We start from the raw sequence: 48286 nt of genomic DNA on the forward strand, positions 1-48286 counted from the left end.
GGACGCCAATCGTGCCCAGCGCGATCGCCAGTCCGTAGGGAATGGCGCCAACTGATGCGGCAGCCCTCCCTGGAGCCGGCGCGTCGTACCTGCGCGGCCCCCATTGGCCGACGATGGCGCGGGTATTTCTGAACAGTTGCACGGCGTTTCCGTGCAAGAGCGACAAACCGATGCTCCAGACGCCGCCGAGCACGAAGGTGGCGATCGCTGCATCGAAGGCCTGATGTGCACCGATCCATGCGCCGACGGCCATCATCAGCTTCACATCGCCGGCGGCCATGCCGCGCAGCAGATAGAACGGCAGGAACATCGCCAATCCAGTCAGCCAGCCAAGCGCCCAGGCGGCGCTCCCGTCAAGCCAACCGTGGACCCAGATCTGCATCGCCAGCGCGGCGAGCCATGCGCTCCCGACCAGGCGATTGGGAATGCGTCGGGATTGCCAGTCGCAGGCGGCGGCCACGACGACCAGCGTCACCGTGCCGAATGCGCTCAGGTTCGGTGCCATGAAAGGGCTGTCGAGCATGATCGTTACCTCGCCTATCGTTCGGAATCCGCGGCTCGCACTTGCGAGGGGAAATATTGCGGGTGACCGGGGGGGAGCGGGGTTCGCTCCTTGAGGCCACCCGCCTTGATATCGGCTCGCTCAACCGTTCGCCGACGTCAGCGCGGAACCAATCTTGCTGAACGTCGAGTTGAGCTGAGTGCCGACGATCGTCACCGAAGCGAGGATCACGACGGCGATCAACGCGGCGATGAGTCCGTACTCCACGGCGGTGACGCCGCTTTCGTCCTGGATGAAACGTTGGCAAAACTTGACGATGGTTTTCATGACAATCTCCTTGCACTTGAGGTGGCGGGATATCCTTCGTTGGCACGACGGATTGGGAATGAAGGGCTGCGGGATGCGTTAGGGCAGCCCTTCGAAAGCAGTGACGTGACGGCACGACCCCGAACAGGGGCGACACCGTGACGTGCTAGACGAGAGGTAGCAGGGACGTGGCGCGTAGCGCGGCAAGGCATCACATGCCGCCGCACGTTGCAAGGCAGGCTCGCCGAAGGCGCAGGGCTTGCGTGCCCGTACGGAAGCCCTCGGCGATCTGCTGACAAGCATGGATCGGGTCCACACATTTTCTAATCCCCCTAACGGGCGACCGCATGGCTTGACGACTTCGCCTGCGGCTATTCGCCGGCGCCGCCTCATCCTGCGAGATCCTCATCTCGCTCGGACCGGAGGGGCCTGCCGCGTACGGCTACGATCCTCAACCGGTCCGCCCCGTGATTGAGCGGCACGCCAGGGACTGAGCAAGAGACAGGCCAGCACCCCCCGGGAGGCTGATTCGGCGTGCCTCTCACGGGGGCGTTGCCTCAGCGCAGGGCTGCCAACCTAGGAATGTTTCGCGAAAAATGTTTCAGAACTGAAACATGCAAGCGCAAACCCTGCCGTTTCCACGCCTTATTCGCTAAATCGATGAAACGTGGTTTTTAGCTTTTTTCTAGTGGAAACCCTTTGTTATCTTCCGGAAAGTAAGGGGGACTACGGGTCGGGAAATCAGCTAAATACATTCACCGATATCTGTATTGAATAAGGGGTATCACTGACAAAAAATGATCCCATTGATCCCATGGATTTTTTTCTTGAAATAACCATGAAATCCAACAGGCAAGCCAATCTTCACGGGATTGAACGTGTGACGATGATCTGGATTAGACACTGGTATTCGTTATTTGTTAGAGGTTGCTTGGAATCCTTAGCCAACCTAAAAGATGGGGTATAGAAAGCTGCAGGAAAATGAAGCAAATTTGAAACGCGTAGTCGTCAATTGACCTAAGCAGAAGATTATTTGGGAGAAACACTGACTTGATATTTGTTTGGGAAGCAGCAAACAATGGTTTTCATAAAGCGCACGACATCCCGAGCCGTCAGCAACGACACTCGCCACGCGCTGCACCGTGGCGATGCACAGTCAAATGAAAAACGAAGCGGCATCGGTTTCACGCAAACGTAGCGTTGAAGTGATCTTTCGGGGATTCAGCATGAAGGCCAGACGCCGGACGGACGTCCATCGTGCGCGCACGGTCATGCGGACCGGCATCGGGTCGTCCGCACGCGGCAGCGGCGCCGCGCCGCCGCATTGGCTCGATGTGCGGCGCTTGAGGCTATACCCTCTCACTGCCCTGATTTGCTACGTCATCCTGGTAATGGGATGGATCGTCCGTCGATCCATCCTTCATCAACCCGATGTACCGCCGCTCGCCCTCGACTTCCTGCCGTTCTGGAGTGCTTCCTATCTGGGGCTTCACGGGCACGCGCTGGACGCCTATGACGTCATCAAGTTGACGCGGATCGAGACCGTCGTCGAACCGTACATGCGCGACCTGAACGGGATATTGCCGTGGTTGTATCCACCCACCATGCTGCTGTTGGTGCTGCCGCTTGCGTGGTTGCCGTACTGGATGGCGTATGGGGTGTTTGCGATTGCCGCGTTGCTGCTGTTCATTCGTGTCGTGCGTAAGATCGCGCCATGGCCACAGGCGATTTGGCCGATCCTTGGGTTCCCCGGCATTGCGTTGGTCCTCGTCGCCGGGCAAGCCGCCTGCCTCACCGCCGGACTCGCCGGGCTTTCGCTCTGGCTCTTGCGTCGGCACGCCGGGTGGGCTGGGGTTTGTGCGGGCTTGCTGTTCGTGAAGCCGCATCTCGCCATTCTTTTTCCGTTGGCCTTTCTTTGCTGCCACGCCTGGCGCGCGCTCGCGGCATGCCTTGCAACCGTCGTGGCAACCTGGCTGCTCAGCCTCGTGGCGTTCGGTCCGGACACCCTGCTGGCGTTCCTGCACGGTGTACAGGCGGCACAAGGGACGGTTGCCGAGGGGCAAGCGCATCTCTTCAGGATGCCGACCGTTTTCATCATGGTCCGCATGATGCATGCGCCGATATGGGTCGCGTATGCCTTGCATGCCGTGTCGGCGCTAGCGGCGGTCGCGGTCGTCGCGAATGCCTGGCGCAAGCCGTGCGCCTATCCCTTGCGCGCCGCCGCGCTCGTTACCGCCAGCCTGCTGATCAGCCCTTATCTCTATGACTACGACATGGTGTGGCTGGGGCTGGTGATCGCGTGGCTATGTGTTCACGGCGTGACGCGTGGCTGGCAGGTCGGCGAACGCGAGTGGCTGGTGGTGCTCTGGCTTGCGCCGTTGCTGGGCCTCGTCGTGGTGGATTTTGTCGGCTTCCAGTTCCTGCCGTTCGTCACCTTGACGACCCTCGTCGGCATCCACCTCAAGATCCGTTCCGGAGCACAGGCAGTCCTTACACCACCGATCGGCGGGGGGGCGGCATGAACTGGCTTCGGATCAATGTCTGCGTTGCCTTGGCCGCCGCCATCGGATTGGCCGTGCTGCGGATCGGTATCGTCCCGGGTAGCCTCGTCCTGCCGGCAATGGCCTGCGTGACGCTTGCCGGCGTGTGGCTTGTCTACACGCGTTATCGCCCGGACGAACGGATTCGCACCGCGTGTTCCCAGGTCATCCTCCTGATCGTCTTCAGTCATGTCGCGGCACTGCTCAGCTACGTCGTGGTCGCGACCGATGCGCCGCTTGTCGATGTCACCCTCGTGAAAATGGATGCCTGGCTGCATTTCGACTGGCCGGCCTGGCACGCGTTTGTGCGTGCCCATCGACCGCTGTCACTGGCGCTCGCGCTCGCCTACGCCAGCGGCATGCTGCAGATCGCTTTCGTGGTGGTGTTCCTCTCGCTGACCGGGCGGTTGGTCGAGGTGCGCGTGTTCTCGACGGCCATGGTGTTGTCTTGTCTGGTGACGATCGCCGTCTCGGGCATCGTGCCGGCGGCCGGCGCTTTCGTGCATTTCGGTGGAGACCCGGCGAAGCTCGCCGATCTGACTCATTTCGACGCGCTTCGACAGCATCGACTCGCGGTCGTCGATCTCGGGCAACTTCAGGGACTGATCTCGATACCGTCCTATCACGCGGTGCTGTCGGTCTTGCTCATCCACGCTGCCCGTGGATCCCGGCGGCTCGCTCGGGTGTTCCTGCCCTTGAACCTGCTGGTGATCGTGTCTGCCATCAGCGAGGGCGGTCACTATCTGGTCGATATTCTCGCCGGCATCGGCGTTGCTGTCCTCGCCATCCTCGTCGCGCGTCGTCTCCTTGGCGTCGTGCCGGAAACCACGATGGCGACGCGTCATGTCATCGCGCGCTCAAGCGGCGCCGTGCCGCCCATCGCCCCTTCGGAACAGGGAGTCCCTCATGTCCAAATCCACGGATAAAAAGCGGATATCGCTCGTCGTGCCGTGCTTCAACGAGAGCGAAGCCATCGACCCGTTCTTCCGAAGCATATTGCCGATTCTGGAGGGCATGACATCGATCGCTTTCGAGATTGTTTTCGTCAACGACGGCAGCCACGACGACACGCTGGAGCGACTTCTAGCCTATCGTAGACGCGACGCTCGCATACGCGTAATCGACCTGACGAGAAACTTCGGCAAGGAAGCCGCGCTCACTGCGGGTATTAGCGAAGCGACCGGCGATGCGGTCATCCCGATCGACGTCGACCTGCAGGACCCGCCGGAGTTGATGGTGCGGATGGTGACGTTGTGGCAGGAGGGCGCCGACGTGGTCCTCGCCAAACGAGCGAACCGCGCTTGCGACCCTTACCTCAAACGGGTCACGGCGGGTATGTATTACCGTGTCCACAACTGGCTTTCCGACGTGAAGTTGCCGGAGAACGTCGGCGACTACCGTTTGATGGACCGCCGGGTGGTGAACGCGCTCAAACGTTTGCCCGAGCGACGCCGGTTCATGAAGGGATTGTTTGCGTGGGTCGGATATCGCACTGCCGTCATCGAGTACGAACGCCTGCCTCGCAGCGCGGGTCAATCGAAGTTCTCGGGATGGCGCTTGTGGAACTTCGCGCTCGAGGGCATCACGAGCTTCAGCACGTGGCCGCTGCGAAGCTGGACCTACGCGGGGCTTTCCATTGCACTCATCGCCTTTTTGTATGGATCGTTCATCATTGTGCGCACCTTCATCCTCGGTATCGATGTGCCGGGCTATGCGTCGTTACTGAGCGTGCTCCTGTTCATGGGGGGCATCCAACTGATCGGCATCGGTGTCGTGGGCGAATACGTGGGCCGTATTTACGACGAATCCAAAGGACGGCCGGTGTACCTGGTGCGGCACCGGTATCAGGGCAGCGGCAAGGTGAGCCAGCTTCCCACGCAGGCGCTGCCGCGCGCTCGCCAAGCCACGACACGCCTGCGTGAACATCGGTCGCACACGGTCGCCGCGAGGCATTGGGGCACGCACTGAGCGTTTAGCGATACGTCCAGTGGCAATGCATTAGGTACGTGACGGGTGGCACTGTCGCTACGACCGTGGCAATGCCGAGCCATGCGGCGCCTCCCATTGTCGCGACGGCGTGCGCAATCGCCGTGGTCATGCTCAGCCCGACCAGTGACACCAACGCGAAGCGGACGGCGTTGGCGTGATCGATACGCGAGGAGAAGCTCCACAAGGTGTTGAGCAAATAGGAGCAGATCGTTGCGATGCAAAACGCGGCGGCGTTCGCGAACGTTGGTCCGACCGGTGTCGTCGCCAGCAACGTCGCCGCCGTTGCCACGTGCACGCCGGTCGATGCCATGCCCGACATCCCGAAACGAACGAAACGCCCCTGCATCACCGGGGTCATGCGCTAGGGCTTCGCGCGGAGCACCGCCAGCAGCGACACGCCGAACGGCAGGTCGATGAAGGGCAGGATCCAGCGCTCGGCACTGAAGATCCGATACAGCGAGGTGTTGAGCCACGGTGCCGGGACGGTGGTGCCGGAGGCGATTGGGGCGTGAAGGAGCCGATCTTTCATGCGCGCAACGACAGCCAGGGGGAACAGGGCGGTGTTGAAGTAGGTCACGCGCTCGATGGCAAGCCCGGCGGACTCGGCGGTCGTCGTCAACGTCTGCCGGCTATAACGCCGATGATGGTGCAGCATCACGTCATGCTGGCTCCACATCCATGCGTTCGCGGGCACGGAAACCAGGACGGCGCCGCCCGGCGCGAGGCGATCGCGGACGCATTGCAGCGAAGCGACATCGGGTCCGATGTGTTCCAGACAGTCGAAGAGGCAGACCAGATCGTAGCGGGTGCCGTCGAAGGGCATATCGTCGGGGCAGTGCCCTTGTCGAATGTCGAAACGTCCGCCGGTCTTTTGGTGGGCGATGGCACAGGCGTGGGTATCCATCTCGACGGCGTGGACACGCCCGTGATCGGCAAGCATGTCGAGGTTGCCGCCGGTGCCCGAACCGATTTCCAGAATCGCGGCATTCGCAGGCAAGGACAAGCGACGGATGACATCGCCGAGAATGCTTCTGCGGCCTTGAAACCACCAGTGATGGTCTTCGGTGCCGGCCATATCGAGATAGGCTTCAGGCGACATGGCGCTTTCCCCCGTATGAACGACTGCGTCGCATGTTCGACGCGAGTATGCGATCAGTATAGGCAGGGGAGGCGGGCGAAGCCAGACGTTATCGGGTAATCCTGAGTCCGATGTCCGACGGCCCGACGGCCCCATGCACACCTGTTGATCCCGCACACACCTTTTGTTTCGACTCGGGCCGAGGCGAACGTCCATCCGCCTCGGCGGAAGCTTGCGGAAGACAAGGCCCGAATATCGGCATGGGTTAGATGGGCTCTCGCGAGCGGACGCCTGGGTCGTACGGTACCGGTGACGCCCCGTCTTTTCCTACGACGAAGGACATCAGGTCTTCCCCAATGACGAAGCGGCCGCTGTAGCCTTGACTGATGCGGTCGCGAAGTTCGTCCATCGACGCACGGGGAATGCCGTGCCGGCTATAGAGCGAAATATGCGCCAGCACCGCTAGCTTGGGCTGTGCTTCGGAGAAGATGCGAGCGACGTTTGTCGGGTTGGCAAGATAGCTGTAGAAGTGATTCGCGTAGTCCATGTCGCGCGCTTCGAGGGCTTTGCTTGCGATCGCGACGCTTTGCACCATCAGGTCGGCGCCCTTGGCATTGGCGACCAGATTCTCGGAGTAGGTGCAGTCGTCGGTAATCACTACCGTGCGTCCCATGTACGTTACCCGATAGCCGTAGTCGGGCTTCGTGACGCCATGTTCTATGAGGAATGCGGAGACCTTGACGCCGTCTCGATCGTAGACAACACCGGGTTTGACGACGTAGGCGTGGATGTCGATGGCGCCGGGGTTCGTCTCCTTCGCAAGCAGTCGCAAGCGATTGTTGTCCTTCAGCATCAGTTTCAGGCCGGCCGCGACGTTTTCGATACCTTCGGGGCCGTACATGACCAAAGGTGTGGTGCGACGCCCGTCGTCCGTTGGAAGCGGCGCGGAGGCATAGAGATCGGCCAGCCCGGTGACGTGGTCGGAGTTCATCAGACTGACAAAGACGGCGTCAATGTCCCGGATGGGCACGTTGCGTTGATGCAGGCGAGTTGCCACGCCTCGACCGGCATCAAACAGCAGTTTTTGATTGCCCGCCTCGACGAGCATACTGATGCCGAACCGGTTGATATTGAGAATGGGCGTCCCGGTGCCGAGCAGTGTCACCCTGATTTCCTGGGCATGCAGGGGCGACATCATGAGCATGGCGAATGCCAGTGTTGCGACTGACTCGGAAAGGCGTTTTATCAGCGTCATTGTTCGACTCCTTCAAAGGGAGTTGTCAATCTACGTGACGCCTTCGCGGCAAAAACGTACTAAATTATTATTGCCCAATAACTCTCCGTTAAACGGCCGTGGAATGATCAACGTTCGGCATCTGAATACCCGCCTGCGCATCAGGCATATGGAATTTCTTGTCGCGCTCGAGCGTGAGGGAAGCCTGCACAAAGCGGCGGCAAGTCTGGGCATGTCACAGCCTGGCGCGAGCAAGATGCTTCAGGAGCTGGAGACGCTGTTCGATACCGTGATTTTCCGTCGCGAGGCCAGTGGGCTTACGGCGACGCAGGAGGGGCAGCTCATCGTCGATCGTGCGCGCGTCGTGCTGGGCGAGATAGTGCAGATGAAGTCTGATGTCGATGCCGCGCGAAATGGTGTGTATGGGCGCGTGCGTGTCGGCGTCGCCGCGGCAGCGGTCTCTGTCTTGCTCAGTGAGGCGATTCGGGCGCTGGATGAGATTGCGCCGCGCACCATCGTCGAGATTCAGGAAGGGTCACTGCCGTGGCTCGTCGATGCCCTGCTTGCCGGCACGCTGGATTGCGTCCTCTGCCGACTTTCCGATAGCACCGACAACGAGAAGCTGGCTCGTGAGGCGCTCTGTGAAGAGGGGGTGTCGGTGGTTGCGAGACCGCAGCATCCGCTGTTCAACGGTATCCCGGTGAGTGTGGCCAACCTGGCGGCTGCGCGATGGATCCTCCCGACGCGTGGTGCACCGTTGCGGGACAGGGTCGATGCGTTCTTCGTCGCCCGCGGATTAAAGCCGCCTGCACCGACCGTGGAATCCGTCTCGGTGGTCGCTAACCTTTCGCTATTGAGGAGCGACGATTTCCTGGCCTTTCTGCCTGCGCCGATTGCCCAGGATTACGCGTCGACAGCGATGCTGGTCGTCCTTCCGACACAAGTGGATATTGCATTGCCGCCCATTGGCTTGATCACTCGCGCGACAGACGTTCGCTCGCCGCAGACCGATGTGTTTCTTGAAACGATAAGACGCGTCGCGACTGTGTCTCATTGATGGAGGGCGGATGCCCTCGAATTTGGGGGCGTCAGCGCTGTTTTGGTGGAGCACCGCCCTCAAATGTCAGCAACCACTATCGAGGGAATCAAGGAAATCTGGTGGGGGCGGTCAGATTCGGACTCACGGAAGGGGGGGCGACCTAGGGGGCGGCATTGTCCGGCGACTTTCGTTGGATGTCGTACTTCCTGGCTTAGGGATTGGCATTCAGTGCGGCCTGCAGGTCGTCCGGCACGACTGAGTTACGCGGATTCGGGAATGCCCGATGCTTCGAAAATCCAGCGTGTATTCGTCGGAAGAAAGAGGGCGGTCTTCTTAATTGAGCGTCCAATTAATTGGCTTCATTTCGGTTCGCGATGGTGCGCACGGTGTCACGGATGGCCCGAGGTCTATACGAAGCCGGTCGCGATCGCTGCGTCCTGAGGCATCGGATCGGTGGCATCGGCGGTTGTGGCGTCGCGACGGTTACGCGGCTGAGATCAGCAGCTTTCCAAGAATCCTGCCGCCATGCTTTGCCTGAGCGGCCGTCAATGCCGAATACCCCACGATGACGCCGGCGTCGAGTTCGGCGCTTCGGCAAAAACTGCTGACCGTCTGCAACGACACGCCGGCCATGCGAGCCTTCGCGACATACGATGCTTCGTCCATTTGTGGCGGCAGCCACAGGACGAAATGAAATCCAGCCTGCTCACCCGATACCGTGTAATGCTCGTTGCCGTGTTGCGCCAATTGCGCGAGCACCATGTCCCGCCGATGGCGGTATGCCTGACGGCTGGCGCGCAGGTGCTTCGCAAAATCGCCGCGTCCGATGAAGCGGGCCACCGCGAGCTGAGACGCCATGCCGACGGAGCGTCCGGTTACGCGCCATACGGTCGCCAGTGCCGGCCGAAGTTCCGCCGGCACAACCATGAAGCCGATGCGCAAGCCAGAGAAAAGCGTCTTGTTGAACGAACCGCAATAGATCACGCGGTCGTATGCATCAAGCGACTTCAACGCAGGAAGCGGGGCGGCCTGATAACTGAACTCGCCGTCGTAGTCGTCTTCGATGATCCACGCCCGATCGCGCTGTGCCCAGTCGAGCAGTTCGAGCCGACGGGAGACTGACATCGTGACCCCGAGCGGCGATTGATGCGCGGGCGTCACGTACGCCGCGCACGCATCGGAATGCTGGTTCAGCGTAGCGGTCTCGATTCCCTCCCGATCGACCGGCACGTCGATTACGGTCGCGCCTGCCATCGTGAAAATTTGCCATGCCGATGCGTACCCTGGATCTTCCATCAGTACCGAGCTGCGAGGCCCGAGCACGGTTCGCGCGATGAGATCGATTGAGTGCCGGATACCGGTCGTGATGAAGATGTCGTCGGCTCCGCAAGGAATGCCGCGGTATTCCCGCAAATACCCGGCAATTTCGTCGCGCAAGCACTCGACGCCTTGCAATGGCGTTGAACAGAGGTCGCTTGCCGTGGCGGAAAGCAGGCTCATCCCGATGTACTTCTTCCATTGCTGCATCGACAACAGGTCGGGATCGGCAAGCCGCGCTATGAACGGGACGCCCAGGCGGACCGCCTGTTCCGGGGCGGCCTCGTCCGTCGTTTCTGCCTGCTCCTGGGCCTCGCTGGGGCGGCGGGGCGCGTTCTCCCGCGACTGCGTGGCCGCGCGCAGATAGCTGTCCGGAACCACTGCGGACACCCGCGAGCCGGATCCTTGTGTTCGCGCGATGTAACCCTCGGAGCACAACCGGTCGTAGGCTGCTTCGGCCGTTCCTCGCGCCACGCCCCACCGAGCGGCAAGGGTCCGGCTGGACGGCAAAGGACTCTCGCCGGGCAGCAGGCGTTTCAGGATTGCGTCGCGAATCGCGTCGGCAATGCATTCCTGCTTCGACTGCGGGCTTCCCGAGGACAGTCCCGGGGGGCGCGGCAGATCAAGTGGAATCGCGGTTTTGCCTCGCGCCATAGTGGTCTAGTCAGCATTCGATTTAATGGCCCTTCAGCTTATATCACTTTGCCCATAAATTCTTGCCAACGACATTCATTGCGTCCGGAGGAAAGTTGTCCATAAGCAAGAACCCAGAGAGATTCACGCTCGCCGTGATCGGCGGCGGGGCGGCAAGCGTCGCGTTTCTTCATCACCTGAGCAATCTGATAACACCGTCAGTTGCGGCACGAATTCAGGTAAAGGTATTTGAACCGCGGTCGCAGATTGGTCCCGGGCTAGCCTACCAGCCTGACGTCGATACGGCCTTGCTGAATCGCGCGATTGAGACGATGTCAGTATCGGCTGCCGATTTTTCGACGTTCACGTCGTGGGTTCGATGGAAGTCCCACCATGAACCCGAATTGCGCGATCTCGTCCGACGAGACCTGTCGTCAACCTATGTTTCCCGATCGCTGTTCGGTCGCTACCTGCAAGACTTTTTTAACGAGACATTGTCTACCGCGCGCCGAAAGGGGCTGTCGGTTGACGTCGTGCATCGGGAGATTCGCGCCATCTCGCGAAACTCCCGTTATCGCTTGACTGCCGACGATGAGACCTATGACGCCGACAGTGTCCTCATCGCGGTTGGCAATACAGGGCCACGCGATTATTACGGTCTTTCCGGGCACGAGCGATATATTCATCGTCCATATCCCATCGCGTCAGCGCTTACGAAGCTTGCGCATGCGAAGCGGATCGCAGTCATCGGTGCGAGTCTCACGGCGGTCGACATTGCGGTCAGCTTGTACAGAATGAACAGTCAAGCCGAGATTCACATGGTGTCGAATACCGGTGTGCTTCCGCTTGTGAAAGGTAAGCAGGCGATGCCGCAGCCGCCGCGTCACCTGACGGCTGAGCGGCTGCATGCGCTTACGTCGGAGGGACATCGCAAGATCAGTCTGCGCCAACTCGGACGTTTGATTCGCGCGGAATTCAAGGCTGCCGGTGCGGACTGGCGAGAGTTGTTTGTTGACCACGACGATGCAATTGCGCTGTTGCTCGACGAGATTGCGGAGGCGGACCGCGAACGCGCGTGGCAGACGATTCTGGTTGCTACCAACGATCTGATTGAATTCGCGTGGAATGCGTTGGACCCTCAGAGCCAGGCCTGCGCGCTAAAGCGTTTTGCTCGCCATTGGCTTGCGTGCCGAGCGCCGATGCCCGTGGAGAATGCGCGTGTGATTGCGACGATGCTCGCGGACGGCCGTCTGAAACTTATGAAGACGCCAATCGCATTCGAACGAGCGCATCCGCACCGGATTTCTTCGACGGTCTCTGGTCACTACGATTACGTCGTCAACGCGACGGGCGCTGCCAAGGACGTTCAGGCGCCGGGCGATTCGTCCCTGATCTGGCAGATGCTTCAGGACGGGCTGGCCTGCCGTGACTGGCGGGGGGGAGTCCGTGTCGACTTCGAAACGGGCGCGCTGCTCGACAGCGATGGCGAGCCGGACTATCAGCTCCGCGCTCTCGGCCATATCACGTCCGGGACATATTTTTTCGTCAGCTCGCTTGAGATGGTCGCCAAGCGCGCTCGCCGAATCGCAGCCGACATCGCCTCCGCGTTCGCGGAAGAGGACGTCACGCTGCGAGCCATCACCCAGCCGTTCGAATTTGCCGGAGACCAAGTCCCCATATGAAGACTCAATCGTTGTCCCAGTGGGGCTGGTTGCTCTTGCTGATGCTCGTCGTCTGTCTTCCGCGCGTCACGATCGATGCATACCTGCCGTCGCTGCCCGTGATGGCGGACGCGTTGCATGGCACCGACGCCCAGCTCCAGCTTACGCTGACCCTGTACATGGTCGGCTATGCGCTTTCAATGCTGGTGTCGGGGCCATTGTCCGATCGGTACGGCCGGCGTCCGGTCCTCATCGGCGGCCTGTGCATCTACGTGGCCGCGAGTGTCGCCTGTGCGTTGGCGACGAGCATTCCGACAATCCTCTGCGCGCGCATCTTTCAGGCACTGGGCGGTTGCAGTGGCACGGTGATCGGGCGAGTCATCGTGCGCGAGCGCTTTCCGACGGCAATGCAGGCCACAATGCTCAGCCGCATCTCGGCTGGCATGGCGCTGTCACCGGTGATCGCGCCGCTGGTCGGCAGTGTCGTCGCCGAATGGCTTGGGTGGCGCGGCGTGTTCGCTGGGCTTGCGGCCGGAGGGATCGTTGCGACGGCGATGGTGTTGCGTCATTTGCCCGAGACGCGTGAGAGAGCGGCGCGGCCGGAGCCGGGCGCGGGCCTGCTGCGGACGTATGGAAGACTGCTCAGGGAGCGCCGCTTTCTGCGTTATTCGCTGGCGATCAGTTTCGTCTATTGCACCTATTTTCCGTTCATCGCAGAGTCGTCGACGCTGTTCCAACGGCAAATGGGGGTGTCCGGACCGGTCTATGCGGGAATCTTCGGTGTGACCGTGCTTGGATATTTGATCGGATCGAGCATATTCAGGCGCTCCAGCGGCCGATGGAAAGCCGATCGCGTTATCGCGTGGGCGGCGTGCGTGAATCTGGCCGGGGCCGTCGCGTTATGGGGGGGCGGCGCGGTCGCCCCCGCATCCGCCGCGGCAATCGTTGTACCGATGTTCTTCGTGATGATTGCCGTCGGGATCGCAATTCCAGCCTGTCAGTTCGCAGTGATGCAGCCGTATACGAAGATCGCCGGCACGGCGTCCGGGCTCTTCTTCTTCATCCAGATGGCGATCGCGGCCGCGTGCGGCGGCGTACTTGCTTGGACGTCGGACGGCACCGCCCGTCCGATGGTCGCGGTGACCGTTTGCTCGAGCGTCGCTTTTCTGGGCGTGATGGTTGGCCTGCGAGAGCGTAGCGCGGCCGCGGCCAGCGTCGAAGCTGGCCGACACGCGACGGGGAACCAACGCGCAGCGGAGCGATGAGGGCTTGCCATTGCGTGTCGGAAAGCCGGGCCGGTCGACTTAGCCGCCACATCAAGGGCGGGAGTTGCTTCGCGCGGGCAGGTGTTTTGGCGAAGCATCACGGGGGACGGATGATGGTCGGCACGTGGCGGTCTGACTCGGGCGGGTGGGGCCGTCGGTGCGTCTCATCGGTGTCCCGCACTACCGCTTGCCGGCATGGCACTCGCTACCACTGCGTTTTCCAGCGGCGATCAACGTCGACCTAGTTGACCATGGACGTGCGCGATGCAACCCGCGCGGTAACCGCTAGAATTACGGTTTTAGCCCGAAATACGTCCATGTCTTTTGCCTCGCTTGGCCTGATCGATCCGTTGCTGCGTAACGTGCAGGATCTCAATTACCAGACGCCTACACCGGTGCAGGCCAAGGCGATTCCTGCCGTGCTCAGTGGCAAGGACGTCATGGCGGAGGCACAGACCGGCACTGGCAAAACGGCGGGCTTTGCGCTGCCGCTGTTGCAACGACTGGTGCAGAACGGCCCGGCGGTGTCGAGCAACCGTGCGCGCGTTCTTGTTCTGGTGCCCACGCGTGAATTGGCTGAACAATTGCTGCAAAGCTTTATCGCTTACGGCAAAGGCCTCGATCTGCGATTTCTGGCTGTCTACGGTGGAGTGAGTCTCAACCCGCAGATGATGAAGTTGCGCAAAGGCGTGGATGTGCTCGTCGCCACGCCGGGTCGTTTGCTGGATCTCAATCGCCAGAATGCAGTGCAGTTTGATCAAGTGCAAACGCTCGTGCTGGATGAAGCCGACCGCATGCTGGATCTGGGCTTTGCGCGCGAACTCAATGCCGTCTTTGCTGCCTTGCCCGCTCAGCGCCAGACCCTGCTCTTCTCCGCCACGTTTACCGATGACATCCGCGCCATGGCGGCGAGCGTTCTGCGCGGTCCGATCAATATCAGCGTCAGCCCGCCCAACGCCACGGCCAGCAAGATCAAGCAGTGGGTGGTGACGGTAGATAAAAAGAACAAGCCGGACCTATTCATGCACCTTGTGGCCGAGAACCACTGGGATCACGCGCTGGTGTTCGTCAAAACCCGCAATGGCGTCGATTACCTGGCGGCCATGCTGGATGAAGCGGGCTATGCGGTCGACACCATCCACGGAGACAAACCCCAACCCGCGCGCTTGCGTGCGCTGGAGCGCTTCAAGACGGGCGAAGTCCAGATGCTGGTCGCGACCGATGTGGCTGCGCGCGGACTGGATATCGACGATTTGCCGCTGGTGATCAATGTCGATCTGCCGATCGTTGCGCAAGACTACGTGCATCGTATCGGCCGTACCGGCCGCGCGGGCGCCAGCGGCGTGGCGGTGTCCCTCGTATGTGCCGACGAAGCGCCGCAATTGGCCGCGATTGAAGCGCTGATCCGGCAAACCCTGCGCCGCGAAGAAGCGCCGGGTTTTGAAGCCGAACACCGTGTGCCGCAAACCAGCGCGACGGGCCAGATCATCAAGAAACCTAAAAAACCCAAGAAGCCCAAAGTGCCGTTGGCCGGGCCGGTTACGGTGCAGACGCTCAGCAAAAAGCCGCGCACCAAACCCGCCGGCAAACCCGCTACGGGGTCGCGCAAACCCGCCGGTAAACTCGCGGGTGGTCGCGGCAAACGCCAGCCCTGATTTCTGCCTTATCGGAACACCACCGACAGGGGCACGACCACGACCGCAAAAGGGCAGCGAGGGCGGGTATGGGTCCCTGCGGACGGTTCAATATGCAGCCCGCACGCAAGACATCGAGCGCGGCGCGTTGTCCCGCATTCACGAACCGGCCCGACGCAAGCAACGACGTCCGTCGCTACCTCAGGCCGGTTCGCCATCGTCAGATCTCCGAGAGCGACACGGGCGACTGGGTGGTGATGGCCTCACTCTCCACGGCTCGCCCATGCTTTGCGCCCGCGAGCAGAATCCCCAACGCGGCCAGCACTGCCGGTATCGCGAGAATCATGAACAGTCCGGCATTGCTCCAACCCGCCGCGAGCAGCATGGCGCCTCCGAGCGAACCCGCCACCGCCCCGATGCGGCCGATGCCGAGCGCCCACGCCACGCCGGTCGCGCGATTGGATGTCGGGTAATAGGCGGACGCAATCACGTTCGCGCAGACCTGCGAACCGCTCACGCAGAATCCGGTCACGAAGATGCCCAGCGCCAGCCATACCGCATCGCCGGCAATCGCCAGCGACGCTAGCGCGAACGCACCCACGACATAGGCTGCGGCGACCACTTTGTAAGGATGGTACCGGTCGATCAGCACGCCCAGCACAATCGCACCCAGCACGCCGCCGCCTTGCAACAGTCCGGCAAACATCGACGCCTGCTTGAGCGTCAGGCCGCTGCGCTCCGCCAGGATCGGCAGCCAATTGATGAGCAGGTACAGCAACAGCAAACTCATGAAGAATGCGAGCCAGAGCAGCAGCGTGCCGCGCCGGTAGTCGCGATGGAACAGTTGCACCACGGGCGACGACGGGAGGCGATCGTCGGCAGCGGTGTACTGCTGACCGGCCACAACCCGTTGCGGCGCGACGCGCGCCAGAATCGAGATGATCTGCGTCTGCGTGCCGCCTCGGATCGCCAAAAAGCGCACCGACTCCGGCAGCGTGAACCACAGCACCGGCGCAAGCGCCAGCGGCAGCAGGCCGCCGACGGCGAGCAAGCCGCGCCAGCCGATCCCCGCCACGAGGTACGCCGTCACTACGCCGCCGAGCGCCGAGCCGAGCGAGAAGCCGCAGAACATCAGCGTGAGCAGAGTGCCGCGACGCCGCTCGGGACTGAACTCGGACGTCAGCGTGATCGCGTTGGGCATGGCACCGCCCAATCCCAGGCCGGTCAGGAAGCGAAGCGCGATCAGCCATTCGACGTTCGGCGCAAACGCCGCCCCTACGCTTGCCGCACCGAACCACGCGACAGACAAGATCAAGACACGGCGGCGTCCGATACGGTCCGCCATCGGCCCGCTACAGAACGCGCCCACCATCAGTCCCAGCAGTCCGGCGCTGAACAGGGGGCCGAGCGAGACCATCGACAACTGCCATTCGGCGCGAATGTGAGGGGCGACAAAGCCGATGATCGCGATGTCGAACCCGTCCAGCGCCACGATCAGGAAGCACATCGCGCTGATCATGATCTGGAAGCGCGACACTGGGATCGCGTTGATGAAGTCCCGTACGTCCACTGACGTGTGCCGGGTGTCTTGCTTGTCCATGAAAGTGTCTCCTGTCTCGATGCGGCGATACGATGTCGCCCTTTATGTGGATGTGCTCAATGAGGCTGGCAGCTATGCGGCGCGCCCGTGCACTGGGTCGGCGGCATTGGTCTCTACTTGTGCGATGAACGCAGGATCTCGCCGACGAAGGTCTTCGTGACTGACGCGTCCCGTGCGCAGCATGTAGTCGTATGCAAAGCTCACGGGATCGAGGTGCATGCGCTGGCCAACGGACTCGTACCAGTCGAGGCTCCGTCTGGCGGCGTCCTGAAAGCGATCAGAGGCGCTGCGACGGCTTTGCTCGAACGAAGCGAACGCCGCTTGCACATCATTCCGATGCGCCGACAGCGCTTCGAACAAGGCGATGGCATCCTGCATGGCCATGCGCGTGCCCGAGCCGAGGGAGAAGTGCACACTGCGCAGGGCGTCGCCAAGCAGAACCACGTTGCCGTGCGACCAGCGCGCATTGCTGACCACCCGTGCCTGAAACCAGTTCGACCGGTTGGTCAGCAACGAATGGCCTTGCAGGTCGTCGGCAAAGATCTGCTCGCAGAACGCGCGGCTCTCGGCCTCGGCGGCGGTGTCGAGGCCGCAGCGCTGCCATGTCTCGGGATCGACTTCCACGAGGAACGTTGAGCGATCGGGACTGTATTGATACGCGTGCGCCATGAACACGCCGTGCGGCGTCTGACGGAAGATCAACGACACCGGGTGGAAGAGCTGCGACGTGCCATACCACGCGAACTTGTTGCGTCGCTCGTCGAAGCTCGGCATGAAGTGTTCGGCCAGATGGGTGCGCACGTCACTGTTCACGCCGTCGGCGGCGATGATCACGTCGGCGTCGGGCAGTTGGGCCGGATCGGTGACGTGGCTTTGATAGCGAACATCGACACCTGCTTGCGCGCAGGCTTGCTGTAGTACGCGCAGCATATCGATGCGGGACGTGCGCGAAAAGTGATTGTTGCTCAGGCGCACCGGCACGCTTTGATGCACGATCTCCATGTAATCGCAGCGGGTATGGTGCGCGGTGAACTTGCGGAAGAATGCCTCGTCCGCCTCTTTCAGGAACGCAAGTGCGATGTCGGAGAAGACAACGCCCCAGCCATAAGTGGCATTGGCGGCGTTGCGCTCGTGCACGACGATCTCGTCTTGCGGATGACGCTGTTTCATCAACAGCGAGAAGTACAGGCCGGCAGGCCCGCCACCGATGACGGCGATTCTCATGATGGGCTCCTTGATTTTTGGCTGGCGAAGATGGCGGGGGCGTCAGGCAATACGTGTCAGCGGTCGTGCGCTCGGCACGCCCAGCAGGGCACCGGCGTTGGGCACCTCAGGGGCCAGACCGAGGTGATCGAGCATCTGGCGCACGGTGCTCACGGCGGTCGACGTCACGGGAAGGCCGAGCCGGTCCTGCGCGATCTGGATCGCAGGCAGCGACGGCATCTGCACGCAGGCGGACAGCACCACGACGTCTGCATTGGCCGTATTGAGCCGCTTGACGTCGTTGAGCAACTGCATGGGGTCGCGGCGTCCGACCTCAAGGTTGTCGGGAATTTCGAACGACAGAGCATCGAGCACCTCGATGCCCTCGTGCTCGATATACTCGACCACAGCTTGCGTGAGCGGCTTCATGTACGGCGCCATCAGCGCGATCTTGCGCGCGCCCAGCGTCTTCAACCCGGCGACGAGTGCACCGGCCGACGTCATGATGGCGGCTGTGCAGTGGTTCTCGCGGCTGACGCGGCGCAGGTCCTCCTCAACCTGGCGGTGGTAGCCCGGCCCCATCGCCATGATGGCCACGAGGCAAGCGGTACTCATGACATCCACACGCGCGTCGGCGAGTTCGGCGGCACAGCGCAGGCCCTCGGCGTTCATCGCCGCAAGTTCCTCCTTCACCACGCGATGCATGCGCATGCGGCTCGAATGGAAGGTGAAGCGCTCGGGCAGGACCTGTTCACGCGCGCGCAGCATGGCGGGAATCTCGGTCTCCATCGTGGTGTTGGAACTGGGCACGATCTGACCAATGCGAAATGGGGTAAGCGTCATAGGGTGATGTCTCCGGCGAGTGAGGGGGCAGCGGCGTGTTCGGTGCAGGCTCGGTATTGTTCGAGTGCCGCGCGCAGCACCGACGGCATCTCGATCGACTCGCGCGCGCCGCGCTGGATGCAGATCGGCGTGAGTCGTGCAATGAAGGCGATGTCGTTGTCGGCTTTGCGCGCCGTCATCAACAAGGTGAAGGTTCGGGTGCGAACTTCGGCGACTTCCACGGTGACGTCGAACGCGTCGTCCGGCCAGAGCGAGCGGTGGAAGTCGAATGTCAGCGCGCGGGTGGGGGTGCCGAATCCGTGTCGGTTCTTGACGGCCTGTGGTGTGCCGCCGAAGAGCGATCCGTAGAACAATTCGGCGATGGAGATGACATAGTCGGAAAAGGTTGCCGTGTAGACGACGCCGGCCGGGTCGCACTCGCCCCATCGCACCTGACGGCGCACTACGAAGGGCTGCTCGCTCACCACGTATTCGGTACTGATCATGCGTCCGCCTTTGCCGTCTGGGCGGTAGTGGTACGCGCGGTTTCGGCGGCAAGGCGTTCGGCGATGGCCGCCCGCAGCGATGCCTTGTCGACCTTGCCGACGCGGGTCACCGGAAATTCGTCGACCGTCTCGATACGCTCCGGGCACTTGAACTTCGCCAGCCCCTGGCCGATGAGAAACGCGGCGAGTTCGGTGACGGAAGGCGCGACATGTCCGGGGCGCAGGATGAGATAGACACAACCCCGCTCGCCGTAAATCGGATCGGGCATGGCGACCAGCTTGGCGTCGGCAACGGACGGATGATGGCTGACAAACGCTTCGACCTCTTCGCAGCCGATCTTCTCGCCACCGCGATTGATGTTGTCGCGCAGACGCCCTTCGAAGGCGAAGCAGCGCACGCCGTCGATGACCTTTTCCGTGACCATGTCGCCGGTGCGCACGAAGCCGTCCGGCGTGAGCGTCTGCGCCGTTGCGTCGTGCGCCTTGTAGTAGCCGCGCAGGCTCGACGGTCCACGAAAGCAGAGTTCGCCGGCGGTACCTGCTTCGGCGGGCGTATCCGTGCCCGGAAACAGCACACGAATATCGTCGTCGTCGCACCCGGATAGCCCTTGCGTGTAGTGACGCAACGTCGCTGGCAGATGCGCGCCGGCCCCCATAAGCAGGCCTTCGGTCGTGCCGTAGAGGTTGAAGCACGGTACGCCGAGGTGGGCTTCAAGCGAGTCGGCGCGGCTCATCGTGCCGAAGAGTTGCAGCGACGAAAGATCGTGTTTGCCAACATCCTTGTACGCGATCATTTGCGGTGCGACTGGCCCAATGGAGAGGCCATGCGTGACGCGGTGCATCTCGATCAGTGTGAGCATGCGGGCGATGTCGACACGGGGCATCAGCACGGTCGTCATGCCGGTTGCCACGGTGGACGCAAGCACGTAGAGCTGGCCGGCGTTGTGCAGCAATGGCAGCGACCAGATCATGCGGCTGTGTTCGGACATGCCGATATGGCGCATCCATGTCAGCGAGTGTCCGATGTACTCCGCATGAAAGCGTGGGATGATCTTCGGCACACCGGTCGTGCCGCCCGAGAGTTGGAAGCTCAGCACGTCCTCGCTACCGATGCGAAGGTTGCCCAGCACGTCGCGCGCGCGCTCGAGTGGCATCGCGTCGATAAGACGTTCGATGGCGTGATGGCCGGTGCCGGCACGATCATCCTGCTTCCCGCGCGCCACCAGCAGATGCTCCAGCGACGCGTGCCGCGCCATCATTTGACGGGCAAACCCGACGAGATCGAACGCGGAGAAATCCGCTTGCACGAAGTAGCCGCGCGCCTCGGACTGTGAAACCAGTTGGCCGATTTCCACTTCGCGGTATTGCGGCACCGCACACACGGGAACGACGCCCGCCTTGTAGGCCCCCATCAGTGCGACGACGGTGTCGACGTTGGTGCCCATTTGGAAGACCGCTCGGTCGCCCGGGCGCAGGCCCAGTTCGATGAGCGCCGCGCCAAGCCGTTCGCTGCGCGAGTCGAGCTCGACGAAGGTCAGCGTAGCCTCATCGCTGAGGTAGGCCGAGCGTGCCGGGACACGCGCGGCGGTCGCCCGCAACGCGTCGCCGAGGGTGGTGTCGACCCAGGCGTTCGACGCGAAATAGCGCTGTGCCAGGTCCGGCGGACAGTACGTCACGCCGTCGATACGGTGATAGATACCGCTCATAGTGTCTCCTGCACGTTCCGGTGGCGACGTTATGCGCGCGGGGCGATCCGCACGATGTCGCGTTCATAGCTTTCGATTCGGCCGTCGAGGCCGCCCGTGAACAATCCGTACCAGACGGCGGGCTTCAGGCCCAGTGCGCGACGCTCGAAAGCAATCGGCACATCGCTGGAAATCACGGTGTAGTCGCCGCGGGCTTCGACCCGGCACGACGGCAACTGCCGTGCGGCTTCGGTCAGCGGCGCAAACTCGGGCACATTAAGGACGAAGATTTGCAGCGGTTGGCGGGGCTGTGGCGTTTGAGTCCTCATGACTGACGCTCCCCATGCAGACGTTGGCCGAGGCGCTGAGCCTTGCGTTGCCAAACGGTGTCGATGCAGGTAAAGGGGGCGCCGCCTGCGAGGGCTTCATCTTCGATTTCCATGGCGGCCTCGAGCGTGGCCGACGCGTCGCGCGCATCGATGCCTTCCAGCGCGCGCAGCTTGCGGGTGATCTCGATGAAGTAGCCGTTCGGGTCGCGAAAGTAAATCGACTCGATCACCTCGTGCGCCGTCTCGGTCGAGACTTCCACGCCACGCGCTTCCAACCGGGTCTTCCAGGCCCGCAATGCCTCCGGGCTGTCGACCCGCCATGCGGTGTGCGTGGCGTCGAATACGTGGTCGTCGGGTAACGGTGCCCGGCCAGGACGATTGGCGAGGAATGCCGGTTCCGCACTACCCAGATAGTAGAAGAAGGCGATCGTGCTGCCGTGGCCGCTATCGAAGAAGAAGTGCAGGAAGTCGGGGTGCGTTGCCGGCCCCCAGCCGCGGGCGGAAATCGTGTGAATCAGCGGCAGGCCGAGAATGTCGCGATAGAACTCGACCGTTTGCCGCAGTCGCCAGGTCGGCCGCGCCGTGTGATCCACGCCGTGCAGACGCAAGGCGAGATCGGCTGCGGGGATGTCGTTCAACTTCATGTCGGGTCTCCCGAAGTTCGGTAGTGCATTGGGGGGTAGGGGCAGGGCGTGTCATTGCGGGAAGGTCTCGCGCAGCCAGTCCTGCAGCAGGCGACCGGCGATGTAGCGTCCCGCTTCTTCGCCATCGGCCAGCGCGCGGCCGTGGTGGTCGCCGCGTACACGCCGGTGCGACTTCCGCGTCGAGCCGAGACTGGCGTAGATGTCGGCGATGACGCTGGGAAAGCAGGCCTGATCGCCCGTGTACTCGATGAGCAGCGTAGGCTGCACGATGGCCGATGCGGTTTTCGACAGCAAGGCGTTCGAGGACAACCCGGACCATGTGGAGAGCCACGCCTCGGGAGAGCAGACGCGGCCGAAACCGACCGAACCGTAGTTCGAGGTGAACGGATCGCTGCCCCAGAGTGAGCCGAAACGCCGGTCGGACGGGTCCAGCGTCAGGTCGAAGCAGCGCAGGTCGGCATCGGTTCGCCAGATCGTCATCACGGGCGTGTGCGCGGCTATGCGGCGCAGGCGTGCGTCGGTCCGATCCGAGTCGTGTTTGAGGCGCTCGCGTGCGCCTTGACGCGTCGCGATGAGATCGCGCGCCATGGCGTCGAGACGCGCCACACGAGCGGTTTGCGCGACGCGGTAGCGCGCTACGAAGTCGGCGTCGTAACGCGTCGCGGGGGCGCCCCCCGACTGCCGCGGCGAGAACCCGTTGGCCGGGTCGAACGGGTCGAGCGTCGGGTCGACGGATAGCGCATCCTGCTCGTTGGTCACCGACGGATCGATGCAGGTTTGCAGCAGGGCACCTTGTCCGGGGTGGGGGGCGACGAAAACCACACCGTCGATGGCCGGCATGTCGAGCGAAGCCAGTTTCGTCGGACGTCCGCCTGGTGTGCGCTCGATTCGCGCTTCCGGGACCAGCCTGGATTGCTGCGCGTAGAGGGCGTAGAGGCCACTTCCGCCCGAGTTGCCGAGCAGGATGATGCGTTTGAACCCCGCCTCGCGCAGGAATCGCATGCTGGCGGCGACGTCGTAGAGCGCGAACTCATGTTCCAGCCGCATGTCGTTGCCGACGGATCGCGGGGCCTGTGTCCATGCGGCATAGCCGGCATTCACGATATCCGGGATCAGGTAATGACATGCCATGAACTCACGCGGATGCATGATGCAGACAACAGTATCGGGCGAACCTTCGGTATAGAGTGCGCCGCTCGTTGCCGCGCCGTCTGCCGTGCGAAGGACGACATTACGCGTCGTCGCGCCCAATGGCAGATCTCGCGGATTCCAGTCCGTGTTGAGAAATCCCGCCGTCGCGCCGTGACCGACGTTACGACCTTGCAGTTGTTGACTCATCTCCTCACCTCCTTTTTTACATATTAGTCCAGTTTTTTACGGATGAGTAAACATTCGCGTTGAAATTTGACGGAGATGTAAAAAATTCTGGGGCGAAATGCTTGCGGGGCTTTGCGCTGCAAGGGAATTTGGTTATCGTTGGGGTTTTCTGACGCCTGCGTCAAAAGAGGAACTGAAGGTCGTCATGAGCAAAGCACAGACAAAGAGCGACGCGTTGCGGGAGAACATTCTGGAGGTCGCAACGCGGCTGTTTATCGAGCGGGGTTTCGACGGGACGAGCTTCAACGACATTGCGGATGTCGTGGGCGTGAGTCGTCCGGCGCTGTACTACTACTTCAAGAGCAAGGAAGCGATTCTCGAAGTGTTGACCACGGTGGTCACGCGCGCGGCGGGGGAGTTGGCCTCCGAGGCGTTACCGGAGGATTTGCGGCAACCGGCCGCGATGTTGCGGCATCTAGTGTTGCGGCATGCTCATCTGATCCTCACGCATCCGTTGCAATTTCGTGTGGTGGAGCGCAATGAGGACAACTTGCCGCTCAAGCAAAGGAAGCTCGCCGAGCAATCGCGGCGCGCGGTGCTTGAACAGTTCCGGCAGGCGATTGAGTTGGGTATCGAACGCGGTCAGTTTCGTATGATGGACGCCAAGGTCGCCGCGTTCTCGATCATCGGCATGTGCAACTGGACAGCCTGGTGGTTCACGCCGTCCGGCCCGCGCAAGGCTGACGAGATCGCGGAGCAGATTGCCGACATGGCGCTGCGCTCGGTCGAGCAAGATGCGGGGCGGCAGCTCAGCGAGCAAAGTGTGGCGGGCGTGTTGAAGCTATTGCGTGACGATATTGATTTGCTCGAGCGACATGTCAAGCCGTAAGTGAAGGGGACTACCAGCGAGCTATGTGACTCGATTCTGATGACCCGCAACGAAGTCGAATTTCATTGGCAGGAATAAAAGCGCGACAGGACTTTTGATCGTTTCCCAATTCAGCTCGTCCGTAGCGACGCGGCGCCGAGCGCATCGGGCGGGGTGGTCGAGGCGTTGATGCAATGGGACATCGATCAGTGGGTGCTCGAATCCATCGCCTTTCAAGTGCGTCGCCCTGTGTAATGGCTCATGGCCGGTGGCGCACACACGGGAAAGGCCGAGATCGGCTGTGGATTCAACCGGTCATTCGCAAGCGGCTCCATATGGCCTTGCGAGCGTCCGCTTAACGCGAAGGAACGGTCCTGTTTTCATCGTACATATTGGACTATTTTCCCCGCCGCTTCTCGAGCGCTACGCATTACACCAATGAGCGTGGCCGACGCAGCCCCGCACCACTCGCCGTAGCCAACCAACCACAAGCGTTCCTCGTTTCGGGCGTGCGTCCCATCTGTCCTTGGTAATCCGTCGCTGTCGCAGATCTGCAGCGGGTCAAGATGTCTGAGTGCGGGGCGGAACCCTGTGCACCAGATCACGACATCGACGCAGGAGTGCGTGCCGTTGCTCCACACGACGCCGTCTGCATCGAAGTGGTTGAACGGACGCATTGAGTGCAGAACGCCTCGCGCACGCGCGTCGCGTACAGGCGGAACCATGACGATGTCGCCCAAACCGCCTACCGGCGCCGTCATCGTGTGCCCATCGCGAAGCGCCTGCCATTTGGCAGTCGCGCGTTCGAACAAGACTCGGCCATCCACGTCATCTGGAAGAAAAGCGGGCTCCTGCAACGTCACCCACATAGCGTTGCAGACTGTCGATACCTCCGCCAGGATTTGCGCACCCGAGTTGCCGCCGCCCACCACCAGCACGTTTTGTCCGCGCAGATCGTCCGGGTTGCGATACTGCGCCGAATGCATCTGGCGACCTCGAAAGATCTCGCGTCCAGCGTAGTCTGGGATGTAGGGTGCGCTCCACGTACCGGTCGCGCTCACCACTGCCTTAGCCAGCCATTCCCCACGATCAGTGGTAACCAGCAAGCCATTCTGTACACGTGAAACGGATTCGACATGAACGGGGCGTCGCACTGGGAAGTGATAACGATCCTCGTATCTCGCCAGATAGTCGATGACCTCGTTGCGCGTAGGGTACGTGTCTTGTGATACGGGCATCGGCCAGCCTGGCAGTGAACTCCATTGCGCCGGCGAAAACAGGTGCAGCGAGTCCCAGGTATGTCGCCAGGCGCCTCCGGGGGCGCTCTGGTCATCCAGCACGATATGGTCGAGTCCCGCACGGCGCAGGAAGTAGGAGGTGGCAAGCCCGGCCTGGCCACCTCCGATGACTACGGCGTTAATGTCTGTAGGCATGCGTTTTCGTTCCATCTCCTGATTCGAATTTCAGCGGTGTCGCAGCCTATTGCGCTTCAGGGCGGTGGTCGGCGCACTACGTGGCCGCCCGCGACGTGATCACATGCTTGAGGCCGGCTGCCCCGACCGGTGCCTCGGCAAGCCACGGAATCAATGCGGTGCGCTGCGCCAGATTGTCCGCCACGCGGCGCACGAACGGCACCTCGCAAGTCCCTCGCTGACATAGCATCGGATCGGTCGTGCCGCTCGCCAGCAACGACTGGTTGATGACCCACGCGTATGGCGATATCCCGGCGCGCGCGAGGTCGGCGCGCAGGCGCTCCGCTTCGTGAACCGGCGTCGCTTCCGGCAACGTGACGATGAGGATTCGGCTGTAGTCCGGGTCGCGCAGGCGCGGCAGCAACTGACGGACCGACTCCGGCATGTCACCCTGTGTACGCATCACTTCGCGGTGATAGGCCTCGGCTGCATCGAGCAGCAGGATGGTGTGCCCGGTGGGCGCGGTGTCCAGAACCACAAAGCCGGATTTGCCTTGATCGACGGTACGCGCGAAGGCCCTGAAGATGGCGATCTCTTCGGTGCAGGGCGAGCGCAGATCTTCTTCGAGCATCGCCCGGCCGCCCGCGTCGAGATGCGATGCCGCTTTGCCCAGCACTTCCTCGGTGTACTGCTGCACTTCGCGCGCCGGGTCGATGCGGGTGACGCTCAGCCGAGGCACGACGCCATCGACGGTGGCGGCTACATGCGAGGCCGGGTCGGTGGTTGAGAGGATCACGTCGTGTCCACGGCCCGCCAGCGCGACGGCGATAGCTGCCGCTACGGTAGTCTTGCCCACGCCGCCTTTTCCCATCGTCATGATTACGCCGTGGCCCGTGTTTGCCAGCTCGTCGACGAGTCTCCCCAAGCCCGGCGGCAAGGCGGTTTCGGGCATCCGGCGCTCGGTCGGCATGCGCACGCGCTCGGGATGCGCCATGTCGCGCAGTGCGTCCAGGCCGACCGTGCCGCGCGGCAGAAACGGAGTGCGCGTCTGCGGCAAGCCAGCCAGTTCTCGCGGCATGTCGGCCAGCGCCTGCTGCGCACGCTGCGCCATGGCGGTCGCGATGGCGTCGTCACGCCGGTCCGTGGCAAAGAGCCCATTGATGGCCAGCACCTGGTTGTCAATGCCGAGTTCGGCCAGTTCGTGCCGCGTGCGATTCGCTTCGCGCAGCGCCGCGACTTCCGGGCGACTTACCAGAACGACGGTGGTCTGCGCTGCGTTCGAGAGGCGTTCGACAGTCGCCGCGTACAGCGCCTTCTGCTTCTCTAGCCCGGCCAGTGGCCCGAGGCACGAGGCGCCCCCAGTCGACGACGAGATGAACTCGTTCCACGCCGACGGCAACGTCAACAAACGCAGCGTGTGGCCCGTCGGGGCGGTATCGAAAATCACGTGATCGAAATCGACCGTTGCCGCCGGATCGCCGAGCAGTTTGGAGAATTCGTCGAAGGCCGCTATCTCGACTGTGCAGGCCCCGGAAAATTGCTCCTCCATGTTGCGGATCGCCGCGGCAGGCAAGACGCCGCGATACGGCCCGACCATGCGTTCCCGGTAGGCCTGCGCGGCGGCTTCGGGATCGATATTCAACGCAAACAGGCCCGCGGCGCCGGGCACTGCCGTCGGCAACTGACTCAGGCCGACGCCAAGTACCTCGTCGAGATTGGAGGCCGGATCCGTGCTGACGATGAGCACCCGCTTGCCGGCATCCGCTAGGGCGAGCCCCGTGGCACAGGAAAGCGATGTCTTGCCGACGCCGCCTTTTCCGGTGAAGAACAGATATCGGGTCTGCGATTCAGGAAGGGACATGAGCGCCCCCTAGCAGCAGCCCGAACCCGGCGTGCAGCAGTTGCCGGCCTTGATGTGCGGCTTTTCCGCCGCAGTCAGCGCAATGCTGAGTTTCTGCGCGAGTTGCTGGCGGGACGGATACATGCCCGTCGATACGATGTGGCCGTCGATCACGAGGATCGGCAGCCGTTCCATACCGGCTTCCATTTCCTTGACCACCGCCGCGTTGGCGGCGAACGCTTGCGGCGCCTGGCCGAGGTTGTAGCGGGCCACGGTGACGCCGTGCGCGCCGACCCACTTCAGGTCGGCTGCGAATTGCGCCAGCACGGGGTCCACGTCCACACCGCAAACGCCTGTCGAGCAACACATGGCGGGATCATACACTTCGAGTTTCTTCATGGCAGGCACCTTGGAGCCATCGGGATTCAGCGGTTTCCACAAGCACGGGTGCGTCTGCGGGCAGAGATGAGTGAATTCGGGCAGAGCGCGGATCGCTTCGGGAATGTGGTTTCGCTCGATGCGAATGAACCCGCGCCGTGCAAAGAATGTGTGGGCGGATTCGTCGTTCGGAATAAGATACAGCGCGCGCAGCGATCGCGTTTGCGCTAGCGCAATAGAAGCGTCGATAAGGCGACTACCGAGACCGGACGCGCGCAGCCGCGGGTGAACAGCGACCGAACGCAGCAGGGCCGCCATGCCGGCCTGTTCCAGTCCCGCCACCCCGACAATCCCGGCGTCGCGCACGGCGACGTGGAAGCCGTCGAGGCTTTGCGTCGTGAGGTCGCTGGCGGGTAGCCCGCAGGTGTCCAGCAACGCGCGGATGGCATCGAAGTCGGTGGCGGCTGCCGGGCGAATTTCGTCATCACGTGTGCTCATGCCGATGCTCCTCTACGGTCGTTGCCGGGACATCACGGACATGTCTGTCGGAGGGTGATGCATCGCGCCCGGATCGTGTCCAGCTATCGCATCGTGCCCATAATCCCACAACTGGGGCATCGAACCCGTCGTGCCGCGCGGCGACGAGGCGCACCTTCCGCAGCGAATTTGCCCCAGCGCTCCCGGCAATAGCCCCGGGCGTCGGCGCTCGGGTTCGACAGGGCATCCAGCGCAAACGGGTTGATACGGCCGCTTGGCGCGCTGCCGGCGCCATACGTGTCTTGACATACGTCAAGAAGGCCACGACTGCCTCTGCCATCATAGAAGGCCGTCAACGCGGAAACAGAACCGCACGGGTGCCCAGGGATCCGGACGCGCCTGTAGTGTCATCTGAACCTGAAGAAAGGCGGGACGGTCCTTAACACCCTCGTACCAGGACTGCATTGGCCGGCATCATCTTCCGTATTACCTGATTCCGCGTCATTCCTTTGAGGAGCAAGGTCATGAGCAACGTTGAAGTGGTCCTATGCAGCCCTGTGCGTACGGCGATCGGCACCTACGCCGGGACACTCAAGGACGTGCCAGCGCCGACGCTTGGCGCTGCCGTTATCCGCGAAAGCCTCGGGCGCGCTGGATTGGCCGCCGACAAGGTCCATTCGCTGGTCATGGGCAATGTGATTCAGGCCGGCGTAAAAATGAATCCGGCGCGGCAGGCGGGCATCGGCGGGGGATTGCCGGTCGACGTTCCGGCGCTTACGGTCAACCGCGTCTGTGGGTCGGGAGCGCAGGCCATCGTCAGTGCGGCCACCGAAATCTGGGCCGGCATGATCGAGTGCGCGATCGCAGGTGGGATGGAAAACATGGATCGCAGCCCCTATCTGCTACCGCAAGGGCGCTGGGGTGCTCGAATGGGCGACGTGATGTTGTTCGACAGCATGCTGCTCGACGGGCTCAATGACGCCTTCAGCGGTCAGCATTCAGGCTGGCACACTGAGGATCTCGTAGCAAAGTGTGGCATCTCTCGTGAAGACCAGGACCGTTGGGCGCTGCGATCTCAACAGCGCTTCGCACAGGCTCAGGCAGCTGGACGCTTCGATGCTGAAATCGTGCCGTTGGAGGTGCCAGGTCGCAAAGGCCCAACGGTGTTCGACCGCGACGAGCACAATCGGCCGGATACCAGCGCCGAATCGCTTGCCAGGCTCAAGCCGGCCTTTCGCAAGGACGGGACGATTACCGCAGGCAACGCGCCCGGCCTGAACAGCGGCGCGGCTGCGATGGTCGTCGCCGAGCGGGGCTGGGCCGAACGCAATGGCCTGACACCAATGGCCCGGCTGGTCAGTTATGGCGTGGGAGCGGTGGAGCCGGGTTTCTTCGGCCTGGGCCCGATCCCCGCGGTGCGACAGGCTATTGCGCGCGCCGGCTGGTCTATATCGGACGTGGATCGCGTAGAAATCAACGAGGCGTTCGCGGCCATCGCACTGGCGTGTCTGCGCGAGCTGGGCTTTGCGGAAGACGTTGTAAATGTAGAGGGTGGCGCGATTGCTCATGGACATCCGATCGGTGCGAGCGGCGCTGTGCTGACTACGCGACTGTTACATCAGATGCAGCGTGGCGGCGGTCGGCGCGGGATCGTGACGCTTTGCATTGGCGGAGGGCAGGGCATCGCGCTGGCACTCGAACTGCTGTGAACGCTCGTAGCGGTTGCGCCCGCAAGCCATGATTCGTTGAAGCGGTGACCCTGCGAGACAAACTGAAAACATCGCTCCGTAAGCGGAAAGCGGATGCCTTTCTGCGGGCCGACTTCGCGCAAATGGTGAGCGAGGCACAACTTAGCCGCGCGCTGCGGGAGTTGGTTGACGAGGGCACGATCGTCAAATTAGGCGTCGGGGTGTACGCCGAGGCCAAACCTAGTGTCCTGTCCGGCAAACCAATCCTCGTGCGTCCGATCGAAGTCCTGGCACCGCAGGCGCTCAAGCGGCTTGGCGTTAGGACATACCCAAGCGGAATGGTCGCCGCTTACAACGCTGGTGACACCACTCAGTTGCCAACGAGTGCTGTCGTCAATACGGGGAATCGCCGCATCGCCCGCAAGTTGGGGTTTGGTCGGCAATTCATTCAGTATGAGAACGATGTCGGAAGCGCCGATTGAGCGTATCGGCGCGTCGGTCACGGGAAAATATCTCGGCAGCGCCCATCACGCCGAATGTGGATGCTCCGCAATGAACTGCCGTAATGCCGCATCGATTCTCGTCTGCCAACCACTACCCGACGCCTTGAAGTAATCGACAACCTCCGGCGACAGCCGAATGTTGATTCGCTCTTTGGTGACCTCGGCCTTGGGTCGACCGCGAGGCTTGAGCAGTTTCTCGGCAGCTTCCTTGCCAACAATCCCCGGCAATACCTCACGAGCAGGTTGCGCCTTAGCGAAGTCCTTCTTCGTCCATTCCGGATTCTGCGAATCCTGACGCATCTGCTTCTTGATCTTGGCGTCCTCAGCCGGTGTAGGGAGGACGGTTCCGGGCTTAAGTTTCGGCATAGCGTTTCACCTCTCGCGAATTCGCCTTGCGCAAGCTGATGACGTGTATTTTTTCTGCGCGAGGCGTGAAGGCCAATGCGAAAAGCCGGTCACCGATGTACCCGAAGGCCGGGTAGCGTCTTTCGCCATAGTCGACTCGAACATCCTCTTCGATCACCGCGCTGTCCCACTCGAAGTCCTGGGCCATCGTGAACGGCAAACCCCGTTCCTGCCCATTCCGGTCACTTTTCGCCGGGTCGAAACTGATATCCATGAGCATTTATTGTGCGCACAAAAATTCTCGCCCATCAACTATTTTTTGTGGCGACAATAAATGGGGGAGTTTCCCGATGGCGCGCCGCCAATTCCCTCCAGATCCTGCCCCGCAAAGCTCTACGCGTTCTTTGACGACCCGCCAGCTGATCAAACCAATCAACACCCGCCAGTATTTGGATTGGCGTGTCCGGAGCACTGTGGTCGCCTTGCGCGCTGCCGGAAAGGCGATCAAAGGCACCGAAGGGCAGGTGCGGGCAAACCGGGAGAAGGCCTTGTTCTCGCATATCTGGAACAAGGCCCGAGAATGGGGCTGCACAGATCAGCCTAACCCGTGCGCGGGCATCAGGGGATATCGGGAGCGTCCGCGAGACGTGTACATCGAGGACGACGAGTATCGCGTCATCCATGAGCACGCTAGTCAGCCGTTACGTGATGCCATGGACGTGGCCTATCTGACCGGTCAGCGCCCCTCCGATGTTCTCAAAATGAGTGAGCGCGATTTATCGGATGGCTGCCTGGTAACCCACAGGGAAAAACGAAAGCGAAGCTCCGTATTCGTGTGGCCGGGCGGCTTAAGGCAACCCTTGATCGGATTTCCAAACAGAAAATCGGCCATAACCCACGTAGCTTTTTCCTGGTGGTGAACGAGCGTGGTCGACGGGTTGGCCTCAAGGCGATCCAATCGATGTTTGTGGCGGCTCGTCTTGCGGCAGGGTTGCCCGATCCGAAGAAGCATCAATTCCGCGATCTGCGAGCAAAAGCGGGTACGGACAAAGCCGAGGACGTTGGTGACATACGCGCCGCGCAGAAGCAACTCGGGCATACAAGCGTCACGACGACCGAGCGCTATATGCGGAACCGTCGGGGCGCTAAGATTGAGCCGACGCGATGATTCTTGGTTCCAACGCCTGATATCGACCCTCAACCGCCGCTCAGACTCGCACCACGGCAACGACCGCTTCCACCGTGCAACCGCCGCTCGGTCCGTCGAGGGTGATTCAGTCAACACTACGAGGCCGCTTGAGGGCTAATCGTAGACGACACGCAATTCTCGCATCAGAGCACCGTGGGTCGCATCAATGAGCCCCTTCGGGAAGGGGATATAGACAAGACCCTGAATGTTCGACGGAATACTCACACCCTCCTCGTGCAGCAGCACAACGCGCGCAAGACCGTACTTTCCTTGAAAATATCCGATCTCGTGCATGACGTTCTCACGTGCGCGCACCTCGCCGCTTTCATCCTTATCGTCGCCGGTCATGACGATGACTGCCGAATCGCACTGGTCGGCTGCATTCTCCAGCTTCGCGAGAACGGTCAACCCCTTGTTCGGCTCCTGCGCGAGTTCAAGCGTCGCAATTTTGAGGTCGCGCTCAATGAACGCCTGCACCGTGTACCAGTCTTTTGCCCGCCCGTGGCTAATGAACACCTTGCGCGACGCTGCAGCGACCGGCGCGGCCAGTTCGCTGTTCGCCCGAATTTCGATTGCTTGATCTACGTGCCGGGCAAGGCGTTCCAACTGTGCACGGTAGTAGTAGTTTGGAACTTGACTTCCGTCGGCTGCCGGGCCCATGCGGCACTCAGGCTCTTCGTTTGCGCTCGGGAAATCGCCATATAGTCCCGGTAGTGCTTCGCGTAGCTCTTCAATAGCATTCGCTGCCCCGAGGAAGTATGGTTCCACATCCTTCGGCGAGTACTGCCTGATTGGTATCCTGGTCGCCTCTTTCTCAAGCAGCTTGTCGATAACCTTCTTGAGCCCTGCGAGTTTCGCCATTGTTGTCGCTATCGACGCCACAATTCCTCCCTTCTGGTTTGCCCTGAGTCCGAGGCGTGCTACCCGAGTGAAGTGGAGAGCGTAACACGCCACTGGCAGTGGGGTTCGAGACTAGCGGGACCGGAATATGATCGCGAAAAGTAGGAGCGCCCTGATGGGCGGTGTCGCCGGCCGAGCTGGCTGTTTCGAGTGCGAAGCTGACGCGCGAATGTCCGGTTGCGCGGGCGGACGAATGGCGTTGTCTGGCCGAAAACGGTCACGCGCGAGGGGCAGTTTTCGACCCGAAGCGGTCGGCCGCCGCTCTGGCATGAACGTCGGTTGGGGTCCCACTAGCCGACAGATGAACAGATTTGCCCTCAGTTTTGCACCATATCCTGCGCTACGCGCAACGATCTCTCGAAACTGGAGGCGCGATCGGCTGAGCACGGTCTCAGGAAGAGGTCAAACTGCTCCACACTGCGGAGCAGGGATCGCGCAGTTCGTCGGCTACCGTTGGGGGGGAGCCTTGCCAGCTACAGCGACTGAGCGGTCTTCGCGCAGACTCCCTGTACCTGAAACTAGCGAGCTGAGGGTGGAATTGTGGCGGGAGCGAGGTCGAGTTCTCTCGCGTAAGCGTCCAGATGCTCTCCTACGTCGGCCTTCAACATCTCGACGAACCGTTTGATTTTTGCGTCGACGAACTGTCGAGATGGGTAAACCGCATAGACGTTGCGCACCTGTGTGTGATAACCGGGCAGTACGCGAACGAGCGCGCCGCTGCGCAGGTCATCCATCGCAGAGAACGCCGCGAGGAGGCCGATACCCGCGCCATCTCGAAGGGCTTGTGACATCGAATCCATATCGTTAACGCTGAAGTGTGGGCCGGTTGGGCGGAAGGTAGCGTCGCCAGCGGCGCTCTGGAGATGCCACTCGTCGGGCGCATAGTCGACTGTCCCGAGCAGAACGCAGTGATGGTCGATAAGGTCTTCCGGACACGTCGGTGCCGGATGGGCTGACAGATACTCGGGTGATGCTGCGAGGATGCAATGGCTGGGGCCTATGTTCTGGCTGACGTAGGCCGAGTCGGGTAGCGTTCGTGTAATAACAATACCGACGTCAAGTTGCTCTTCGAGCAGATTCGGCATGCGCTGGGACAGCAGGAGGTCGACCGAGACCTCTGGATACGAGTTGCGGTACGCCATGACGGCGCGAGTCACCAGATTGCGCCCAAGTCCGGGCACCGAGTGGACGCGCAACGTGCCGCGCGGCTCCAGCAGAGCGTCCCGCGCCTCGGCCTCCGCATGCTCCACGTCGGTCAGGATGGCGACGCACCGGTTGTAGAACCGCCGTCCCGCATCGGTGATGACTAGACGGCGCGTCGAGCGCTGTATGAGCCGGGTGTCCAGCGACTCCTCGAGTACCGAAACCGCGCGCGAAATGTTCCCTACTGTCGTGTCCAGATGGTTCGCGACCGCAGTGAAGCTCCCCATTTCAACGACTTTTGCAAAAACCGACATGTTATATAGCTTGTCCATCCCACCTGTCCCATTCGTCTGATTTCACTGAATCCGCGCCCCGCGCTGCACGGGCATACGGCCATCATAGGCGAGCGACGCCTTGCGTGTCGGTAAGCGTAACCGGTCGGAGCGCGCGGATTTTCCCTCTCACGGAAAGAATCATTCTTTCTGCCCTGGCTAAAACCGGCTGGGCTTCACGCCTAGACTGGGTTCCGCAGACAGACATTTACTGAAAGCCGCAAGCCAAGACCGCTTCCTCCAGTTTCACTGGGCCTGGCAATGTCAGGGTGAATTCATTTATCGGTCTGGACATTAATCATTATTGATTCGAATTACTAACCATATTGAGGTTGTGAAAATGAACGCCCACTACGACTCCCTCTATCTTTTCATCAACGGAGAGTGGATTGCTGCCAGTGAACGCGATACTGCCCCGGTCGTCAATCCCGCCACGCTGCGGGAACTGGGCCGCGTGCCGCTTGCAACGGCAGCTGACCTCGACCTGGCGTTGCGTACGGCAGAGCGCGCGTTCGACGTATGGCGCAATACGGTGCCGACGGAGCGCGCACGTATTCTTAAAGGCGGTGCGGACCTGATTCGCGAGCGCGCCGCTCACATTGCCGAACTGCTGACGCTTGAAGAGGGCAAGCCGCTTGCCGAAAGCCAAGACGAAGTGCTGCGTGCAGCCGAATACTTCGAATGGTTCGCGGAAGAAGCGCGTCGTATCGACGGTCGCGTTGTGCCGTCGAACCGTCCTCGCGTGCAGCAACTGGTTAAGAAGCAGGCCATCGGACCGGTCGCCGCCTTTACGCCGTGGAATTTCCCGGCTATCACGCCTGCCCGGAAGCTCTCGGCGGCGCTGGCCGCTGGCTGTAGCGTCATCATCAAGCCGGGCGAGGAAAGCCCCGCGACGGCGCTCGCCCTCGCCCGCGCACTCGACGACGCAGGCTTGCCCAAGGGCGTGCTGCAGGTGGTCTTCGGCGTTCCCGACGAGGTGTCGAAGACGCTGATTGCGTCGCCGATCATCCGCAAGGTGACGTTCACGGGCTCCGCTCCCATCGGCCGACTGCTTGCCGCGCGGGCCGCCGAAGGCGTGAAGCCGATTACGCTGGAACTTGGCGGTCACGGCCCCGTGCTCGTCTTCAAGGACGCAGACGTCGAACGGGCCGCCGTCGAAGGCGCGGCGAACCGCTTTCGCGGCACCGGCCAGGTCTGCATCTCGTCAACGCGCTTCCTGATTCAGCGCGAGGTCTACGAGGAGTTTGTTGGCCATTTCGTATCCGCTACCCAGGCGCTCAAGGTGGGCGACGGCATGCAGCCCGGCACGCAGGTTGGTCCGCTCGCTAATCCGCGCCAGATTGCCAAGATGGAAGAACTCGTCGCCGATGCCGTAGCGCGCGGCGCGAAAGTACTCGCCGGCGGCAAGCGCATCGCGGGCGATGGCTACTTCTTCGAACCGACCGTGCTTGCCGACGTACCGATGGACGCTCGCGTGATGCACGAGGAGCCGTTCGGTCCGATTGCGGTGCTGATGCGTTTCGACCAGCTGGAAGACGGCCTCGCCGAAGCGAACCGCCTGCCGTACGGCCTTTCGGCCTACGCGTTCACGAACAACGCACGCACCGCCCTCGACGTGGGCGACGGGCTGGAAGCCGGGATGATTGGCATTAACCAGTACCGCATCGTCTCCACTGAGCTTCCGTTCGGCGGGCTCAAGGAAAGCGGAATCGGCTCCGAAGGTGGCGCCGAAGGCATCGAGTTCTATCTCACCAACAAGTTCATCAGCCAAATCTGAGGAGCGCCACATCATGTCAAAAGCCAATTTCGACAGCCCGCGTGAAGCCGCGCGGGCATTCACGCCGAAGCTCGCCGCACTCGTCGATGACGTGCTGTTTCCGCAGGTCTGGGCCGACCCGGCGCTTTCGCCGCGAGACAGAAGCCTCGTGACCGTCGCCGCCCTGATTGTTGGCGGCCACCACGACGAGCTTCCCGCGCATCTGCGCCGTGCTGTGAGCAATGGCGTCACGCGGGAAGAACTCGCAGCAACCATTACCCACCTCGCGTTCTACGCAGGATTTCCGGCCGCTATCTCGGCTTCCGCCGCCGCGCAATCGACGCTTGGCGATGTACAGGCATAACAGGACACGCAATCATGAAAGCCATCACCTTCAACGAATTCGGCGATGCCGATGTGCTCAAACTCGCCGACGTTCCCGACCCGGAACTGCGCCCCGACGACCTTTTGGTCCGTGTACATGCAGCAGGCGTGAACCGCGCTGACGTCACGCATCGACGCGGCGGATACGGACGGCCGAACTTCGGCGACTCGACCATCATGGGGCTGGAAATCGCGGGCGAGGTGCTGGAGGTCGGCGCGTCGGTCGAAGGCTATAAGGTTGGCGACCGCGTGATGGGGGTGGTCGGTGGCGGCGCGTACGCTGAAATTGCTCGCATCGACTGGCGCATGGCGATGCCGATTCCTGAGCAGCTCGACTACGTGCACGCGGCTGCCATCCCTGAAGTATTCGTCACGGCGCATGAAGCGATGATGCATCTCGGACGGCTTCAGCAGGGCGATTCTGTGCTCATTCATGCGGCGGCGGGCGGCGTTGGTTCCGCCGCGATCCAGCTCGCATACGCGACCGGAGCGACTGTATTTGCGACCGCCGAGGCGACGAAGCTCGAACGTGTTGTTCAACTGGGCGCCGACCATGTCATCGACTACCGCACGCAGGATTTTGCAGCTGTCGTCGCCCAGAAGACTGGTGGGCGGGGCGTCGATGTTGTGATTGATTTCGTCGGGGAGCCATATTTCGCACGAAATATCGCTTCCCTCGCGCACGGGGGGCGTCTTGTGCAAGTTGGGATTCTGGGTGGCGGCGGCCAGGTGAGTGTCGACCTGGAGACTATTCTTTACCACCACATCCAGATTATCGGCACGGTCATGAAGTCACGCGCCCAGGCTGAAAAGCACGCGATGGTCCGGCGTTTCGGTGAACGTTGGCTCAGCCGCTTCTCTGGTGGCCACCGCCTTGAGCCCGTTGTCGACAGTACGTTTCCTCTGGCGCGCGCGGCCGACGCCCATCGCCGCATGGAATCGGCGGGGAATGTGGGGAAAATTATCCTGACGACGAGTTAAGCGGCGGCGACAGGCTGTCGGATACGCTCCGACCTGGATGGCTGAAACTGGTTGAGTTTCGGCCACCTATCGCTGCCGATTGAGTGTCCCATCCTGGCCGAAAGCCGCCACCAATTGGACCAAACCCCACTCGCCGGAGCCTTAGCCAAGCGGCGCGTCACACGGTGCGATTTCCTGCTTTTGCGCAGCACCCTCAGAATTTTTGCGGAGCATCACCCACAAAAGTCAGCAACCACTACCGGGAAAACCAAGGAAAAACTGGCGGAGGCGGTGAGATTCGAACTCACGGAAGGGTTACCCCTTCGCTGGTTTTCAAGACCAGTCCATTAAACCACTCTGGCACGCCTCCGAGGCGTTGCGCACGACCGGGTGTCGTGGCAGGGGAGGTCGTCTGGTGCGACGACTTGGGATGCGTGCGGTCCGGGAGAATCGGCGTCGGAACCCCGGCGCAGACCGGTACCGCACGGCAGCCGGCATTATACCCGCTCATCCCGCCGTGTGAAGCCTTCATTCCACCCAAATCGCCTCACACCCCGCCCAAACGCTCACGCTTCCCCCGTCCCCCTCTTGTTTTGTGCCCGTCCGGCATGCATCATGCTTGAAGACGTACGGTGAACGCCCCTCGCGTTACCGTGCGAGGCCTGACATGACCGGAGACACTCATGGATGCCGACACCTCCCGCGATTCCGCCCAAGAGACGTCAAATGACGCCAGCGGCGAGCGCGCGACCGACACGCCGACGGCCAACGCCTTCACCTGGCAGATTCCGATCCTGTTCAACATCGGTGTCGACGTTTGCGACAAGTGGGCCGATGGCACCAACCGGCTCGCCCTCATCCACGAAAGCGCCGACGGCTCGCACGTGCGACTCACGTTCGATGTCCTGAAACAACTCTCGAATCAGCTCGCCAACGAATGGCGCGCCCACGGCGTCAAGGCCGGCGACCGCGTCGGCATCTTCCTGCCGCAATCGCCCGCCACCCTCGTTGCCCACGTCGCCGCCTACAAGCTCGGCGCCATCGCCGTCCCGCTCTTCACCCTCTTTGGCCCCGAGGCGCTCGCCTATCGTCTGCAAAACTCCGGCGCCGCCGTGCTCGTGACCGACCTCGCGAGCGTCGCGAAGATCGACGACATTCGCGCCGAATTGCCAGACCTGCGCCTCGTATATGTCGTCCACGACGACCTCCCCGAAGCCCATCATCACGTCGCCGACGACCAGGACTGGGGCGTCGCCGAAGATGGCCTGCTCGCGCTCTGGCCCGCCATTGCATCGCGCGACACCCATTTCGAACCCGTCCAAACCCGCGCCGATGCCCCCGCGCTGATCATCTACACCTCCGGCACCACCGGCAAACCCAAAGGCGCACTGCATGCGCACCGGGTACTGCTCGGCCACTTGCCCGGCGTCGAGACGTCGCACAACGGCTTTCCGCAAGACGGCGACCTGATCTGGACCCCTGCCGACTGGGCCTGGATCGGCGGACTGCTGGACGTTCTGCTCCCCGCGCTGCATCACGGCGTGCCCGTGCTCTCGCGACGCTTCGAGAAGTTCGATCCGGTCGCCGCGTTCGATCTGATGGCCCGCCACGGCGTGCGCAATACCTTCCTGCCGCCCACCGCGCTCAAGATGCTGCGCACCGTCCCGTCGCCGCGCGAACACTGGCCGCTGCAACTTCGTTCCGTCGCCAGCGGTGGCGAGTCACTCGGCCCCGAACTGCTGGCCTGGGGGCGCGAGCACCTCGGTGTCGATATCAATGAGTTCTACGGGCAGACGGAGTGCAATATGGTCGTCTCGTCATGCGCGGCTGAATTTCCGGCGCTGCCCGGCGCTATCGGACGCGCTGTTCGCGGGCATGACGTGACCATCGTCGACGACGACGGCACCCCGCTGCCGGTGGGCGCCGTCGGCAACATCGCGATTGCAAGACCCAACCCGGTCATGTTCCTCGGCTACTGGCATAACCCGGAAGCCACGATGGACAAGTATCGCGGCGACTTCCTGCTCACGGGGGACTCGGGATTCGTCGATGCGCAGGGCTACATCACGTTCACCGGGCGCTCGGACGATGTGATCACCAGCGCCGGATACCGTATCGGCCCCGGGCCCATCGAAGACTGCTTGATCCGACATCCGTCGGTGCAGTTCGCCGCTGTCATCGGTGAGCCGGATGAACTCCGCACGGAGATCGTCAAGGCCTTCGTCGTGCTGCGCGAGGGGTATGAGCCGTCCGCCGCACTGGCCAAGGAAATTCAGGATTTCGTGAAGCACCGTCTGGCAGCCCACGAGTACCCGCGCAAGGTGGTGTTCCTGCCGGAATTGCCGATGACCGTCACCGGCAAGATCATCCGCAAGGCGCTGCGCGAGATGGGCACCGTGCTGGGGTAACGCAGCGGTGCCAGGCCGTCACTTCGCGTCGCGCTCGAGGAACATTCCCTGAAGGTCGTTCAGGAAGCGCTGCCCCAGCTCGGTTGGGGCGATGCGCAGCGGATCGTCGACGAGCAAGCCCTTCTCGACACCGGCCGCCAGCGCCTTGGCAAGCCGTGCCATCGGCAACCCGGTGCGATCGGCGAACAGCTCGCTCTTCACGCCTTCGGTCAGCCGCAAGGCGTTGAGCATGAACTCGAACGGCAAATCACGCACGTCGACCTCGTTTTCCTCCTGCACCGCGTTGCCAGCCGCAGCCGCGTCCATGAAGCGCTGCGGATGCTTGTGGCGGATCTGTCTCAGCACCCGGTGCGGGAACGAAATCTTGCTGTGCGCGCCCGCGCCAATGCCAAGATAGTCGCCAAACTCCCAGTAATTGAGGTTGTGCTTGGCGCGACGGTGTGGCTGTGCATAGGCCGACACCTCGTAATGACCATACCCGGCCAGCGCGGTGCGCTCGGCAATCCAGTCCTGCATGTCGGCGGCCGTGTCGTCGTCGGGCACCGTGGGCGGGTATTTGTGGAACTGTGTGTTCGGCTCCAGCGTGAGGTGATACAGCGACAAGTGCGGCGGCGCGAACGACAACGCCGTCTCCACATCCTGCTGGCACTGCGCCAACGTCTGGTTCGGCAACGCGAACATCAGATCGAGGTTGAAATTGTCGAAATTCGCCTGGGCAATCTCGATGGCATGACGCGCTTCGTCGCCATCGTGAATGCGCCCGAGCGCCTTCAGATGCTCGCTATTGAAGCTCTGAATGCCGATCGACAAACGATTGATGCCGCTTGCGCGGAAGCTGCGGAACTTGTCCGCCTCGAACGTGCCGGGGTTCGCTTCCATGGTGATTTCGGCGTCGGCGTCGAGCGGCAGCAGCGCGCGCAGATCCGAGAGCAGACGGTCCAGACCGGCAGCCGACAACAGGCTCGGCGTGCCGCCCCCGATGAACACTGTGTGCACGGGACGACCCCACACCAGCGGCAACGCCTGCTCCAGATCCTGACGCAATGCATCGAGATAAGCTTGCTCGGGGAACGCTTGCGCGCCCCCGTCGCCACGCCACTCATGCGAGTTGAAGTCGCAATACGGACACTTGCGCACGCACCACGGAAAGTGCACGTACAACGACATCGGCGGCAGCGCCGGCAGACTGATCTTGCCGGGTCGCAGGAAGTTCTGCACGGGCAACTCGGATTGACTCATGCCGTTCACGCCTCCCGGCCCAGCTTTTCCAACAACACGCGCAGCGCGCGCGCCCGATGGCTGTGCGCATTCTTCACAGCGGGATCGAGTTCGGCCGCCGTCTGATTCAACGCGCGGATGAGAAAGTGCGGATCGTAGCCGAAGCCATGCGCGCCGCGCGGCGTGTCGATAATTTCGCCATCCCAGCGGCCTTCGGCAATGATCGGCTGCGGATCTTCGGCGTGACGCACCAGCACGAGCGCGGCGAAGTAGTACGCGTCGCGATAACCGGGGGTGTCGGCGTGCGGCGCGAGTTGCTCGATCAAGTGGCGATTGTTCGCGGCATCCGATTTCTCGCGCCCGGCGCGTGCCGCGTAGCGCGCGGAATACACGCCCGGCGCGCCGCCGAGGATCGGCACGCACAGACCGGAGTCGTCCGCCAGCGCCGGCAGCCCCGTCGCGGCCGACGCATGACGCGCCTTCGCCAGCGCATTCTCGATGAAGGTCACATGAGGCTCGTCGGCTTCGGACACGCCGAGCATCCCCTGCGGTACCAGCTCGATGCCGAGCGGCGCGAACAATGACGCGAACTCGCGCAACTTGCCCGGGTTGTTCGACGCCAGCACGATCTTCTGCATGCCCATCCTCAGACTCCGAGCGCGCGCTTCTGGGCGTCGATCAACTGACGAATGCCGGCGTCCGCCAGATCGAGCAGCACGTTGCTTTGCGCACGGGTGAACGGCGCGCCTTCGGCCGTACCCTGAATTTCCACGAAGCCGCCCTCGCTCGTCATGATGACGTTCATGTCGGTGTCGCACGCGGAATCTTCGACGTAGTTCAGATCGAGCACCGGAGCGCCCTGATACAGCCCGACCGAGACGGCGGCGACGTGCGCGCGAATGGGCGACGTTTCGAGTTTGCCGTCGGCGAGGAGTTTCGAGACCGCGTCGTGGGCAGCGACGAAGGCGCCGGTGATCGAGGCGCAACGCGTGCCGCCGTCGGCCTGGATGACGTCGCAATCGATCTGGATGGTGCGCGGGCCGAAGGCCTCGAGGTCGAACACGGCGCGCAGCGAGCGGCCGATCAGGCGCTGGATCTCCTGTGTGCGTCCACTCTGCTTGCCGCGCGCGGCCTCACGATCGCCGCGGGTGTGCGTGGCGCGCGGCAACATGCCGTACTCGGCCGTGAGCCAACCCTGGCCGGAGTCGCGCAGGAAGCCCGGGACCTTCTCTTCCACGCTGGCGGTGCAGATGACCTTGGTATCGCCGCATTCGATCAGCACCGAACCTTCGGCGTAGCGGGTGTATTGGCGTGTGATGCGCACGGGGCGCAATGCGTCGTGCGCACGGCCGTCCGGGCGGGGAATTTGCGTCATGAGTGAGTGTCCTGCAAGGTGAATGGGTGCGGCAATACCCGAATGGTATCGCTAAACGCCGCAGGCTTGGCGGCGCGGCCCGGCAGCGCGGGCCGATTCGGGAGCACAGTGCTGGAAAGTGCGATAATCGCGTTTCATCCATGCATGCGAATCCGGTTGCTGCATTGCCTCGCGACAATACTGCCGCGCGGCTGTGGTTCCGGTCACCCCGATGAAAGACAATAATATTTTCAGTATGACCGGCTACGCCAGCGTCACGCGCGACATTGCGCATGCCGATGGTGCCGCAGGCGCGAGCGTGTCGGTCGAATTACGTACGGTCAACTCGCGTTTCCTCGATCTGGCATTCCGTATGCCCGAAGAAGCGCGTGCCTGCGAACCGGTACTGCGCGAAGCGCTCACCGGCAAGCTCTCGCGCGGCAAAGTCGACATCCGTATCAACGTGCAGCGCCCCGAGAACGGCACGAACGGTGCCCTCAATCTCGATGCCGTCAAACAGCTCGCCGATCTTGAACGGCAAGTGCTCACGTGCTTCCCGGATGCCGAGCGCATGCGCACCGGTGAGATCCTGCGCTGGCCGGGCGTGCTCGGCGAAGAGTCGGTCACGGCCGACGCGCTGCGCGATGCTGTGATCGACGCCGGACGTGCCGCCATTGGCGACCTCGTCGACGTGCGCAAGCGCGAAGGCGCTCAGCTCAAGGCAAGCCTCATCGAGCGCATCGAGTTCATGGAGAAGATCCTCGTGGGCCTGCAGCCGATGGTGCCGGAGCTGATCGCACGTCATCAACAGAAGATCGTCGATCGTCTTCTGGAAGCGCTGGGTCTTGTGGTGCCGGAAGGTTCCGCCGCGCCGAGCAAGGACGAAATCGCCGAGCGCATTCGTCAGGAAGTCACGATTTACGGTGTGCGCATCGACGTCGCGGAAGAACTTACCCGACTCGACGCCCACCTGAAGGAAACCCGCCATATCCTCGACAAGGGGGGCTTGGTAGGCAAACGGCTGGACTTCATGATGCAGGAGCTCAATCGCGAAGCGAACACGCTCGGCTCAAAGGCCGCCTCGAAGGAACTCGCCGATGCCTCGATGGCGCTCAAGCTATACATCGAGCAGATGCGCGAGCAAGTGCAGAACCTGGAGTAAGCCGCATGTCCGCGTCATCGCCAATCCCGCAAGCTACCCTGCACGCCGAGTATCCCGGCAATCTGTTCATGGTGGTCGCCCCCTCCGGGGCGGGCAAGTCCACGCTCGTCAACGCGCTGCTCGCGCAGGATGCCGACATTTGCCTGTCGATCTCCAGCACCACGCGCGCGCCGCGTCCGAACGAGGAAGAGGGCGTGCATTACCACTTCATTTCGGTCGAGCAGTTCCTGGCAAGCCGGAAGGCCGGCGAGTTCCTGGAAAGCGCCGAAGTGCACGGCAACTATTACGGCACGTCGCGCGTATGGATCGAGGACCAGATGCGTGAAGGTCGTGACGTGTTGCTGGAAATCGACTGGCAAGGCGCACAGCAGGTGCGCAAGCGCTTTTCGAACGCGGTCGGAATCTTCATCCTGCCACCGTCCATCGCGGCGCTCGAGGAGCGCCTGAAGAAGCGTGGGACGGACGAGCCCAATGTCATTGCGCGTCGTCTGTTGGCGGCCGGCGGCGAAATCGCCCACGCGCCCGAAGCGGATTTCATCATCATCAACGACGAATTCCAGCGCGCGCTCGATCAACTGCAATCGGTGTTCACCGCCGTGCGTCTGCGCTTCGCGTCGCAGTATGCGCGGCACCGAACCTTGTTCACCGACCTGGACATTCACGCACCGAACGATCCCTCGTAACACCCTCGCATTCGCCGACCGCGCTGGCGTTTTTCGCGAGCGTGCCGCGGCTGCGATAGAATACGCCTCATATCAAGAAGGAAACTCCTTATGGCCCGAATTACCGTTGAAGATTGCCTGAAACGTATCCCCAATCGCTTTGAGCTGGCGCTCGCCGCGACGTACCGCGCGCGCCAGTTGGCGCAAGGTCACACGCCGAAGCTCGAGAACAACAAAGACAAGCCGACCGTTGTCGCGCTGCGCGAAATCGCGGCGGGTCAGGTGGGTGTCGAGATGCTCAAGAAAGTGCCGCTCTGATCGGGAGACAGCACTGATGCGATGTGACGTTCCGGGCCGCTCGACGATGCAGGTACACGTATGAGTCATGCAAAATCACCGGCCGCGTCCATCGCTGCGGATGAACCCAAAGCGGGGGAGCCGAAGCCCGAGCGTAAAAAGAAAAAGGGCGAAAGCGCCACGCGGCAGTACATTGACGCGCTGCTCGAGCAGTCGTATCGGCACCTCTTCGGTCCGACGGCGACGCCAGAGCAGCCGCGCAAGCATGAGGTCGTCTCGATCGCCCGTCTGAAGGGCATGCTTGGGGAGTACCTCAAGGAGAGCGACCTCGCGCAAATCAAGGAAGCTTTCCAGTTCAGCGACGAAGCCCACCTGGGCCAGTATCGCCAGAGCGGACAACCCTACATTACCCATCCCGTCGCCGTTGCCGAGATCTGTGCCGAGTGGAAGCTCGACGCGCAGTCGATCATGGCCGCCTTGTTGCACGACGTGATGGAAGACCAGGGCGTGACCAAGGCCGAACTCGCCGAGCGATTCGGCCCGAAGGTCGCGGAACTGGTCGATGGTCTGTCGAAACTCGACAAGATGGAGTTCAGCAGCCGCGAAGAGGCGCAAGCCGAGAGTTTCCGCAAGATGCTGCTGGCGATGGCGCGCGACGTTCGTGTCATTCTCGTCAAGCTTGCGGACCGGCTGCACAACATGCGCACGCTGGGCGTCACGTCGACGGAGAAGCAGCGCCGTGTGGCGCGCGAGACGCTCGATATCTACGCGCCCATCGCGCACCGCCTGGGCCTGAACAATACTTACCGCGAGCTGCAGGATCTGAGCTTCGCGAATTACCATCCGCGTCGCTACGCCGTGCTCGACAAGGCCGTGAAGGCCGCGCGCGGCAACCGGCGCGAAGTGGTCGGCAAGATTCTCGACGCCGTCGAGAAGGCGCTCACGGAAGGTGAGGTAAGTGCCGACGTTTTCGGTCGCGAGAAGACGCTATTCAGCATCTACAACAAGATGCAGGAGAAGCAATTGTCGTTCTCGCAGGTGCTCGACGTGTACGGCTTCCGTGTCGTCGTCGAGTCCAATGCGCAGTGCTACCTCGCGCTCGGCGTATTGCACGCGCTCTACAAGCCGGTGCCGGGCAAGTTCAAGGACTACATTGCGATCCCGAAGGTCAACGGCTATCAGTCGCTGCATACGACGCTCGTCGGCCCCTTCGGCACCCCGATCGAATTTCAGATTCGTACGCGCCGCATGCATGAAATTGCGGAAGCGGGCGTAGCCGCTCACTGGCTATACAAGAATGGCGGCGCGGATATGAACGATGTGCAGAAGCACGCGCATCGTTGGCTGCAATCGCTGCTCGACATCCAGAGCGAGACCGGCGATTCGACCGAATTCCTCGAACACGTCAAGATCGACCTGTTCCCCGACGCCGTCTACGTCTTCACGCCGAAGGCGCGCATCATGGCGCTGCCGCGCGGTGCCACGGCGCTCGACTTCGCGTATTCGGTCCACAGCGACCTGGGCAATCAGTGTGTCGCCGTCAAGATCAACAACGAACTGCTGCCGCTGCGCACCGAACTGAAGAACGGCGACATCGTGGAAGTCATCACGGCACCGTATTCGAAGCCGAACCCCGTCTGGCTTGGGTTCGTGCGCACCGGCAAGGCGCGCTCGGCGATTCGCCATTACCTCAAGACGATGCGCTTCGCCGAGTCGGTGCAACTGGGCGAACGGCTGGTGGAGCAAGCGCTCAAGGGCTACGGCCTGACAATGAGCGAAATTTCGCCGGAGACCTGGGACAAGCTCGCGCAGTGGACGGGCAACAAGGATCAAGAGGATATCTTCGCGGACATTGGTCTGGGCCGTCGGGTCGCGGCGGTCATGGCCAAGCGCCTCGCGGTGCTCTCGTCGGGCAAGGAAAGCGAGAACGACACCGACAGCCCGGACGATCCGGACTCCCCGCGTAACGGCGACGAGACGGTCGGGCCGCCGGTGCTCATTACCGGCACGGAAGGCATGTCGGTGCAGTTCTCGGCGTGCTGCCGCCCGATTCCCGGCGACGCGATCATGGGGTATATCGGCATCGGGCTGGGTATGGCGATCCACACGACCGATTGCCCGGTCGCGCGTCGCATTCACCGCAAGGACCGAACCCGCTGGATCGATGTGGCGTGGTCCCCGCAGCCGGGGCGGCTGTTCGACGTGGGCATCAAGGTGCTCGTGCGTCACAATCGCGGCGTGTTTTCGCGAGTGGCGGCCGACATTACCGCCTCGGACGCGAACATCGTGCACATTGGCATGGATGAAGTGGTGCCGGACGAATCGGCAACGCTGCGCTTCCTCATTCAGGTGAGCGACCGCGTGCATCTGGCCAACGTCATGCGCCGCATCCGCGTGAATCCGGATGTGATGCGCGTGGCGCGCGAGCGACCGAGCGAGCGCCATCAGGAAGAGCTGCACGCCAATCACGCCATGCGCATCACGCGCGAACGCGGCGACTACTGACGCCCGGGCCGGTGCCCCCGTCGAACGGGCGCGCGCCGGCACACACCGCCTGGATGGCCTGATTCGCTAGCCGTCCGACGGCGGGTAGTGCACGTCCAGGATCTCGATCTGTTCGAGCCCGGCCGGCGTGCGCAGCGGCACGGTGTCGCCCACTTTCGCTTTGGTGATCGCGCGGGCCATCGGCGAAATCCAGCTCACATATCCCCGGTCGAGATCGACTTCGTCGATGCCGACGATCCTGATCGTGTGCTCGTCGCCCTTGCCGTCGGCATAGGTCACTTGGGCCCCGAAAAACACCTGATCGACGTTCTCCTGACGCCGCGTATCGACCACCTCGGCGTTATCGAGGCGCCGCGTAAGAAAGCGGATACGCCGATCGATCTCGCGCAAGCGCCGCTTGCCGTAGATGTAATCGCCGTTCTCCGAGCGGTCGCCGTTGGACGCCGCCCACGACACGATCTTCACCACCTCGGGGCGTTGATTGTCGATGAGGTCGAGCAATTCGTTCTTCAGACGTTGATAGCCCGTCGGCGTGATGTAGTTCTTGGTGCCCGCGGGAATGTCCGGGGTGCCGGCGTCGAGATCGTCATCGTCGTCGCCACTGTCTTCCTTGACAAAGGCTTTGTTCATAAGTCGATGCACGCGCTGCGCGCGTGTGGGGAGCGTTTCGGGATCCCTGCATTATAGGAGCGATGCGCATCGTCCATGGGCGCAGGCGCGAAAAGCCGCTCGGCAATCATGCACAGGTGTCATGGAGCGGGCCGGCAATGTCCTCTACAATCGGTTCACATTCGCCCCATTGCCCATCCGAACGCAGGAGAGCTGCACCATGACCGATTCCACCAGCCCCTTCCTCGCCGTGCTCAAGCCGCACCTGAGCGACATCGGCGCCTTTACCGTGCAGCGCAGTCTGCCCAGTCTGCCGTTCAAGACGGTCGGGCCGTTCATTTTCTTCGACCACATGGGGCCGGCCACGCTGTCGCCGGGCCAGGGCATGGACGTTCGTCCGCACCCGCACATTGGGCTGGCGACGGTCACGTATCTGTTCGACGGCGAGATCTGGCATCGCGACAGTCTTGGCAGCGATCAGCGCATCACCCCGGGCGCGGTGAACTGGATGACGGCGGGGCGCGGCATCGTTCATTCCGAACGCACGCCGCACGATGTGCGCGAGCGCGGCGGCGACGTTCACGGGATTCAG

The 48286-nt window shown here is 62.3% G+C and carries 44 protein-coding genes, 1 tRNA gene and 1 pseudogene; 21 read left to right on the top strand and 25 right to left on the bottom strand.

All coding sequences use genetic code 11. The annotated features are described in order from the left end of the window. Together A985_RS25085 and A985_RS0111010 are read right to left on the bottom strand one after the other, a co-directional pair. On the bottom strand, window positions 1–523 hold a 523-nt coding region (locus A985_RS25085), incomplete at its 3' end, for a prepilin peptidase (protein ID WP_232424591.1). A gap of 120 nt (window positions 524–643) precedes the next feature. After that, a complete protein-coding gene (locus tag A985_RS0111010) occupies window positions 644–829 on the bottom strand; it encodes a Flp family type IVb pilin (protein WP_017233461.1) in 186 nt (61 codons plus the stop codon). Between the two features lie 1205 nt (window positions 830–2034). Here A985_RS0111010 and A985_RS25090 point away from each other — a divergent pair. From A985_RS25090 to A985_RS0111025, 3 genes are read left to right on the top strand one after another with little or no spacing between them, the layout of a single operon-like run. Beyond that, window positions 2035–3330, top strand: coding sequence for a glycosyltransferase family 87 protein (locus A985_RS25090; RefSeq protein ID WP_157211424.1), 1296 nt, complete (start codon window positions 2035–2037; stop codon window positions 3328–3330). Further along, window positions 3327–4274 (top strand): phosphatase PAP2 family protein, encoded by a 948-nt coding sequence (locus A985_RS25095; RefSeq protein ID WP_017233463.1) that lies wholly within the window; start codon window positions 3327–3329, stop codon window positions 4272–4274. The genes A985_RS25090 and A985_RS25095 overlap by 4 nt, the downstream gene beginning before the upstream one ends. After that, on the top strand, window positions 4255–5316 hold the full coding sequence (locus A985_RS0111025) for a glycosyltransferase family 2 protein (RefSeq protein ID WP_017233464.1): 1062 nt from the start codon (window positions 4255–4257) through the stop codon (window positions 5314–5316). The genes A985_RS25095 and A985_RS0111025 overlap by 20 nt, the downstream gene beginning before the upstream one ends. 4 nt (window positions 5317–5320) lie before the next feature. Here A985_RS0111025 and A985_RS0111030 read toward each other — a convergent pair whose 3' ends face one another. The 3 genes from A985_RS0111030 to A985_RS0111040 form a co-directional block, all read right to left on the bottom strand. Then, window positions 5321–5695: a GtrA family protein gene (locus tag A985_RS0111030; protein ID WP_017233465.1), complete on the bottom strand. Its 375-nt coding sequence runs from the start codon at window positions 5693–5695 to the stop codon at window positions 5321–5323. A 3-nt stretch (window positions 5696–5698) separates the two neighbouring features. Then, window positions 5699–6436, bottom strand: a complete 738-nt coding sequence (locus A985_RS0111035; protein ID WP_017233466.1) for a bifunctional 2-polyprenyl-6-hydroxyphenol methylase/3-demethylubiquinol 3-O-methyltransferase UbiG — start codon at window positions 6434–6436, stop codon at window positions 5699–5701. Window positions 6437–6680: 244 nt separating this feature from the next. Further along, window positions 6681–7670, bottom strand: a complete 990-nt coding sequence (locus A985_RS0111040; protein WP_017233467.1) for an MBL fold metallo-hydrolase — start codon at window positions 7668–7670, stop codon at window positions 6681–6683. Window positions 7671–7692: 22 nt separating this feature from the next. On the opposite strand from A985_RS0111040, the gene A985_RS0111045 reads away from it, so the two are divergent. Beyond that, window positions 7693–8706 carry a LysR family transcriptional regulator gene (locus A985_RS0111045; RefSeq protein WP_198288687.1) on the top strand — a complete coding sequence of 338 codons (1014 nt, stop codon included), beginning with the start codon at window positions 7693–7695 and terminating at the stop codon, window positions 8704–8706. Between the two features lie 465 nt (window positions 8707–9171). On the opposite strand, the gene A985_RS0111050 is transcribed toward A985_RS0111045, so the two are convergent. Then, on the bottom strand, window positions 9172–10659 hold the full coding sequence (locus tag A985_RS0111050) for a PLP-dependent aminotransferase family protein (RefSeq protein ID WP_017233469.1): 1488 nt from the start codon (window positions 10657–10659) through the stop codon (window positions 9172–9174). A 95-nt stretch (window positions 10660–10754) separates the two neighbouring features. Between A985_RS0111050 and A985_RS0111055 the strand changes: the two genes are divergently transcribed. The 3 genes from A985_RS0111055 (at window position 10755) to A985_RS0111065 (ending at window position 15219) form a co-directional block, all read left to right on the top strand. Then, window positions 10755–12320, top strand: a complete 1566-nt coding sequence (locus A985_RS0111055; RefSeq protein ID WP_026131852.1) for an FAD/NAD(P)-binding protein — start codon at window positions 10755–10757, stop codon at window positions 12318–12320. Continuing rightward, window positions 12317–13564 carry a multidrug effflux MFS transporter gene (locus tag A985_RS0111060; RefSeq protein WP_017233471.1) on the top strand — a complete coding sequence of 416 codons (1248 nt, stop codon included), beginning with the start codon at window positions 12317–12319 and terminating at the stop codon, window positions 13562–13564. The genes A985_RS0111055 and A985_RS0111060 overlap by 4 nt, the downstream gene beginning before the upstream one ends. Window positions 13565–13881: 317 nt before the next feature. Beyond that, window positions 13882–15219: a DEAD/DEAH box helicase gene (locus tag A985_RS0111065; RefSeq protein ID WP_017233472.1), complete on the top strand. Its 1338-nt coding sequence runs from the start codon at window positions 13882–13884 to the stop codon at window positions 15217–15219. A 199-nt stretch (window positions 15220–15418) separates the two neighbouring features. Here A985_RS0111065 and A985_RS0111070 read toward each other — a convergent pair whose 3' ends face one another. The 7 genes and pseudogenes from A985_RS0111070 to A985_RS0111100 all read right to left on the bottom strand — a co-directional run bounded on the left by A985_RS0111070 (window position 15419) and on the right by A985_RS0111100 (window position 23325). Then, window positions 15419–16798, bottom strand: coding sequence for an aromatic acid/H+ symport family MFS transporter (locus A985_RS0111070; RefSeq protein ID WP_017233473.1), 1380 nt, complete (start codon window positions 16796–16798; stop codon window positions 15419–15421). A 72-nt stretch (window positions 16799–16870) separates the two neighbouring features. Further along, window positions 16871–18022, bottom strand: a complete 1152-nt coding sequence (locus tag A985_RS0111075) for an FAD-dependent monooxygenase (RefSeq protein WP_017233474.1) — start codon at window positions 18020–18022, stop codon at window positions 16871–16873. Window positions 18023–18064: 42 nt separating this feature from the next. Next, window positions 18065–18844 (bottom strand): Asp/Glu racemase, encoded by a 780-nt coding sequence (locus tag A985_RS0111080; RefSeq protein WP_017233475.1) that lies wholly within the window; start codon window positions 18842–18844, stop codon window positions 18065–18067. Then, the gene (locus A985_RS0111085; protein WP_017233476.1) at window positions 18841–19329 is read right to left on the bottom strand and encodes a thioesterase family protein; all 489 of its coding nucleotides are present in this window, start codon (window positions 19327–19329) and stop codon (window positions 18841–18843) included. Before A985_RS0111085 ends, A985_RS0111080 begins: the two co-directional genes overlap by 4 nt. After that, complete coding sequence (locus tag A985_RS0111090) at window positions 19326–21035, bottom strand: AMP-binding protein (protein WP_017233477.1); 1710 nt, start codon at window positions 21033–21035, stop codon at window positions 19326–19328. Before A985_RS0111090 ends, A985_RS0111085 begins: the two co-directional genes overlap by 4 nt. A gap of 29 nt (window positions 21036–21064) precedes the next feature. Beyond that, a pseudogene (locus A985_RS25100) lies at window positions 21065–21987 on the bottom strand (VOC family protein). 51 nt (window positions 21988–22038) lie between these two features. Next, window positions 22039–23325, bottom strand: a complete 1287-nt coding sequence (locus A985_RS0111100) for a hypothetical protein (protein WP_017233478.1) — start codon at window positions 23323–23325, stop codon at window positions 22039–22041. Window positions 23326–23422: 97 nt separating this feature from the next. Here A985_RS0111100 and A985_RS0111105 point away from each other — a divergent pair, with 97 nt between their 5' ends. Next, complete coding sequence (locus A985_RS0111105; RefSeq protein ID WP_232424595.1) at window positions 23423–24193, top strand: TetR/AcrR family transcriptional regulator; 771 nt, start codon at window positions 23423–23425, stop codon at window positions 24191–24193. Between the two features lie 359 nt (window positions 24194–24552). Here the strand turns inward: A985_RS0111105 and A985_RS0111115 are convergent, their stop codons facing one another. From A985_RS0111115 to arsD, 3 genes are all read right to left on the bottom strand, one after another. Then, entirely contained in the window at window positions 24553–25605 is a 1053-nt protein-coding gene (locus A985_RS0111115; protein WP_017233480.1) for an ArsO family NAD(P)H-dependent flavin-containing monooxygenase, read from the bottom strand. 76 nt (window positions 25606–25681) lie between these two features. Next, window positions 25682–27445, bottom strand: coding sequence for an arsenical pump-driving ATPase (gene arsA / locus A985_RS0111120; RefSeq protein WP_017233481.1), 1764 nt, complete (start codon window positions 27443–27445; stop codon window positions 25682–25684). A 9-nt stretch (window positions 27446–27454) separates the two neighbouring features. Beyond that, window positions 27455–28300: an arsenite efflux transporter metallochaperone ArsD gene (gene arsD, locus A985_RS25105; protein WP_017233482.1), complete on the bottom strand. Its 846-nt coding sequence runs from the start codon at window positions 28298–28300 to the stop codon at window positions 27455–27457. 503 nt (window positions 28301–28803) lie between these two features. Between arsD and A985_RS0111130 the strand changes: the two genes are divergently transcribed. Together A985_RS0111130 and A985_RS0111135 are read left to right on the top strand one after the other, a co-directional pair. Further along, the gene (locus tag A985_RS0111130) at window positions 28804–29988 is read left to right on the top strand and encodes an acetyl-CoA C-acetyltransferase (protein WP_017233483.1); all 1185 of its coding nucleotides are present in this window, start codon (window positions 28804–28806) and stop codon (window positions 29986–29988) included. A gap of 44 nt (window positions 29989–30032) precedes the next feature. Continuing rightward, window positions 30033–30449 carry a DUF6088 family protein gene (locus A985_RS0111135; RefSeq protein ID WP_026131855.1) on the top strand — a complete coding sequence of 139 codons (417 nt, stop codon included), beginning with the start codon at window positions 30033–30035 and terminating at the stop codon, window positions 30447–30449. A gap of 45 nt (window positions 30450–30494) precedes the next feature. On the opposite strand, the gene A985_RS0111140 is transcribed toward A985_RS0111135, so the two are convergent. Both A985_RS0111140 and A985_RS0111145 read right to left on the bottom strand, forming a co-directional pair. After that, window positions 30495–30836, bottom strand: a complete 342-nt coding sequence (locus A985_RS0111140) for a BrnA antitoxin family protein (RefSeq protein WP_157211426.1) — start codon at window positions 30834–30836, stop codon at window positions 30495–30497. Beyond that, a complete protein-coding gene (locus A985_RS0111145) occupies window positions 30823–31089 on the bottom strand; it encodes a BrnT family toxin (protein WP_026131857.1) in 267 nt (88 codons plus the stop codon). Before A985_RS0111145 ends, A985_RS0111140 begins: the two co-directional genes overlap by 14 nt. Here A985_RS0111145 and A985_RS29175 point away from each other — a divergent pair. Both A985_RS29175 and A985_RS29180 read left to right on the top strand, forming a co-directional pair. Continuing rightward, complete coding sequence (locus A985_RS29175; protein ID WP_232424597.1) at window positions 31088–31735, top strand: hypothetical protein; 648 nt, start codon at window positions 31088–31090, stop codon at window positions 31733–31735. The two genes, A985_RS0111145 and A985_RS29175, sit on opposite strands and share 2 nt — an antisense overlap. After that, window positions 31651–31983: a tyrosine-type recombinase/integrase gene (locus A985_RS29180; protein ID WP_232424596.1), complete on the top strand. Its 333-nt coding sequence runs from the start codon at window positions 31651–31653 to the stop codon at window positions 31981–31983. Before A985_RS29175 ends, A985_RS29180 begins: the two co-directional genes overlap by 85 nt. A gap of 135 nt (window positions 31984–32118) precedes the next feature. On the opposite strand, the gene A985_RS0111155 is transcribed toward A985_RS29180, so the two are convergent. Further along, on the bottom strand, window positions 32119–32865 hold the full coding sequence (locus tag A985_RS0111155) for a TIR domain-containing protein (protein WP_083902271.1): 747 nt from the start codon (window positions 32863–32865) through the stop codon (window positions 32119–32121). A gap of 557 nt (window positions 32866–33422) precedes the next feature. Then, a complete protein-coding gene (locus tag A985_RS0111160; protein ID WP_017233489.1) occupies window positions 33423–34379 on the bottom strand; it encodes a LysR family transcriptional regulator in 957 nt (318 codons plus the stop codon). A gap of 340 nt (window positions 34380–34719) precedes the next feature. Between A985_RS0111160 and A985_RS0111165 the strand changes: the two genes are divergently transcribed. The 3 genes from A985_RS0111165 to A985_RS0111175 are packed head-to-tail and all read left to right on the top strand — an operon-like array spanning window position 34720 to window position 37500. Next, entirely contained in the window at window positions 34720–36156 is a 1437-nt protein-coding gene (locus A985_RS0111165) for an NAD-dependent succinate-semialdehyde dehydrogenase (protein ID WP_017233490.1), read from the top strand. A gap of 13 nt (window positions 36157–36169) precedes the next feature. Beyond that, window positions 36170–36499, top strand: a complete 330-nt coding sequence (locus A985_RS0111170) for a carboxymuconolactone decarboxylase family protein (RefSeq protein WP_017233491.1) — start codon at window positions 36170–36172, stop codon at window positions 36497–36499. A 14-nt stretch (window positions 36500–36513) separates the two neighbouring features. After that, on the top strand, window positions 36514–37500 hold the full coding sequence (locus A985_RS0111175) for an NAD(P)H-quinone oxidoreductase (RefSeq protein WP_017233492.1): 987 nt from the start codon (window positions 36514–36516) through the stop codon (window positions 37498–37500). A 259-nt stretch (window positions 37501–37759) separates the two neighbouring features. Here A985_RS0111175 and A985_RS0111180 read toward each other — a convergent pair. Then, window positions 37760–37849 (bottom strand) — tRNA-Ser (locus tag A985_RS0111180). 313 nt (window positions 37850–38162) lie between these two features. Here A985_RS0111180 and A985_RS0111185 point away from each other — a divergent pair. Next, window positions 38163–39887, top strand: a complete 1725-nt coding sequence (locus A985_RS0111185; RefSeq protein ID WP_017233493.1) for an acyl-CoA synthetase — start codon at window positions 38163–38165, stop codon at window positions 39885–39887. Between the two features lie 18 nt (window positions 39888–39905). Here the strand turns inward: A985_RS0111185 and hemW are convergent, their stop codons facing one another. Genes hemW through rph form a run of 3 tightly spaced genes read right to left on the bottom strand, consistent with a single transcriptional unit; the run spans window position 39906 to window position 42480 of the window. Beyond that, window positions 39906–41126 carry a radical SAM family heme chaperone HemW gene (gene hemW / locus A985_RS0111190; RefSeq protein WP_039830214.1) on the bottom strand — a complete coding sequence of 407 codons (1221 nt, stop codon included), beginning with the start codon at window positions 41124–41126 and terminating at the stop codon, window positions 39906–39908. Between the two features lie 5 nt (window positions 41127–41131). After that, window positions 41132–41749 (bottom strand): RdgB/HAM1 family non-canonical purine NTP pyrophosphatase, encoded by a 618-nt coding sequence (gene rdgB / locus A985_RS0111195; RefSeq protein WP_017233495.1) that lies wholly within the window; start codon window positions 41747–41749, stop codon window positions 41132–41134. Between the two features lie 2 nt (window positions 41750–41751). Next, on the bottom strand, window positions 41752–42480 hold the full coding sequence (gene rph / locus A985_RS0111200; RefSeq protein WP_017233496.1) for a ribonuclease PH: 729 nt from the start codon (window positions 42478–42480) through the stop codon (window positions 41752–41754). A 211-nt stretch (window positions 42481–42691) separates the two neighbouring features. On the opposite strand from rph, the gene A985_RS0111205 reads away from it, so the two are divergent. The 4 genes from A985_RS0111205 (at window position 42692) to A985_RS0111220 (ending at window position 47085) form a co-directional block, all read left to right on the top strand. Then, window positions 42692–43621: a YicC/YloC family endoribonuclease gene (locus A985_RS0111205; protein WP_039830184.1), complete on the top strand. Its 930-nt coding sequence runs from the start codon at window positions 42692–42694 to the stop codon at window positions 43619–43621. 5 nt (window positions 43622–43626) lie between these two features. Beyond that, window positions 43627–44304 carry a guanylate kinase gene (gene gmk / locus A985_RS0111210; RefSeq protein ID WP_017233498.1) on the top strand — a complete coding sequence of 226 codons (678 nt, stop codon included), beginning with the start codon at window positions 43627–43629 and terminating at the stop codon, window positions 44302–44304. A gap of 90 nt (window positions 44305–44394) precedes the next feature. Continuing rightward, on the top strand, window positions 44395–44601 hold the full coding sequence (gene rpoZ, locus A985_RS0111215) for a DNA-directed RNA polymerase subunit omega (protein ID WP_017233499.1): 207 nt from the start codon (window positions 44395–44397) through the stop codon (window positions 44599–44601). Between the two features lie 60 nt (window positions 44602–44661). After that, window positions 44662–47085, top strand: coding sequence for a bifunctional (p)ppGpp synthetase/guanosine-3',5'-bis(diphosphate) 3'-pyrophosphohydrolase (locus tag A985_RS0111220; RefSeq protein WP_017233500.1), 2424 nt, complete (start codon window positions 44662–44664; stop codon window positions 47083–47085). Between the two features lie 66 nt (window positions 47086–47151). Here the strand turns inward: A985_RS0111220 and greB are convergent, their stop codons facing one another. Next, window positions 47152–47715, bottom strand: a complete 564-nt coding sequence (gene greB / locus A985_RS0111225) for a transcription elongation factor GreB (protein WP_017233501.1) — start codon at window positions 47713–47715, stop codon at window positions 47152–47154. Between the two features lie 199 nt (window positions 47716–47914). On the opposite strand from greB, the gene A985_RS29185 reads away from it, so the two are divergent. Further along, on the top strand, window positions 47915–48286 hold a 372-nt coding region (locus A985_RS29185), incomplete at its 3' end, for a pirin family protein (protein ID WP_039830186.1).

Source organism: Pandoraea sp. B-6 (genome assembly GCF_000282835.1).
Classification (GTDB): Bacteria; Pseudomonadota; Gammaproteobacteria; order Burkholderiales; family Burkholderiaceae; genus Pandoraea; species Pandoraea cepalis.

Bases quoted from the DNA above. Each gene is read 5' to 3' on its own strand.
- A985_RS0111010 (WP_017233461.1), bottom strand. From the start codon at position 829: ATGAAAACCATCGTCAAGTTTTGCCAACGTTTCATCCAGGACGAAAGC.
- A985_RS25090 (WP_157211424.1), top strand. From the start codon at position 2,035: ATGAAGGCCAGACGCCGGACGGACGTCCATCGTGCGCGCACGGTCATG.
- A985_RS25095 (WP_017233463.1), top strand. From the start codon at position 3,327: ATGAACTGGCTTCGGATCAATGTCTGCGTTGCCTTGGCCGCCGCCATC.
- A985_RS0111025 (WP_017233464.1), top strand. From the start codon at position 4,255: ATGTCCAAATCCACGGATAAAAAGCGGATATCGCTCGTCGTGCCGTGC.
- A985_RS0111030 (WP_017233465.1), bottom strand. From the start codon at position 5,695: ATGACCCCGGTGATGCAGGGGCGTTTCGTTCGTTTCGGGATGTCGGGC.
- A985_RS0111035 (WP_017233466.1), bottom strand. From the start codon at position 6,436: ATGTCGCCTGAAGCCTATCTCGATATGGCCGGCACCGAAGACCATCAC.
- A985_RS0111040 (WP_017233467.1), bottom strand. From the start codon at position 7,670: ATGACGCTGATAAAACGCCTTTCCGAGTCAGTCGCAACACTGGCATTC.
- A985_RS0111050 (WP_017233469.1), bottom strand. From the start codon at position 10,659: ATGGCGCGAGGCAAAACCGCGATTCCACTTGATCTGCCGCGCCCCCCG.
- A985_RS0111060 (WP_017233471.1), top strand. From the start codon at position 12,317: ATGAAGACTCAATCGTTGTCCCAGTGGGGCTGGTTGCTCTTGCTGATG.
- A985_RS0111065 (WP_017233472.1), top strand. From the start codon at position 13,882: ATGTCTTTTGCCTCGCTTGGCCTGATCGATCCGTTGCTGCGTAACGTG.
- A985_RS0111070 (WP_017233473.1), bottom strand. From the start codon at position 16,798: ATGGACAAGCAAGACACCCGGCACACGTCAGTGGACGTACGGGACTTC.
- A985_RS0111075 (WP_017233474.1), bottom strand. From the start codon at position 18,022: ATGAGAATCGCCGTCATCGGTGGCGGGCCTGCCGGCCTGTACTTCTCG.
- A985_RS0111080 (WP_017233475.1), bottom strand. From the start codon at position 18,844: ATGACGCTTACCCCATTTCGCATTGGTCAGATCGTGCCCAGTTCCAAC.
- A985_RS0111085 (WP_017233476.1), bottom strand. From the start codon at position 19,329: ATGATCAGTACCGAATACGTGGTGAGCGAGCAGCCCTTCGTAGTGCGC.
- A985_RS0111090 (WP_017233477.1), bottom strand. From the start codon at position 21,035: ATGAGCGGTATCTATCACCGTATCGACGGCGTGACGTACTGTCCGCCG.
- A985_RS0111100 (WP_017233478.1), bottom strand. From the start codon at position 23,325: ATGAGTCAACAACTGCAAGGTCGTAACGTCGGTCACGGCGCGACGGCG.
- A985_RS0111105 (WP_232424595.1), top strand. From the start codon at position 23,423: ATGCTTGCGGGGCTTTGCGCTGCAAGGGAATTTGGTTATCGTTGGGGT.
- A985_RS0111115 (WP_017233480.1), bottom strand. From the start codon at position 25,605: ATGCCTACAGACATTAACGCCGTAGTCATCGGAGGTGGCCAGGCCGGG.
- arsA (WP_017233481.1), bottom strand. From the start codon at position 27,445: ATGTCCCTTCCTGAATCGCAGACCCGATATCTGTTCTTCACCGGAAAA.
- arsD (WP_017233482.1), bottom strand. From the start codon at position 28,300: ATGAGCACACGTGATGACGAAATTCGCCCGGCAGCCGCCACCGACTTC.
- A985_RS0111130 (WP_017233483.1), top strand. From the start codon at position 28,804: ATGAGCAACGTTGAAGTGGTCCTATGCAGCCCTGTGCGTACGGCGATC.
- A985_RS0111140 (WP_157211426.1), bottom strand. From the start codon at position 30,836: ATGCCGAAACTTAAGCCCGGAACCGTCCTCCCTACACCGGCTGAGGAC.
- A985_RS29175 (WP_232424597.1), top strand. From the start codon at position 31,088: ATGAGCATTTATTGTGCGCACAAAAATTCTCGCCCATCAACTATTTTT.
- A985_RS0111145 (WP_026131857.1), bottom strand. From the start codon at position 31,089: ATGGATATCAGTTTCGACCCGGCGAAAAGTGACCGGAATGGGCAGGAA.
- A985_RS0111155 (WP_083902271.1), bottom strand. From the start codon at position 32,865: ATGGCGAAACTCGCAGGGCTCAAGAAGGTTATCGACAAGCTGCTTGAG.
- A985_RS0111160 (WP_017233489.1), bottom strand. From the start codon at position 34,379: ATGGACAAGCTATATAACATGTCGGTTTTTGCAAAAGTCGTTGAAATG.
- A985_RS0111165 (WP_017233490.1), top strand. From the start codon at position 34,720: ATGAACGCCCACTACGACTCCCTCTATCTTTTCATCAACGGAGAGTGG.
- A985_RS0111170 (WP_017233491.1), top strand. From the start codon at position 36,170: ATGTCAAAAGCCAATTTCGACAGCCCGCGTGAAGCCGCGCGGGCATTC.
- A985_RS0111175 (WP_017233492.1), top strand. From the start codon at position 36,514: ATGAAAGCCATCACCTTCAACGAATTCGGCGATGCCGATGTGCTCAAA.
- A985_RS0111185 (WP_017233493.1), top strand. From the start codon at position 38,163: ATGGATGCCGACACCTCCCGCGATTCCGCCCAAGAGACGTCAAATGAC.
- hemW (WP_039830214.1), bottom strand. From the start codon at position 41,126: ATGAGTCAATCCGAGTTGCCCGTGCAGAACTTCCTGCGACCCGGCAAG.
- rdgB (WP_017233495.1), bottom strand. From the start codon at position 41,749: ATGGGCATGCAGAAGATCGTGCTGGCGTCGAACAACCCGGGCAAGTTG.
- rph (WP_017233496.1), bottom strand. From the start codon at position 42,480: ATGACGCAAATTCCCCGCCCGGACGGCCGTGCGCACGACGCATTGCGC.
- A985_RS0111205 (WP_039830184.1), top strand. From the start codon at position 42,692: ATGAAAGACAATAATATTTTCAGTATGACCGGCTACGCCAGCGTCACG.
- gmk (WP_017233498.1), top strand. From the start codon at position 43,627: ATGTCCGCGTCATCGCCAATCCCGCAAGCTACCCTGCACGCCGAGTAT.
- rpoZ (WP_017233499.1), top strand. From the start codon at position 44,395: ATGGCCCGAATTACCGTTGAAGATTGCCTGAAACGTATCCCCAATCGC.
- A985_RS0111220 (WP_017233500.1), top strand. From the start codon at position 44,662: ATGAGTCATGCAAAATCACCGGCCGCGTCCATCGCTGCGGATGAACCC.
- greB (WP_017233501.1), bottom strand. From the start codon at position 47,715: ATGAACAAAGCCTTTGTCAAGGAAGACAGTGGCGACGACGATGACGAT.